This window comes from Streptomyces sp. NPDC002588, assembly GCF_040295925.1.
In the GTDB taxonomy this organism is placed as follows: domain Bacteria; phylum Actinomycetota; class Actinomycetes; order Streptomycetales; family Streptomycetaceae; genus Streptomyces.
In genome coordinates, this window is the sequence record NZ_JBEOWF010000068.1 from 1 (window position 1) to 50194 (window position 50194).

At 70.7% G+C, this 50194-nt stretch carries 40 protein-coding genes and 2 pseudogenes; 20 read left to right on the forward strand and 22 right to left on the reverse strand.

From position 1 onward, the window contains the following. Positions 1 to 1407: glycoside hydrolase family 15 protein (locus ABT057_RS45735; protein ID WP_352350686.1), on the reverse strand; the 1407-nt coding region annotated here is incomplete at its 3' end. Between the two features lie 192 nt (positions 1408 to 1599). On the opposite strand from ABT057_RS45735, the gene ABT057_RS45740 reads away from it, so the two are divergent. The 4 genes and pseudogenes from ABT057_RS45740 to ABT057_RS45755 form a co-directional block, all read left to right on the forward strand. Next, the gene (locus tag ABT057_RS45740) at positions 1600 to 2553 is read left to right on the forward strand and encodes a DUF389 domain-containing protein (RefSeq protein WP_352350688.1); all 954 of its coding nucleotides are present in this window, start codon (positions 1600 to 1602) and stop codon (positions 2551 to 2553) included. A 177-nt stretch (positions 2554 to 2730) separates the two neighbouring features. Beyond that, complete coding sequence (locus ABT057_RS45745; protein WP_352350690.1) at positions 2731 to 3651, forward strand: aldose 1-epimerase family protein; 921 nt, start codon at positions 2731 to 2733, stop codon at positions 3649 to 3651. A 122-nt stretch (positions 3652 to 3773) separates the two neighbouring features. Further along, positions 3774 to 5549: a cation:proton antiporter gene (locus ABT057_RS45750; RefSeq protein WP_352350692.1), complete on the forward strand. Its 1776-nt coding sequence runs from the start codon at positions 3774 to 3776 to the stop codon at positions 5547 to 5549. A gap of 103 nt (positions 5550 to 5652) precedes the next feature. After that, positions 5653 to 5950, forward strand: a pseudogene (locus tag ABT057_RS45755) (LacI family DNA-binding transcriptional regulator); the annotation flags it as partial. Positions 5951 to 6119: 169 nt separating this feature from the next. On the opposite strand, the gene ABT057_RS45760 reads toward ABT057_RS45755, so the two are convergent. The 3 genes from ABT057_RS45760 to ABT057_RS45770 all read right to left on the reverse strand — a co-directional run bounded on the left by ABT057_RS45760 (position 6120) and on the right by ABT057_RS45770 (position 11287). Beyond that, a complete protein-coding gene (locus tag ABT057_RS45760) occupies positions 6120 to 7676 on the reverse strand; it encodes an APC family permease (protein ID WP_352350694.1) in 1557 nt (518 codons plus the stop codon). A 963-nt stretch (positions 7677 to 8639) separates the two neighbouring features. Then, positions 8640 to 9452, reverse strand: a complete 813-nt coding sequence (locus tag ABT057_RS45765; protein ID WP_352350696.1) for a hypothetical protein — start codon at positions 9450 to 9452, stop codon at positions 8640 to 8642. Between the two features lie 23 nt (positions 9453 to 9475). After that, the gene (locus ABT057_RS45770; RefSeq protein WP_502974077.1) at positions 9476 to 11287 is read right to left on the reverse strand and encodes a serine/threonine-protein kinase; all 1812 of its coding nucleotides are present in this window, start codon (positions 11285 to 11287) and stop codon (positions 9476 to 9478) included. Positions 11288 to 11535: 248 nt separating this feature from the next. Between ABT057_RS45770 and ABT057_RS45775 the strand changes: the two genes are divergently transcribed. After that, positions 11536 to 12681 (forward strand): FHA domain-containing protein, encoded by a 1146-nt coding sequence (locus ABT057_RS45775; protein ID WP_352350700.1) that lies wholly within the window; start codon positions 11536 to 11538, stop codon positions 12679 to 12681. Positions 12682 to 13543: 862 nt separating this feature from the next. On the opposite strand, the gene ABT057_RS45780 is transcribed toward ABT057_RS45775, so the two are convergent. From ABT057_RS45780 to ABT057_RS45790, 3 genes are all read right to left on the reverse strand, one after another. Beyond that, the gene (locus ABT057_RS45780) at positions 13544 to 14596 is read right to left on the reverse strand and encodes an ArsR/SmtB family transcription factor (RefSeq protein ID WP_352350702.1); all 1053 of its coding nucleotides are present in this window, start codon (positions 14594 to 14596) and stop codon (positions 13544 to 13546) included. Between the two features lie 18 nt (positions 14597 to 14614). Further along, a complete protein-coding gene (locus ABT057_RS45785; RefSeq protein WP_352350704.1) occupies positions 14615 to 15796 on the reverse strand; it encodes an amidohydrolase in 1182 nt (393 codons plus the stop codon). Positions 15797 to 17088: 1292 nt separating this feature from the next. Continuing rightward, positions 17089 to 18306, reverse strand: a complete 1218-nt coding sequence (locus ABT057_RS45790) for an MFS transporter (protein WP_352350706.1) — start codon at positions 18304 to 18306, stop codon at positions 17089 to 17091. Between the two features lie 367 nt (positions 18307 to 18673). On the opposite strand from ABT057_RS45790, the gene ABT057_RS45795 reads away from it, so the two are divergent. Both ABT057_RS45795 and ABT057_RS45800 read left to right on the forward strand, forming a co-directional pair. Next, on the forward strand, positions 18674 to 19075 hold the full coding sequence (locus tag ABT057_RS45795) for a cupin domain-containing protein (RefSeq protein ID WP_352350708.1): 402 nt from the start codon (positions 18674 to 18676) through the stop codon (positions 19073 to 19075). Positions 19076 to 19359: 284 nt separating this feature from the next. Next, on the forward strand, positions 19360 to 19563 hold the full coding sequence (locus ABT057_RS45800) for a hypothetical protein (RefSeq protein WP_502974076.1): 204 nt from the start codon (positions 19360 to 19362) through the stop codon (positions 19561 to 19563). Between the two features lie 393 nt (positions 19564 to 19956). Here ABT057_RS45800 and ABT057_RS45805 read toward each other — a convergent pair whose 3' ends face one another. The 9 genes from ABT057_RS45805 to ABT057_RS45845 form a co-directional block, all read right to left on the reverse strand. Further along, positions 19957 to 21363, reverse strand: coding sequence for an FAD-binding oxidoreductase (locus tag ABT057_RS45805; protein WP_352350710.1), 1407 nt, complete (start codon positions 21361 to 21363; stop codon positions 19957 to 19959). A 69-nt stretch (positions 21364 to 21432) separates the two neighbouring features. After that, a complete protein-coding gene (locus ABT057_RS45810; RefSeq protein ID WP_352350712.1) occupies positions 21433 to 24624 on the reverse strand; it encodes an ATP-binding protein in 3192 nt (1063 codons plus the stop codon). 303 nt (positions 24625 to 24927) lie between these two features. After that, positions 24928 to 25062, reverse strand: coding sequence for a hypothetical protein (locus tag ABT057_RS45815; protein ID WP_352350714.1), 135 nt, complete (start codon positions 25060 to 25062; stop codon positions 24928 to 24930). Then, positions 25059 to 25892 (reverse strand): ABC transporter permease, encoded by an 834-nt coding sequence (locus tag ABT057_RS45820; protein WP_352350716.1) that lies wholly within the window; start codon positions 25890 to 25892, stop codon positions 25059 to 25061. Before ABT057_RS45820 ends, ABT057_RS45815 begins: the two co-directional genes overlap by 4 nt. Further along, positions 25889 to 26668: an ABC transporter permease gene (locus tag ABT057_RS45825; protein WP_352350718.1), complete on the reverse strand. Its 780-nt coding sequence runs from the start codon at positions 26666 to 26668 to the stop codon at positions 25889 to 25891. The genes ABT057_RS45820 and ABT057_RS45825 overlap by 4 nt, the downstream gene beginning before the upstream one ends. Continuing rightward, a complete protein-coding gene (locus ABT057_RS45830) occupies positions 26665 to 27522 on the reverse strand; it encodes an ABC transporter ATP-binding protein (protein WP_352350720.1) in 858 nt (285 codons plus the stop codon). Before ABT057_RS45830 ends, ABT057_RS45825 begins: the two co-directional genes overlap by 4 nt. Before the next feature lie 83 nt (positions 27523 to 27605). Continuing rightward, entirely contained in the window at positions 27606 to 28706 is a 1101-nt protein-coding gene (locus ABT057_RS45835) for an ABC transporter substrate-binding protein (RefSeq protein WP_352350722.1), read from the reverse strand. Positions 28707 to 28852: 146 nt separating this feature from the next. Then, positions 28853 to 29236, reverse strand: a complete 384-nt coding sequence (locus ABT057_RS45840; protein WP_352350724.1) for a ferredoxin reductase domain-containing protein — start codon at positions 29234 to 29236, stop codon at positions 28853 to 28855. Between the two features lie 9 nt (positions 29237 to 29245). After that, positions 29246 to 30286: a Rieske 2Fe-2S domain-containing protein gene (locus ABT057_RS45845; RefSeq protein WP_352350726.1), complete on the reverse strand. Its 1041-nt coding sequence runs from the start codon at positions 30284 to 30286 to the stop codon at positions 29246 to 29248. Positions 30287 to 31271: 985 nt separating this feature from the next. Here ABT057_RS45845 and ABT057_RS45850 point away from each other — a divergent pair. The 4 genes from ABT057_RS45850 (at position 31272) to ABT057_RS45865 (ending at position 37101) form a co-directional block, all read left to right on the forward strand. Further along, complete coding sequence (locus ABT057_RS45850) at positions 31272 to 32522, forward strand: glycosyltransferase family 2 protein (RefSeq protein ID WP_352350728.1); 1251 nt, start codon at positions 31272 to 31274, stop codon at positions 32520 to 32522. Then, the gene (locus ABT057_RS45855) at positions 32519 to 34453 is read left to right on the forward strand and encodes a right-handed parallel beta-helix repeat-containing protein (protein WP_352350730.1); all 1935 of its coding nucleotides are present in this window, start codon (positions 32519 to 32521) and stop codon (positions 34451 to 34453) included. The genes ABT057_RS45850 and ABT057_RS45855 overlap by 4 nt, the downstream gene beginning before the upstream one ends. 72 nt (positions 34454 to 34525) lie before the next feature. Next, the gene (locus ABT057_RS45860; protein ID WP_352350732.1) at positions 34526 to 35725 is read left to right on the forward strand and encodes a right-handed parallel beta-helix repeat-containing protein; all 1200 of its coding nucleotides are present in this window, start codon (positions 34526 to 34528) and stop codon (positions 35723 to 35725) included. A gap of 23 nt (positions 35726 to 35748) precedes the next feature. Further along, the gene (locus ABT057_RS45865; RefSeq protein ID WP_352350734.1) at positions 35749 to 37101 is read left to right on the forward strand and encodes a UDP-glucose dehydrogenase family protein; all 1353 of its coding nucleotides are present in this window, start codon (positions 35749 to 35751) and stop codon (positions 37099 to 37101) included. Positions 37102 to 37404: 303 nt separating this feature from the next. Here the strand turns inward: ABT057_RS45865 and ABT057_RS45870 are convergent, their stop codons facing one another. After that, the gene (locus tag ABT057_RS45870) at positions 37405 to 38391 is read right to left on the reverse strand and encodes a D-2-hydroxyacid dehydrogenase family protein (RefSeq protein ID WP_352350736.1); all 987 of its coding nucleotides are present in this window, start codon (positions 38389 to 38391) and stop codon (positions 37405 to 37407) included. Positions 38392 to 38441: 50 nt separating this feature from the next. Here ABT057_RS45870 and ABT057_RS45875 point away from each other — a divergent pair, with 50 nt between their 5' ends. Both ABT057_RS45875 and ABT057_RS45880 read left to right on the forward strand, forming a co-directional pair. Further along, on the forward strand, positions 38442 to 38900 hold the full coding sequence (locus ABT057_RS45875) for a DUF3052 domain-containing protein (protein WP_352350738.1): 459 nt from the start codon (positions 38442 to 38444) through the stop codon (positions 38898 to 38900). Positions 38901 to 39011: 111 nt separating this feature from the next. After that, entirely contained in the window at positions 39012 to 39914 is a 903-nt protein-coding gene (locus tag ABT057_RS45880) for a glycosyltransferase family 2 protein (RefSeq protein ID WP_352350740.1), read from the forward strand. An 85-nt stretch (positions 39915 to 39999) separates the two neighbouring features. Here ABT057_RS45880 and ABT057_RS45885 read toward each other — a convergent pair whose 3' ends face one another. Continuing rightward, positions 40000 to 41727, reverse strand: a complete 1728-nt coding sequence (locus ABT057_RS45885; protein ID WP_352350742.1) for a bifunctional 3'-5' exonuclease/DNA polymerase — start codon at positions 41725 to 41727, stop codon at positions 40000 to 40002. A 35-nt stretch (positions 41728 to 41762) separates the two neighbouring features. Continuing rightward, the gene (locus tag ABT057_RS45890; RefSeq protein WP_352350744.1) at positions 41763 to 42506 is read right to left on the reverse strand and encodes a Clp protease N-terminal domain-containing protein; all 744 of its coding nucleotides are present in this window, start codon (positions 42504 to 42506) and stop codon (positions 41763 to 41765) included. A 91-nt stretch (positions 42507 to 42597) separates the two neighbouring features. Between ABT057_RS45890 and ABT057_RS45895 the strand changes: the two genes are divergently transcribed. Beyond that, the gene (locus ABT057_RS45895; RefSeq protein ID WP_352350746.1) at positions 42598 to 43719 is read left to right on the forward strand and encodes a DUF2786 domain-containing protein; all 1122 of its coding nucleotides are present in this window, start codon (positions 42598 to 42600) and stop codon (positions 43717 to 43719) included. Between the two features lie 15 nt (positions 43720 to 43734). Here the strand turns inward: ABT057_RS45895 and ABT057_RS45900 are convergent, their stop codons facing one another. Then, positions 43735 to 44277, reverse strand: coding sequence for a DUF4232 domain-containing protein (locus ABT057_RS45900; RefSeq protein ID WP_352350748.1), 543 nt, complete (start codon positions 44275 to 44277; stop codon positions 43735 to 43737). A gap of 84 nt (positions 44278 to 44361) precedes the next feature. After that, entirely contained in the window at positions 44362 to 44886 is a 525-nt protein-coding gene (locus ABT057_RS45905) for a hypothetical protein (RefSeq protein WP_352350750.1), read from the reverse strand. A gap of 300 nt (positions 44887 to 45186) precedes the next feature. Between ABT057_RS45905 and rpmG the strand changes: the two genes are divergently transcribed. From rpmG to ABT057_RS45920, 3 genes are all read left to right on the forward strand, one after another. Beyond that, the gene (gene rpmG, locus ABT057_RS45910) at positions 45187 to 45351 is read left to right on the forward strand and encodes a 50S ribosomal protein L33 (RefSeq protein WP_352350752.1); all 165 of its coding nucleotides are present in this window, start codon (positions 45187 to 45189) and stop codon (positions 45349 to 45351) included. A gap of 3 nt (positions 45352 to 45354) precedes the next feature. After that, positions 45355 to 45612 carry a type B 50S ribosomal protein L31 gene (locus tag ABT057_RS45915; RefSeq protein WP_352350754.1) on the forward strand — a complete coding sequence of 86 codons (258 nt, stop codon included), beginning with the start codon at positions 45355 to 45357 and terminating at the stop codon, positions 45610 to 45612. Between the two features lie 725 nt (positions 45613 to 46337). After that, positions 46338 to 46556 (forward strand): DUF397 domain-containing protein, encoded by a 219-nt coding sequence (locus tag ABT057_RS45920; RefSeq protein WP_052183895.1) that lies wholly within the window; start codon positions 46338 to 46340, stop codon positions 46554 to 46556. 94 nt (positions 46557 to 46650) lie between these two features. On the opposite strand, the gene ABT057_RS45925 is transcribed toward ABT057_RS45920, so the two are convergent. Continuing rightward, positions 46651 to 47136 (reverse strand): ATP-binding protein, encoded by a 486-nt coding sequence (locus ABT057_RS45925; RefSeq protein WP_352350756.1) that lies wholly within the window; start codon positions 47134 to 47136, stop codon positions 46651 to 46653. A gap of 362 nt (positions 47137 to 47498) precedes the next feature. Between ABT057_RS45925 and ABT057_RS45930 the strand changes: the two genes are divergently transcribed. The 3 genes and pseudogenes from ABT057_RS45930 to ABT057_RS49350 form a co-directional block, all read left to right on the forward strand. Next, on the forward strand, positions 47499 to 48335 hold the full coding sequence (locus ABT057_RS45930; protein ID WP_502974078.1) for a Sco1979 family transcriptional regulator: 837 nt from the start codon (positions 47499 to 47501) through the stop codon (positions 48333 to 48335). Positions 48336 to 48468: 133 nt separating this feature from the next. Further along, a complete protein-coding gene (locus ABT057_RS45935) occupies positions 48469 to 49929 on the forward strand; it encodes an aldehyde dehydrogenase family protein (RefSeq protein WP_352350758.1) in 1461 nt (486 codons plus the stop codon). 28 nt (positions 49930 to 49957) lie between these two features. Next, positions 49958 to 50080: pseudogene (locus ABT057_RS49350) on the forward strand (PadR family transcriptional regulator); the annotation flags it as partial. Positions 50081 to 50194 lie beyond the last annotated feature (114 nt).

Here is a 50194-nt window from a genome sequence, read left to right on the forward strand (position 1 = left end):
GTCGTAGTGCTGGACGAAGGCGCCCTCCCGCTCGCTCCAGCCGCGTTCCATGACCTGCTCGAGGATGGCGTCCCTGGCGCTGCGCCACTTCTCCAGGTCGGCGGGCCTGCGGAACTGCTCGGCCAGGCTCAGCGCGTGGTCGAAGGCGACCCAGGACATCACCCGGCTGTAGGTGAAGTCCTGGCGCCCGCCGCGGGTCTCCCAGATGCCCTCGTCCGGCCGGTCCCAGGTGTCGGCCAGCCAGTCCAGCGTCCTGGCCAACGCCTTCCATCCCCGGTACGTGGTCTGCTGCGCGATCTCGAGGCCCTGGGACACCGCGTAGATGGCCTCGCCGTAGATGTCCAGCTGGAGCTGGTCGGCGGCGCCGTTGCCGATGCGGACGGGGAAGGAGCCCCGGTAGCCCTCGAAGTGTTCGAGTGTCTCCTCCGGCAGATCGGGGTTGCCGTCGATCCGGTACATCGTCTGGAGCGGCTCCTCCTCCTTGCCCTCACGCTCGTGCAGTCTGTCCACGAGCCAGTGGACGAAGGCGGTGGCCTCCTCGACGAAGCCCAGGTCCAGCATGGCCCGCACGGACAGCGCGCCGTCGCGTACCCAGGTGAACCGGTAGTCCCAGTTGCGCTCGCCGCCCACCTGCTCGGGCAGGCCCATGGTGGCCGCCGCGACGAGGGCGCCGGTGGGGGCGTAGGTGAGGAGCTTGAGGGTGATGACCGAACGGTGCACCAGCTCGGGCCAGCGGCCCCGGTAGCGGGACTGGCTCAGCCAGTGCTGCCAGAAGCCGGCGGTCTCCTGGAACTGTGCGGTGACCCCGTCGGTTGTGGGGGGCGCGGGTGCCTCGCCGCCGGATGCGCAGACGGTGAACACGGCGCCGCCGGCTTCGCCGGCGCTCAGTGTCACCCGGCCGCGTACGTCCTGGCCGTCCCGCTCCAGCGGGAAGGTGGTCTGCAGGTGCGCGTCCATGCCGGGGGCCCGGAACAGGCCGGTGTTCTCGCCGAGTTCCAGCCGGTGCTCGGACCGGCCGTAGTCGAAGCGCGGCCGGCACTCGAGCGTGAAGTCGACAGTCCCCCGCACGGCACGCACGACGCGTATGAGGGTGTGACGGTCGGTGGCGGTGCGGGTCCGGTCCGGAGGCATGAAGTCGACCACTTCGCCCACGCCGTCCGGTGACATGAACCGGGTCACCAGAATGGCGGTGTCGGGGTAGTAGAGCTGCTTGCAGGTCTGGTCCGGGTGCTCGGGGGCCAGCCGCAGGTACCCGCCGCCGTCGTGGTCGAGCAGGGCGGCGAAGACGCTGGGCGAGTCGAACCGGGGAGCCGCGAACCAGTCCACGACACCCTGCGACGAGACGAGCGCGGCGGTCTGCAGGTCGCCCACCAGGCCGTGCTCGGCGATGGGAGGGTAGCGGTCCATGACTGCTCCGAAATCTCGGAAATGATCCCTTGTGTCCCACTATCCGCCACTCGGATGGCCCTCGCCATGTTGGTGCTGCCGACGGCCGCTCTCTCACCGCTGGGGTGCCGGAGCCGAGCGCCGCACCCGCCTTGCCGACCCCCTCCCTTTGGGCGTTACTGGCTGGAGTCGGCCGGACACCGGAGGTTGTGCATGCAGATGATCCACGTCCGGCTGGTGAGCCCCCCAGATCTCACCTCCCGGGCGATCGGGCTGCTGACCGACGACCGTTATGTCTTCAATCTGGTCGTCCTTCCCGAACTGGCGCACAACCCCGACGGCGACGCGATCGAGTGCGACATGCTGGCGGGCGCCGCCAACGCGGTGCTGCGCGGTCTGCGCGAGTTGGAACTCGACCGCCGCGGATCCATCGTCATCGAGCCGGTCGAGATGGCCTTCTCCGGCACCGCGGCCGCAGCCGAGCAGCAGCAGCTCGGGGCGCTCGCGCACGCGCCGGTCTGGGAGGAGGTCGAAGCGCGCATCCGTGCCGAGGGCACCTATCTGCCGAGCTTCTACGTCTACCTGGTCATCGCCGGCCTCATCGGGGCGGTGGGAATCGTCACCAACTCCCAGATCCTGATCGTCGCGGCTATGGTCGTGGGACCGGAGTACGGTGCCATCACCAGCGTCGCGCTGGGCATCGACCACGGCAACGGCACCAGGATCCGGCAGGGCCTGTTCGCCCTGACCGCGGGATTCCTGCTGGCCATCCTGGCGACCTTCCTGTTCTCGTGGGCGATCCGGGGCTTCGGTCTCCAGCCCAAGGCATACGAACTCGGCATCAGGCCGGTCTCCGACCTGATCGACGCCCCCAACTTCTTCTCCGTCGTGGTTGCGGTACTGGCCGGCATCGTCGGGATCATGTCCCTGACCCAGGCCAGGACGAGCGCGCTGCTCGGCGTCTTCATCTCTGTCACCACCATCCCGGCCGCCGCCGACATCGGCGTCTCCCTCGCGTTCTCCAGCTGGAGCGAGGCGCGCGGCTCCCTGATCCAACTCCTGCTCAACATCGTGCTGCTGATCGTGGTGGGCGTTCTGATGCTCAGATACCAATGGGCTGTCTGGCGGCGCATCGGCCGGCGCAGCGGACACACCGGCGGCGAGTGAAGCGACCGCGCCGACGGACTGCCGCCGGGGCCCCAGGTGGGCGAACGAGCCGGCCGATTCCGCGCGCGGGAACGTGTCGCGCTTGACCGGGTCGGTGCGCAACCGCACGCTCCCGACGAGAAGGCCGACACCGCAGGCAACCACCGTGCCCGCGTCCGAAGACCGAGGAGGCCAGGCGTGCAGGAGAGCCGCACCGGACGGCAACTGACCCTTCGTCACGGCACGCACCGTGCCGTTGTCGTCGAGCTGGGCGCGGCCCTTCGGTCGTACGCGGTCGGTGAGCGCACCGTGGTCGACGGATTCGCCGAGCAGGACCGGATCACCGGCGGACGCGGCCAGATCCTGGTGCCGTGGCCCAACCGGATCCGCGACGGCCGCTACCCCTGGGACGGGCAGGATCTGCAGCTGCCGCTCACTGAGCCGACCGGCGGCAACGCCATCCACGGGCTGCTCCGATGGGTCGCGTGGCAGGTCATGGAGGCGAGCGGCAGCCGCGCCGTCCTGGAGGTTTCGCTGTGGCCGCAGCCGGGCTACCCGTTCCACCTCCACGTCCGCGCCGAGTACACCCTGGGCGACAGCGGGCTCGAAGTCGCCGTCACCGCGCGCAACCTCGACACGAGCGCCGCACCGTACGGCTTCGGCCAGCATCCCTACGTCACCGCGGGCACCGCCGTCGTCGACCAGGCGGTGCTGACCGTCCCCGCACGCACGTGGCTGCGCACCGATGAGCGCGGCCTGCCGGTCGCCGCCGAGCCGGTCGCCGGCAGTGAGTACGACTTGCGAACGCCCCGAGCTGTCGGCGCGCTCCGGCTGGACACCCCTTTCGGCGACCTCGACCGGAACGCGGACGGTCGGGCCGTGGTGCGCCTGGCCCACCCGTCGGGTGCGCTCGGCACGGACGTGTGGCTCGGTGAAGGCGCCGACTACGTGCAGCTCTACACCGGCGACACCCTCCCGCCGGGGGAGCGCCGCCGTGCGGTCGCCATCGAGCCGATGACCTGCCCGCCCGACGCCTTCCGCAGCGGCACCGGGCTCGTCGGCCTCGGCCCCGGCGAGCAGCACACCGTCCGCTGGGGGATCACCCCGTGGGGGGAGTGACGACGCCGTCACGGCGCCCGGCCGTCACACGGCACTCGGCGGAGGTCTGACCCGGCCGGGTCACGCAGCCGGTCGGCAAGAGCACCCGCTCGTCCCACCACCCCGCACCGAAAGGGCCGAATGTGACGACGAACCAGGTGCTCATCGGCGTAGGCCTGATCCTGGTCCTCGCCGTCGGGTCGCAGATCCTGGCGAGCATCCTGCGCATCCCCGCCCTCATCGTCCTGCTGCCGGTAGGGTTCGCCGCCGGCGCGCTGATCGACGACGTCGATCCCGAGCGGTTGCTCGGGGCGGCGTTCTCACCGCTGGTGTCGCTGGCCGTCGCCGTGATCCTCTACGACGCGGGCCTCGGGCTGGACCTGTCGAGACTGAAGGGGCACACCCGCCGCGTCGTCGTCCGGCTGATCTGGATCGGAGTCCTGATCACCTGGCTGCTCGGCACACTGCTGGCCGCGCCACTGCTGGGGATGTCACACCGGGCGGCCGTCATGATCGGCGCGATTCTCGTCGTCTCGGGGCCGACCGTCGTCGGACCGCTGCTCAGCTTCGTACGACCGAACGACCGGCTCCAGCGCATCCTGATCTGGGAAGGCTCAATCATCGACCCGGTCGGCGGCATCCTGGGAGCACTGGTCTTCCACGCGATCGTGGCGAGCGCGGACCACCACGTCGCCAGCGTGGCCGTGGGCTTCCTGGCCAGAGTGAGCCTCGGAGCGGCCGGTGGAGTGGTGGGCGCGGCTCTGCTGTGGGCGCTGTTCCGGAGGCTGCGGCTCGGCGAGATCCTGGGCACCACGGCGCAGCTCGCCGCGGTAGTGGGTGTGGCGGCGTTCTGCGATGTCCTGCGTGACGACACGGGACTCATCGCCGCCGTGATCATGGGCCTGGCCGTGGCCAACCTCCCCGGCATCGACGTCCCGGCGCGCCGGCCGTTCTTCGAGACCCTGGTCAGCCTGATCCTCGGCCTGCTCTTCGTCTCGATCTCCGCCACCGTCACCCCGCAGTCGCTGCGCCATGTGTGGCTGCCCGCACTCGGGCTCGCAGCCTTTCTCGTGCTGGTCGTCAGGCCACTGGTGGCGGCCGTGTCCACCCTCGGCACCGATCTGACGCGCGGCGAGCGGGGCTTCATCGGCTGGATGGCCCCGCGCGGCATCGTCGCCGCCGCCACGGCATCGACCTTCTCGGCCGGCCTGGTGGCCAAGGGGATCGGCGGCGCTTCGAAGATCCTCCCCGCCACCTTCGTGGTCATCGTGGCGACCGTGACGCTCTATGGCCTGAGCGCCTCGCCCGTGGCCCGGCTCCTGGGCGTCGTGCGCCCCTCCCGTTCGCGTCCGCTGCTGGTCGGCGGCGACCCCTGGGTGGTCGACCTGGGTGTGGCCCTGCGGTCGGCAGGGCTGGAGGTGCTCATGTGGTCAGGGCAGAAGGAACAGCGCGAACACATCCGCCAGGCCGGGATCGAGCTTGCGCCCGGTGAACTGCTGGCCGCCGCCACTGGTGGTGCCGCGGAGCTGGAGGGCATCACGGCGGTGTACTTCCTCACCGCCGAGGACGACTTCAACGCGCTGGCCGAGGTGATTCTGCGCGGCAGCGTGGAGGAGACGGTCCACCGCCTCTACGCCCCGCCCGACAGCCACGGCGCGGTGGCGCCGTTCATCCGTGGCGAGGGCCTCTTCGGCGCCCATCTGACCTGGCCGGCCTTCTCCCACAAGTACGAGGACGGGGCTGCCGTCCTGGCACAGCCCGCCGACGATGCGCTGCCGCCCGACTGCGATCTGCTGTTCCTGGTACGGCCGGACGGCCGCCTCGACCCGGTCACGGAAGGCAGCACACCGCTGCCCGGACCGGGGGACACCGTCGTCCTGCTGGCCCCCGGCGGGCGGAGAGGCCGACCCGAGGTCTGAACCTGACCGGACAGCCAGGACGGGACTCGGCGCCGGCGAGGCTTCTCCTCGGAGTGGATGGCGAGGGGCCCCCTGCGTGAGCCAAGGGGAACGCAGGGGGAACATGGCGTACCTCGCGGGGGCGCGTGCGGTGACGGACGGCGTGGCGCGGCTGGCCGGTGTCTCGAAGCAGACCGACTCGCGGGTGCTCAACGACCATCCGGCCGTCCGTCCCGAAACCCGGGAGGCGGCGGCGGGAGCCATGCGCACGCTCGGCCCACGCCCGAGCCTGCACACGGTCCCTGGCCGGCGGCTGAACCAGGATGCTCGGCGTCATCACCTTCGACGCGGCACGCTACGGTCCCGCCTCGGTTCTGACCGCCGTCAACACCGCAGCCCAGGAAGCCGGCTACCTGGTGAGTCGGCGATGGGAGCGCCGACTCCGGATACGCGCCGGGCCGACAGCCGGCGGGGCGCCCGGACGGCACCGCGGTGTTCGTCTCCAACGACCGGATGGCGCTGTCGTCAGCTACGACGGCATCCCCGAGACCGCCCGTCTGCTGCCCCTGCCGGCCGACTCACCGCGGCCCCTCACCGCTCGTCAGGTTCGTGAGCCGAGACGGCGATGCTCTCCTTGCGGAAGAAGCTGGGACGGATCACCCGGTACACCAGCATCAGGACGGCGCCGAGCAGCAGCGCGCCGATACCGGTGATGAAGACGCCGCCGAGCTGCCAGTGCGGCGGGAACGGCAGCGTCCACGAGGTGCTGCCGTAGTCCGAGGCGGAGTACACGACGCAGGCGTTGATGAAGAAGTAGAGGAGCAGGACGCCGCCGAGCCCGGGCATGATGCCCTTCGTCCACAGGTCGCGCGGGCTGCGGGTGAGGACCTTGCGGTAGTACCAGACGCAGGCGAACCCGGTGAGCCCGTAGTAGAAGGCGATCATCAGGCCGACTGAGCCGATCGAGTCGGCCAGGACGTTCTCGCTCACCCGGGTCAGCATGACGTAGAAGGCGATGGAGGCCAGGCCCATACCCACCGTGGACCAGGTCGGGGTGAGGAATCGCGGGTGGATGCGGGCGAAGCGGTCCGGGATGGCCTTGAAGGCGGCCATGGAGAGCGTGGTGCGCGCCGTCGGCAGGATGGTGGTCTGGGTGGAGGCGGCGGCCGAGGTGAGCACCATCAGGATCAGCAGTTTGGTGGCGGTCTCGCCCCAGCCCCCGGTGCCGAAGACCTCGGCGCCGAGACTGGAGAGGACGTCTCCGGAGTTGTCCGGGTTGGCGAGGCCGATGCCGTGCTCTCCGACTCCGGCGAAGGCCTGCGCGGATGTGGTGACGAGCACGTAGACGAGCAGCAGGATGACTGTGGAGATGACGGCGGCGCGGCCCGGGGTGCGATCGCGCTCGACGGTCTCCTCGTTGACCGATACGGCGGTGTCCCAGCCCCAGTAGATGAACACACCGGCGAGCACGCTCTTGGTGAGGTCGTCGAGCGAGTTGATCTGGGCGGGGTTGAACCACGACCACCGGAGCTCCGACGAGACGCTCGGCGCAGTTCCCCCGTACACCTTGACCAGCGCGGTGATCGCCAGCAGGAAGAGCACCACGATCTCGATGCTGAGCAGCACTTTCTGGAGGTTCGCCGAGATCTCGATGCCGATGTAGCAGATCAGCGTCATCACGGCGATCCACATCACGCCGACCACGGTGACCCAGAAGGTGTCCTGCGCCAGTCCGTCCGCGCCCACCAGTTGGAAGCCGTACGCTCCGGCGATCTGGGCCAGATTGGCCATCACGATGATGTCGGCCGCGACGATGCCCCATCCGCCCAGCCAGCCGGTACGGGGACCGAACGCCCGGGAGGCCCAGGTGAACGTGGTGCCGCAGTCGGGGTCCGCCCGGTTGAGCTCCTTGTAGCCGTAGGCGATCAGGAACATCGGGACGAAGGCGAGGATGACCACGATCGGTGACTGGAAGCCCACGATCCCGACGATGACTCCGAGGGTCGCCGCGAGGCTGTAGGCGGGGGCGGTGGAGGCCAGGCCGATCACCGTGCTGGAGAACAGCCCCAGCGCGCCGCCTTTGAGCCCCTTGTCCGTCGCTGCCGGGCCCGGCAAGGGGTGCACTGGCGGGACAGAAGGCAGGCTCATGGTGCCCTCCGGAAACGTATGGCGTACCCCGGTCGAAGAACGCGGAGCTGCTGTTCCCAGGATGAACCCGCTCACCGGCAACCGAAAGTGCGGGGCCGGCGGGGGAGCGGGGCCCCAGAGGGCCTGTGCTGAACGTGCAGGCCCGGCTCCGGGTGCCGTCGGCCCGGGGGTACGGCCTCTTTGCCTCGCAAGGTCGGTGTGTTGGAGGCGTTTTCGCCTTCCGGTGTTGAGCTGGATGCCTGCTCGGTCGGCGCCCGAACAGCCTGCCGACTGGGCGTCCCTGGGGCCAGGATGGGGCCGGAAGGACAGTGAAACCCCGTGAACGATCACCACGTCCCGGACACGCCCGTGCCTGCTGACCTGCACAGACGGCGAAAACAGGGACGGTCGGTGAATCATGGGGCAACGATCTTGCGTTCTCGTAATGCGTAGGTCTCGGGTTCGAATCCCGAAGGCGGCTCCAAAGCAAACCCCAGTTCACACCTCTGAACTGGCCTTTCTCCTCGGAGTGGATTGCGAGGGGTCTCCCGCGTGAGTCAAGGGGAACGTAGGGGGAACAGGGCGTCGGGTAGTGGGAGTGCGATGGGGCGTTGCCGTCCCCGTCCTGGTCGTATCCCCGAGCCCGATGTGCCCCTGCCCGGGACGCGTTCCTCGTCCAGGAACAGGCACTGTGCGAGCACAAACGCCGTCCGTCGAACTCCTCGGCGCAGCCGCCGCCCGGCTCGGCTCCGGCCGGACGCCGGCCGACGAGCGAGGCCGGGAGTGCGGCGCACGGACCGTCGCAGCACCAGCGACGACTACCGTGAGTTCCTGATCAGGACCGCAGGTCTCGGCCTCGAGCGCCTGTGGGCGGTCCAGTGGGGGACGGCGGCGGTTTGCCGCTTCGTGTCTTGGCAGGCCCGCCGGTGGGCGGGTTCTGGTTGGTCGGGCCTTCCGGCCGCCAGGTCCGCGGGCGTCCGTGAGTCACCCGAGGCGCTGGGTGATGCGCGACCACACGCTGGGCGTGCCGGAGGGCTTGGGGGTGGGGCGGCGGTCGCGGAGCTGTTTCCAGGTCGGCTTCGGGCAGCGTCCCTGGGGCTGGGTCTTCGTGAACTTCTCGTAGGGCACCCGGCGTGGGGGAAGTCCGATCTCGACCCAGTGGTCCTTGCCGGAGGTGAAGTCCCAGCCCTTGTTGGGGATGCGGATGTGGTCGGCGCGGTTGTCCTTGTTCTGGCTGGTGATCTGGAGCACCTCGACGTGGCGGAGGCGGGGCGTCATGACCACGCAGTAGTGGGGGAGTTCGGCGTCCGACTCGCGGAAGGGGACCAGGGCGTGCCAGATCTCGCCCGTGGCCGGGCGGCGGCGGCCGCCGTTCAGGCCGCCGTTGTCCCACCAGCGTGACGCCTGGTGGCAGAGGAGGGCGGCAAGGCCGGCCGCCCCGCTCTGGGCAAGGGAGCGTGAGTTCCACTCGGGTGAGTCGAATCGGGCCCCGGCCCAGGCGACGGCGGCCTGGCTCAGGGCGAGAACGGCCACCGTGCGGGTGAGGAAGACCCACGGCGGGCAGGGGCGCGTGCGGCGCGTGAACGCCGTCACGGCTGCGGCGGCCGCGACGGGTATGCCGTAGAGGACGGCGTACTGGTCGAAGCCGTGCACCTCCTGCGGGGGCTTCTGGGAAGCCATCAGGTCGGGCACGATGACCGGCAGCGCCAGGGCGTAGCCGACCAGGACCCACAGGTTCAGCAGCAGATAGCCCTTGACGGCAATGCCCAGGCAGGACGAGTTGGTGCGACGGGACACGGATTCCTTCCGCGACGGCCGGGTCAGGACGCCTTCCAGAGAGTCAGTTCGGTGACGTAGTCGCGAGCCTTGTAGCCGGAGTCGTCCTTCTGGACGACGACATCCTTGATGGCGAGCATCGCCAGGTTGTCCTCGTCGGTGACGGTGCACAGCACGGTGCCCGGCGTCAGCTCGTCGCCCTGGGCGTCGTCGCCGAGCTCGGAGGGCAGCGCGTTGGTCGCCGCGCCCTCGGCGCACTCCTCGGGGGTGGTGCCCGCGCTCTTTCCCGCGGTCGTCACGAAGCGCAAGGTGTATCGGCCGCCGAACTCCTCGTACTGCAACTCGGCTTCCGTTGTCGTGCTGGAGGCGTTCGTGTCGATCTTCGGCGCGTCCAGGTCGACGTTGGTGTACGAGCTGCGGCCGTCGGTGAACTGGGCGCGCAGGGTGAGCGGCTTGTCCTTGAAGATCTCCGTGTAGCCGTTCGCCGTCGCGTTCGCGGTGGGCGATGTGCCGGTGCCCGGTGCGGGGGTGGTCGGCGTGGCGATGCTCGGCGTGGTGGCGGCGGAGGTCTGGGATCCGGCGGTCGCCGAGGAGGCGGTTTGTCCGCCGCCCTGGGCGCCGGTGTCCTTGTCGTCGCCTCGGGTGAAGGTCCAGGCGGCTGCCGCGACCACCACCACGGCCAGCGCGGCCGCGCCGATCGTCAGCGGGCTCCGGCCGCGGGCCGGTGCCGGCGCTGTCGGCGGGCCGGAGGGGTGCGGTGCTCCCTGCGGGGACGGGGCGGCTGATCCGGGCGGCGACGCCGGGGGCGCCGGGGCGTGGTGCGGCTGCTCGTGGGTGGGTGTGTATGCGCCGGACGCCACGGCATCCGGCGGTGCGGTGTCGGCTGCCGCCGGAGCACCGGGAGGCATCGTCGTGGCTCCCGCCGTGGAACCTGGAGGCATGGTCACAGCCCCCATCGCGTCCCCGGAGTCCGCTCCGGGCTCCGTCTCGGCCTGCTGCCTGGCGAGTCGCTCCCGGTGGGCGATGTCCGCCGCGACGGACTCGGGCAGCCAGCCGGTGAAGTCCCGCAGCGGCCGCCCGCTCAACTCCTGGCACAGTTCGGCCAGTTCGGAGGGGGCGGGGCGGGCGGCCGGGTCGGCGGCCAGCGTGCGTTCCAGGACGGCACGCAGCGGCTCGGGATACACCGTCAGGTCCGGCGGGCGAAACTCGGTGTTGGCGATCTTGGTGGCCAGGGTGATGGCTCCGGCGTCGCCGTAGGGGTGGCGGCCGGTCGCGGCGACGGCGGCGATCAGACCGAGCGAGAAGACGTCGGTCGCCGGTGTGAGGTCCTGGCCGTTCGCATGTTCCGGCGACATGAACTGGGGTGTGCCGATGAGCCCGCCGCTACGGGTGAGCTGGGTGGCGTCGGCGGCCCGGGCGATGCCGAAGTCGATGATCCAGGGGCCTTCGGAGCCGATGAGGATGTTGCTCGGCTTCATGTCGCGGTGGATCACGCCGGCCTTGTGCACGGCGTGCAGCGCCTCCGCCGCGCAGCCGGTCAGCTGCAGCACCGAGGGCAGCGGGAGCGGCCCATGCCCGGTGAGGATCTGGTCCAGGGCGAGGCCGGGGACGTAGGTGGTGGCCAGCCAGGGCTGCGGGCCGGTGGTGTCGTGGTCGACGACGGGGACGATGTGGTAGCCCTGCACCCGGCGGGCGGAGGTCGCCTCCTGCTCGAAGCGGCGGCGGAACTCCTCGTCCTGGGCGTACTCCCGGCGGATCACCTTCAGGGCGACCGGCTGGTTGCCGCGCGTACGGGAGAGGTAGACGGATCCCATGCCGCCCTCGCCGATCCGGGCGAGCAAGCGGTAACCGGCCACTTCTCGCGGGTCATCGGGGCCCAGCGGGCTCAACTGACCACCGGTTCCAGCATTGTTCAAGGCTTCAACCTTCCCGTCGGTGGCGTGATCGTAGCGGTGCTGCCCCGCCAGTGGTAGGCATTTGTGGAGGTCAAGGGAAAATGGCGAATATTACGGGGGATCACGGGAGTTGATGGGATTCGTCCTGATGGCAGGCGCCGCCGGGCGGCCGTACAGTGACACCCCTGCCGTCGGACAGCGAGGCGTCCATGGAACATCATCTGGCCGCGTCTGCGGAGCGGGCCGACTATCTGGTGGAGCTCTCCAACGTCCTGCGCGACACCTCCATCGGCCCACGCGGGCCGCGCTCCCTGCGCCGCCTCGGTCTGGTCCTGCGGGCGCTGATGGAGCTCACAAGGGATCCCGACGTCTCCGTCTACCTGGTCGCCGACACCAGTCTGCTGGGCGGGCACCGGGAGTTCGGCGACCAGGCGGAGGTCCGGCGGCTGCGCGGCTGGGTGGCCGCCGGACTGGTCGAGGAGGTCGCCGACGCCGACGAACGCGTCCTCGAACTGGCCCGCATGACCGCGACCCCGGTCATCACCGGCGACCAGTACGTCGACCACCGTGTCGAGCACCCGTGGATCCAGGGCAACACCTGGCAGTTCCTCAGACCCGAACCCCGGCCCGACGGATCCGTCGCCGTCGTGGCGATGGACATGGGGGTGCGCTCGGCGGCCGAGATCTCCCGCAAGATGGAACTGTCCGCACTGAAAAAACAGGGTCTCCTCGGCCCCGCCCGGACCCCACTGACCGACGTGATCATGCGGGCGTGGCGCTGCCCGGAACCCCAGTGTTCCCTCTACGACATCCGCCGCGGCGCCCGGATTCTGCTGCCCCGCATGCGGCGTTCCGTTCCCACCTGCGAGTTCCACGGTACGCCCCTGGAGGACGACGGCCCGCGCCTCGGCACCACCCAGCTCAAGGCTGTCATCGACGGCGCCTGCGTGGCCCGGTACACCCTCGACGAAGGCTCTGAAGCACACGTGGGCCGACTCCCCGGCCCGGCGGGCATCGCCCTGCACAGCCTGCTGGCCCCGCGGGTCGCCCAGCAGGTCAGCCGCAGGCATGTGGCCGTCTCCGCCCGGAACGGAACGGTCCTGATCCGTGACATCAGCACCTACGGCACCCGGATACGCCGCGCCGGCACACGCGGCGGCTTCGGCACCTGGGAGAAGCTTCCCCCGCAGACCGACCGGCCCTTCCGCCCCGGCGACGAGGTCGAACTCGCACCAGGCGTCGTCCTCACCCGCAGCGGCCGGCGCTTCCCCGCCGAACTCGCCGACGCATGGCGGACGGAAGCCGCCCGTACCCCTGTGTCCCCCGGCGCGGCAGCGCCCACTCGCCGGGCCTGACCACCGGGACAGCGGCTCAACGCCGAACCGGCCGGTGAGTCCTCCGCCGACCCGAGGGGCGCGCGAGAGCAAGGGCCGCCATCGCAACTTCCCTTCCCAACGGTCTCCTTGGCGGCCGGACCGGCAGCCGTCACGCTGTCGCGCCGAGCGATTCCCGGCCTGCGGTCGGGGCGATACCGGCAGAAGCACCGGTTCGGTGGCATCCAGGAAACCACGCACTTCATCACGCAATCGCACACCAGGACCTGTCGGAGGCGGGAGGGCGGCGCAGGCGGACGTGTTCACGCCTCCTCGGCATGAACAGCAGGGCCCGCTCCACATCCACCCCGGCAAGCTCCACTTGCACTCCAGGGATGTCCCGGTGGGCGGGCCGCGGTGCAAGGAGTGCGGTGAGGGCCCGGCGCAGGCCGTCTTCGCCGTCGTCGGGATGAATCCGGTCCAGCTCCAAGGGCCTGGGGCCCGGGATCCCGGCCGAGGACGCGCCGCACGTCCCACAGCTCTCCGGCGCGGCGGGCCCGTACCAGCGCGACCGGGTCGACCGGGTCGACCACGGTGCAGCGGAAGGTGACCCGGACGGGGAAGTCCAACGTCCTGCCCGATGTCGTCAGGAACCAGCGGAAGGTCACTTCCACACCGGGACGGACGTCGACCACGGTCACCGCGGTGACCTGTCCGGAGTCGGCCGCCGCCCCGGTCCCGTACTCCCCGCCGCTCTCGTGCACGAGGATCTGGCCGGTCCCGGCGATCAGCGGACTGCGCCGCTCACGCCACGCGCTCCACCCCCGGCGCGGACGCAGTTCACGGTGCCGGACGATTGGGTGACGGTCCCTCATGAGGCAGTGCCCCCCTACCGAGGTGTGGGTCAGTACTGCAGTGCCGTGGCCACGTCCCGCCCGATGCGTTCGACGGCCGCCAGGTCGAGGCCGTAGTGCACATAGCGGCCGTTGCGTTCCACGCGGACCAGCCCCAGGTCGCGCAGGGTGCGCAGATGGCGGGAGACCTGCGGGCGGGTCATCGAAAGCCGGTCCGCCAGGTCGGCGGTGGTCATGGCCTGGCGGGCGATGAGCCGGCACAGCCGCACCCGGTGCGGGTCGGTGAGCGCCAGCATGCGGCTGCGGGCCAGGGTGACGCCGATCTCCGGGGCGTCGACGGGGTAGTGCACGATGGGCGGCAGCCCCGGCTCGTCCTTGACGAGCAGGTGCGGGGCGCCGTACCGGGTGGGGATCAGCAGCAGCGGCGTACGGGCCGCGCTGACCACTACGTGGTGCACCTTGTCGAGGACGACTCGCTCGGGGTTGCCCAGGCGGACGCTCGACGGGCTGAGCGAGAGCAGGGCCGCCATGGGCCCCTCGTCCGCGAACCGCTGCCGCATCCGGTGCGCGGCTCGCGACAGGACGGGCTCCGTCACGGCCCACAGCTCGTCGAAGAAGACACCGCGGCACAGGTCGAGAAAGCCGATGACGTCCACGCGCAGCGCCTCCGGGTCGCGCAGCAGATCCTCGGCGAGGGCCGAGTGCGGCTCCGGCAGCGCGGACGCGGCCTGCCGCAGCACCCGCGCCTGCGCCGGGTCGTGCAGCACCCGGTCGAAGTCGAAGCCGCGGTAGTGATAGCCGCTGGCGCAGGTGTACGCGGTGAATTCGGCGAACCGGTCCGCCGGCAATGCGGTCAGGGGCGTCTCCAGGCCCGGATAGAACCCTCGCCAGCGCAGTGCCTTCCACAGCGGCGCGAACCTTCGCAGCCCGGCGCGGAATTCGGGCGGGGCGGCGCTCGTGGTCCGCTCGGCCCAGGAGGCGTGCTCGGTGTGGTGAGCGTACTGCGTCAGCACGTGCAGGCTCGCGGCCAGCTCCGCGAGCGGGGACACGGCGACCGTGAAGCGGTCGGGGCCGGCCCCTTCCAGGACGATCACGACCGACATGAGCGGGAGTGTACGGGCTCACACCGACACCCCCTCGAACTCGGCCCGCGCGGCCGTCAACACCCCTGGTTCCGTGAGCAGTCGGACGACCACTTCGGCCAGCCCGGTCGACGCGACCTGCGTGCGGTCGTGGGCCAGGGGGGTGGCCGCGGCCTCGCGCATCGCATCGGAGTGGGCGGGCGTACCGGCGTCGGCGATCTGGACGTACGGATGGATGACCGGCATCAGCTGCGAGAGGTTGCCGATGTCGGAAGAGCCGGCGGGGCTGTCGGGGGCATACGGCCCGATGTCCGCGCCGAGCGTCCGCACCGCGTCCCCGAACAGCTCGGCGAGCACGGCGTTGTTGCGCCGCTCCGCGTACAGCGGCCCGGTCTCGGACACCTCCACCTCAGTCTGCGTGGCGAGCGCCGCCCCCGCCGCCGCGGCCCGCACCCGCTCCACCAGCGCCTTCGCCGATACGGCCGTACGGTCCCGTACGTACAGGTCCACGGCGGCCCGCGCGGGCACCACGTTCGGTGCCTGCCCGCCGTCCGAGACGATCCCGTGCAGCCGGGCGGTCGGCGGCACGAACTGCCGCATCACGTCCAAGGCGTTGAGGAACAGCTGGGCGGCGGCCAGCGCGCTGCGCCCCTGCCACGGCGACACCGAGGCGTGCGCGCTGACCCCGGTGAACGCGACCCGCAGGTGCGCCGCCGCGAGCCCGGGCCGACCGGTCAGCCAGCGGTCCCCCGGATGGAACATCACCGCCGCGTCCACCCCGTCGAAGACGCCCGCCTCGGCCAGCCGCACCTTGCCCGCGCCGCCCATCTCCTCGCCGGGTGTACCGATCACGGCGACGGTTCCCGGGTGCGCGGGCAGGGCACGTACGACGGCGATCGCGGCCGCCGCCGCTCCGGCCGCGATCAGGTTGTGGCCGCAGCCGTGACCGACGCCGGGCAGCGCGTCGTACTCCGCGAGGACGGCGACGCACGGACCGGGATCAGGCCCGTGGTGCAGCGCCACGAAGGCGGTGTCGAGCCCACCCGCGCCCGACGTGACCGTGAACCCCGACTCCACGAGCCAGCCGGTCAGCACCTGCTGGGCGTGGAACTCGGCGAACTTCAACTCCGGCCGCGCGTGAATGGCCAGGCTGGCGGCGTCCATGCGGGGACGCAGGGCGGTGAGTTCGCCGCAGAGCGTCTCCAGGAAGGTCGATGGCATGCGGAACTCCCTTCGTACGAGGCGCGATAGGGCGCGATGTCGGAGTATGACGAGACTGCGGCCGTCCGGGCCCGGACGGCCACGGATTACCGCGGACCAGGCAACCCTCGTCATGGGGACCGGAGTTGCGGGTACGGGCGGCTCGCAGTCCGCACTTCTGATCTGGCGTATCGAAGTACGTAGCCTTACGGATCGGCTGTCTGACGCGGCTGGCTGCTGGGCCCCACGCACCCGGACGCGCCGGCCGCCCGGTCACGGCTGGCGTCCTGACTGGAGTGGGAGAGGGACCTGCCCGGCTCGATCGCGCTCAGCGAGGCTCTGGTGGCCGATCACCTGGAGGTGTCCGGGCCGGACCACCCTGCCACCCTGGCCGCGCGCGCCAATCTGGCCCGGCACCGCCACGGCGCCCGGGACCTGCCAGGAGCCATCGCCGACAGACAAGCCCTCGTCGCGGAACATGACCCGGGTACTGGGTCCCGACCACGACGACACCCACACTCAGCGGCGGAACCTCGCCGACAGCCTGAGGAAGAACGGCGACACCGCGGAGGCGGCCCGGCTGCTGACCGCGCTGCTCGCCGAGGAGGAGGCCCTCTTCGGTGACCTGGACCTCAGCACCAGACTCTGCCGGCAGACATCGGCAAGGGCGCTGGAGCGCACCTGCGACAACGGTCACACGCCCCCCGGGTGCAGGGGATCCGAAGCCCAGCTCGCCTCAATGGACGTGCGTAGCTTCAAGGTTCGTATCCCCCGCTTTCGCCAGCGAATCCGCTGCCGACGCCGGTCGCGGCTGCTCTGCGCGGGGCTGTCCAGGGAACCAAGGGGAACGCTGGGGGAACGGAAGGTCCGAGAAGGATCGAGAAGGACCCAGTTGCGTAGATCCGAGGTTGACGGTTGGTAGTGATTCTGCCCTGCAAGGCTGTGAACTGGCCTTTTGTCGCTCGCTGTCGATTCACCTCGGCCTGTTCGGAATGACGTGGTGGCCATTTGGCGGCCAAGCGTGCAGCCATTGTGCGGACCGGCTCCTGCTCAGCCGCGCAACTGGAGGCATAAAGGGGAACGGCTGTTGTGCCAACCCGATGATCGCGCGTTCCAACTGCCTCCCGTTTGGGCGGTTGCCGGGCACTGGCGGACTGTCGTCCTGTGCTGCAGAAGTACCGATCCCCCTCGCCCTGGAACTGGTGCGGGCCATGCTCCGTGGGCCGCGCGATGACCGCGAGAGTGATGGTGGATGGGGTCGCGGCCGGTGTGGAAGTGGCCTACCTGCAACGCAGCGCCATCGGCCGTCCGCTCTACGAGTCGGTTCGCCTGGTGGAGACCTGGACCTCGTTCACCTGACCGTCCACCACGGGGGCGGAACGCCACAGGAACGCGGGAAGCAGGGCGAAGAGGATGCCGGCCAGGCCGAGGAGGCTGATGGAGCAGCCGGCGCCCACCCGGTCCGCGGCCAGGCCGGCCAGGAACGCTCCCACGCCCTGCGCCGTCGCGTTCATCGATCCGGCGATTCCCATGCCGCGGCCGCGCTGGTCGCCGGGGAGCAGGTCGACGAAGGAGGACGCCGCGACCACAGTCAGCACGGCCCACATGGCTCCGCTGAAGCCGAAGGCCAGGATGATCAGAAGGGGGTCGCTCGCCGTGAAGACCAGCAGCAACGGTACGCACGGCGCCAGGCAGGCCACCGGGAAGATCCGCGCGTACCGGTCCGCGGTCACGTACCTGGCGAAGACCGCCAGCGCAACCACGGAGAACAGACCCTCCGAAGCCATGAACAGCCCGGCCCAGCCGCCGCTGAGCCCCAGCTCGAACACCAGTGGCGCGGCGAGCGCCTTGGGCGCGGTGAGGAACACACCGGTGACGGTGGACAGCAGGATCGCGCGCGGGGCCGGCGACCGCCAGATGAACCCGAACGTCGAGGCCGAGCTGCCGGCGGCCGAGGCGGTCGCCACGGGCGGGCGCGATCTCACGAACAACCGCACCACCAGCGCCGCCGCCCCGAAGGTGAGCCCGTCGACGACCAGACACGTGGCCGGATTGAACGCCGTGGCGATGAAACCGCCGGCGCAGAACCCGACGAGCTGCCCGCCTTGGGACAGCGACTGCCGCACGGCCATGCCGGCGCCGTACCGCTCGTGTGGCAGGACGTCGCGCAGGAGAGCCAGGCGCGCTGCGGTGTAGGGCCCGCTCAGGAACGATGACGCGGAGACCAGGCAACACAACGCGCCGAACGGGACACCGGGAACAGCCATCGCCAGGACGATCGCCGCCCGCACCGCGTCGATCGTGACGGAGACCTCGCGCCGCGGCCTCCGGTCGGCCAGCGGGGAGAGCAGAAATCCTCCGGCGACGGTGGGGAGGTAGGTCAGCGCGTACGTCAGTCCGCTGAGCCCTGCCGACCGGGTCCGCTCGAAGACCAGCAGCGCGAGCGCCACCCGCGACAGTTGGTCGCCGACCACCGACAGTGCCTCGGCCGCGGCGATCGCGCGAAAGTCTCTATTGCATAGAAGCGACATGGTTTCGAACGGTTCCACAACGAAGTGGAAATCTACTTCCGGCCGCCCGGCATGTATTCACTAACGGCAAATTTTTATCCAGTCGGAGGGAAGTCGCGACCTGTTCAATAGAACTCGGTTCGGGCGGACGCCAGGCTTTCTAGCAGTTCTGACGCTCTTGCCCCGGCCGCTCTGCGTCTTCGATCACGGGGGGAGGTGAATGATGATGAAGCTCGCTGACTGGTGACGGCGTTATCCGTGCGGCCGAGGTTGTTCTCTGACCGGACGTCTCTGCAGGCAGCCTCGGCCGACCGCGGGTGATCGAAAGAGCGAAAGGAATTCCTTGTTCAGTAAACGGAATGCGATCGGTGCCGCCGTCGTCGCCACGATGGCGGCCGGCGCATCGCTGGTTCCTGGCACGCCCGCCCAGGCGACGCCGCCAGGACCCGGAGTGGTCGGCACGATCGTCGCCCAGAAGACGGTCGGCAACACCGACTACATCCTGCGCGAGATCACGATCCCGCCAGGTCAGGCCACCGGGTGGCATTACCACACCGGCACCCTCTACGGCTGGGTCAAGAAGGGCACGCTGAGCCACTTCGACGCGACGTGCAAGTCTGACGGGGTCTATCCGCGCGGCAGCCTCATCCAGGAGCCGAGCGGTGCGGATCAGGTGCACATAGGCATCAACCGCGGTTCCACCGCGGTGGTGCTGGAGGTCCTCTACATCCTGCCGACCGGCTCCCCGTTGTCGGTCGACGCAGAGAATCCCGGATGCGGATTCCAGTGATCGGCCGCCTCGCATGAGCTGATCCGGGCACGATGAAAGGGACGCGCGCCGGTTCGGCAGCGCCGGACTGGCGCGCGTCCGTCACGACGGTTCAGTGAGCCCTTCTCGGTAATGTCTCGTGACGGTACTCGGGCGAGCCGGGTGATGCTGTTGGGGTCAAGGCTGACCCGGCTGCTCGGTGGGGAGTTCGCTGCCTTGCGGCTTTTTGACCGGGTGGCGGATGCCGTCGCGGAACTGGAGCCGGCGGCCCTGTCGCAGCTCACCGCGGTCGTCGGGATGCGGTCGTGCCCTCGTTCTGGAAGGCCGTCTGGGACCACTGGAACGAGCAGACCCCGGAGACCGAGGCGGGCGCCCGTCAGGCGCTCACCCGCTGGCAGTACCTGAACGGCGTCACCGACGAAACTCTGGTCGATCCCGGTACCTGGCATCGCGATTACGCGCTGCTGTCCCGCCCCGGCAACGACCTCGTCCAGCTCAAGCTGATGTAGCCGGTGGCCGCTGAGCTCACCAGTCCCGGTTGCGCCGCGGCCTCGGCCGCCGGAGCGGCAGCGAGGCTGATGCCGGCGAGTGCGACGACGGTGACTGCGGCCAGCGGTGCTTTCAGCGAGCTGATCGTTCTCATGACGATGTTCTCCGCATGCTGAGGTCGGATGTGAAGTTGCGGTGGGCGCTTCGGCGTGGCGACTCGTGCCCCGGCCAACGCGATGGCCCGCCCGATTCGATCGCCTTTCAGGGCGAACTCCTCGTTTCCCCTGAAAGAGGGTCTGTCGTGGAACGTTCTGCTCAACGGGACGAGGTGAGGTGCGTCCGCATGTGAAGCCGCCAGAGCCGACTTCTCCAACGAAGGCGAACCGACCGGTCACGTCGGAGCAGGCGCGGACTCACGGCCGCCGGGTGGCCGGCGGGATGTTCTGGTTGACGTGGAACAGGTTCTCGGGGTCGTAGCGCTCCTTGATCCGGGTCAGCCGGTCGTAGTTGCCGAGATAGGACGCGCGGATCCGGTCCTGACCCTCGTCCCCGAGGAAGTTGACGTAGGCGCCGCCCGCCGAGGTGGGGTGGAGTTCCTCCCAGTACCGCTGGGCCCAGTCGGTGATCAGGCCGGCGTTGGCCGGGTCGGGGTCGACGCCGACGATGACACCGGCCCAGCCGCCCCTGCGGTAGGCGAAGGCGGTCGCGTCCTCCGGGATCCGCGCCGCCGCCCCGTCGATCGGGTACAGGTGCATGGTGGAGTGCCCCGTGGGGAGTTTCTCGCCGTACTTGAGGTGCACGTCGATGGCGTCGTCGGAGATCTCGTGGAAGACGTCCGCCCGCCAGTACCACTGCAGGCCTGCCGGATACAGGCCGTCGAAGGCACTCTGCAGAACGGGGAACGGCATCTCCTGCAGCCCGACCAGCAGCGGCGAGCCGAACTCGCGGACCGGGGCCAGCACCGCTTCGGCCTTGTCATGCGGGCCCGTGTAGCACCAGACGATCGCGCAGGACTTGCGGCCCCACAGCTCCTCCGGGAAGGGCGGCGCCGGGGGGATGGTGATGAGTCCCAGCCAGCCGCTGAGCTCTTCGGGGAGGGCCGGGACGAGCTCTCGGTACCACCGCATCACGGCTGCGGTGTCCGCCAGGTCGTACAGCACGGGCCCGCCGATGACGATGCCGTCCTCGCCGATCTCGTGGCAGGCGAAGGTGAAGGCGGTGACCACCCCGAAGTTGCCGCCGCCGCCGCGCAGGGCCCAGAACAGGTCGACGTGCTCCTGTGCGCTCGCGGTGACGGTGGTCCCGTCCGCGAGCACGACCTCCGCCGACAGCAGGTTGTCGACGGTGAGGCCGAAGCGGCGCGTCAGATAGCCGACGCCGCCGCCGAGCGTGAGTCCTCCGACCCCGGTCGAGGCCAGGAACCCCGACGGGGTGGCCATCCCCGCCTCCGCGGTCGCGCCGTCGACGTCCGACCACAGACAGCCGCCCTGGGCGGTCACCTTGCGCGCTTCGGCGTCGACTGTGACGGTCCGCATCGCGGAGAGGTCGATGACCAGGGCGTCGTCCCAGACGCCGAGTCCGGCGGCGTTGTGGCCGCCGCCGCGCACGGCCAGGTCGATCCCGTGCTCACGGGCGAAGTCGACGCAGCGGACGACGTCCGCGGTGTCGGCACACCGCGCGATCGCCCCCGGCCTGCGGTCGATCATCGCGTTGTAGACGGCGCGCGCGCTGTCGTAGCCGGCCTCGCCCGGCCTGATGAGCTCGCCCCGAAGCGAGTGGGCCAGCGCTTCGTAGGAGTGGCGGGTGCTGGGTTCTTGCATGGCTTTCCCCCCATTACGGTGCTCGGTTCGCTGCTGGGCGTCCTCGCGGGGCGCCCGCAGGATCCGACGCTACGCACCGCGCGTTCGCGATCCGTTCGCGCCGAACGCGGCCACGGGAACGCGGCGGGATGCTTCGCGAACGGTGCGGTCGGCGAGATCGCGGCGGCACCTCGACTCCAGGACCCGGCTCTGCTGACGGGCGGCGATGTCGGCGGCGCGTTCGAGTATGGACACGGCGTCCGGGCCCGGTTCGAGGCGGGCTCGCAGGCGCAGCACCTCCGGCAGCCACCACAGGTCGTCGCGCTGCTCGGCTCCGATCCGGGCCGCGTCGAGGACGGCGCGGGCCGCTTCGAAGTGTTTGTCGGCGATGAGCACCTCGGCGAGCAGTGACGACCAGTACGGCATCCGGGTGTGGGCACCCTGGGACCTCAACCGTCCGATTCCCTCGCGAATCCGACCGGCACCCTGCTCGCCGCCCACCGTCCAGCCGCTGACGATCAGAGCCCATTCGCTGTAGTAGGCGAAGCCGTGGCGCCGACACAGGCCGCTCAACTCCGCGACGACCTCGCCGGCGGCGGCCCGGTCGCCGCTGATCTGGTGCGTGACCGCCGCGTAGGCGAGGGCGACGGCGACGCTGTACGGGTGGTCGGCCGCCCGGGCCCGGGCGATCGCGTCGGCACACCGTTCGGCGGCCTGGTCGCTCTCGCCCAGCAGCCAGCAGGCATGGGCGGCGAACGCCTGGGCGTGGACGTCGGGTCGGGAGCCGACGACCAGGGACACCGTCCCCGGGGAGAGTTCGAGGGCCAGGTCGAAATGTGGGATCGCACTCGCCGGTCGGCCGAGGCTGGTCGCCCCGCCGGCGAATGCGAAGTGCGCCTGCCCTGCCAGTTCCCGGTCCGCTTCGGCGAGACTCAGGGCCCTGGTCGCCACCTTGTGGCCGAGCGCGATGCGGCCCTGGACGAAGCAGACCGACCACAGCCCGACCAGCCCGGCCAGCAACTGTGCGGGTTTGTTGAGGCGTTCGGCCAGTGAGACCGACTTTTCCAGAGCCTTCTGCACTTCACGGGACGAATAGCCCTGCGAAGCGGTGAGTGGTGCGGACATCGCCTGCAGCACCTCCAGCTCGCGGACGTCGCGCTCGCGCCCGGAGAGCCGGGCCACCAGGACCAGGCAGCGCCGGTAGAGCCGGACCGCCTCGGCGTGGGCGAACGTTCCGGCGGCCACCTCGGCGGCCCGTGCGAAGTAATGCAGGGCGCGGTCCGGGCGGCCGCCCCGGTCGTACTGCTCGGCGAGCATGGCCGCGACCTCGTCGAGGCCCCCGGAGTAGAGGAGTTCGACGCCCTGCGCCAGTCGCCGGTGCAGCAGCCAGCGCCGGGCGGGGCTGACCGACGCGTAGGCCGCGTCCCGGAGCAGGTCGTGGGAGAAGTCGTAGCCGGTGCGCTGCACCCGCAGGATCCGATGCCGCCAGAGTTCGTCGACCGCCCGCACCAGAGTGTCGCAGTCGAGGTCGCTGGCCTCGCTGAGCAGGTCGAGGCTGAAGTCCCGGCCGAGCGCGGCGGCGAGGCCCGCCACTTCCCGGGCCGCCGGTGACGGCAGTTCGAGCCGCCGTCTCAGGACCGCCGTCAGGTCCGCTCCCGGTTCGGAGGCGTCCGGGGCGCCCACGCCGGGCAGACTGCGGGACGCCTCGACGACGAACAACGGGAACCCGCCCGTGGCCGCGTACAGGAGCCTGCGCTGTGCCGGGGCCAGTGGTCGGCCCAGCACCGATTCGGCGAGCTCCGCGGTCTGGTCCCGTTCCAGCGGACTCAGCGCGACCTCGGTGACGGATCCCGCCGATCTGAGGGCCTTGAGCGTGGCGGAGACGTCCTGGTTGTCCGCCAGTTCGTCCGTGCGGACCGTGGCCGCGACCAGGACGGGCGAGCCGTCCGCGAATCCGAGCAGGAACGCCAGCCAGGCCATGGTCTCCTGATCGCACCACTGGAGGTCGTCGAGGACGAGGAGGGTCGGGCGCGCGGCGCCGAGCACGGCGCGTGCCAGTCCCTCGAAGAACCGGTGCCGCTGCCAGGCGTCGGCCATCGCGCGGAGCCCCTCGGCGGAGGGGGTGCGCCGAGCGCCGCTCGGCTGTCCGGCTGCCTCGTCCGGCGGGCGGGCTTCCCTGCGCGGTACCAGCCGTTCCACTTCGGTACGCCACACCGGGTCCAGTGTGCTGACGGCGGCCCGTACCGCCGGCCCACGCAGCCAGTCGGCGATCGGCGCGAGGGCGATCTGCCCCTGCAGACCGAAGCACCGCGCAGTCGCCACCACCGCGCCCTCGGCGGCGGCCATCGCAGCGACCTCGGCGACGAGCCTGCTCTTGCCGATCCCGGCCTCGCCCGACACGACGACAAGTCCGCTGCGGCCGTCGGCGGCCTGGCGCCAGCACCGCGTCAGGGCGGCGAACTCAGCCTCCCGTCCGACCAGGCTCAGGCCCGCGGACCCCAGGCGCGCGCGGGTCTCGACGGACTCCGACCGGTGCGAGGACGCCGGGAGCGGGGCCAGCAGCCGCGCGACCAGTGACTCGGTGTCAGGGCTCGGAGCCATGTCGAGCTCCTGCTCCAGCACCGAAGCACACCGGTGATACGTGCTCATCGCGGCGGCCCGGTCCCCGGCCTCCATCTGCAGTTCCATCAACCGGCGGTAGCCGGTCTCCTCGTGCGGCTCGAGCCGGATCCGGAACCGGGCGACCTCCACCGCCCGGAACAGGTCCCCGGCTTCGTGCCAGCCGGTGACGGCCAGGTCGCAGAGGTCGACGCATTCCCGCCGTAACCGCTCCCGCTCATCGATGACCCAGTCGTCGAAGGACCCGGGCGCGAGCTCACCGCGATATTCGCCGATCGCCGCGGCCGCATGCGCCAGAAACCCTGGTCGGTCCCCCGCCGCCCACGCCGCCATCGCCGCCGCCCGCTCGGTGCGGAACACCCGGACGTCCACACGGCACGACGGGCTGTCGCACCACGCCAGCGTCGCGATGCCGATCACCAGCGACGGGTCCGGGCCGAGGAGGAGCCTGAGGTGGTGGAGCTCGCGCCGGAGGTTGGTCCTCGCCTGCGCCTCCCCGGAATCAGGCCAGAAGACAGCCGCGAGATGCTGCCGGCTCTGCGCCATCCCCGTGCGAAGCACGAGGTAGCCCAGCAGTGCGACCGCTCGCGATGGTTGCGGCATGGCGTCGGAGTCCGTGCCGGAAATGATGCGTTGCTCGCCGAGAAGCCGTATCTCCTTCATGCGTGGACCTCCCCCCGGCCCGGCAGCCCGCTGCCGCCCGACCGCATGTCACGCGACGGAACCACAGGCGTCGTTCCGATACACCTCAAGGTAGTCGCCGCGGCACAGTTCAACGATGGGGAAAATGCGGCCCTGTTGAGCCGACTTGTCCGCGATGGTGCCGAACCCCTGTGGGTTCGAATCCCGAAGGCGGCTCCGTAATGCATTGAGATCAAGGACGGCACGGCCACCTTCACGTCGTCGCTGCCGGTGCCGGTGCCGCCCTGATCGGTCCGCTGGTCGCGGGGTTGCGGCCCTGACCCGCTACGAGGTGACGGTCACGGCTCCGCGTGCGTTGTGGACGACGGCATCCTCGCGTTCGCCGTAGGCCCGGAAGACCGCGACCGCCTCGTCACGAAGCACGTCCGGGGAACAAGCCGTCCTGTCGGTCGGGGTCATGTGCCCGGGCGGATGTCGGGTGCGAAGCGGGCCAGGGCGACGGTCTCGATGGCCGCGATGATGTTGTACGCCAGTGCGGACACGGCGGTGAGGACTGCGACCGAGGCCCAGAGGTGGTCGTAGTCGAAGGTGGAGGAGTCCTTGAGCATGGCGTAGCCGAGGCCCTGCCCGGTGGAGAGCCATTCGGCGAGCATCGCGCCGATCAGGGCTCCGGGGACGCCGACGCGGGCGCTGGCGAAGAACGCGGGGACCGCGCTGGGCAGCATGACCTTGCGGGCGATGGTCCAGCCTCCGGCGCCGTACGCGCGGCACAGGTCGGCCGCCTGGCGGGAGGCGGAGCGCAGGCCGAAGGTCATGGTGACCAGAGCGGGGAAGAAGACGACCAGACCGCTGATGACGGTGGTGGCCATCAGGCCGCGGCCGAAGATGAGAGTGATGAGCGGGGTCATCGCCACCAGGGGCACGGACCGCACGACGACCGCCATCGGCAGCAGCGCCTGCTCGACGCTCCGCAGCAGGACGAAGACGACCGCCACCCCCACCGCCGCCACGAGCCCGGCGACGAAGCCGAACCCGGCGTCGAGCAGCGTGCGGCCCAGACCGGAGGAGACCACGGAGCGGTGGGCGCCCGCGTCCGTGTCCGTGAACAGGTAGTGGAAGATGTCGATCGGTGACTTGGCCACCAGCGGGTCCAGGTCGTAGATCTGCAGGAAGACGATCCACAGGACGATGACGGCCGCCATCGTCACGACCACGTTCATCAGCGGGCGCAGCGCACCCGCCGCGAAACGCACCGCGGGGGCCGTCCGCGTCCTGGTCGCGGTGCTCATGCGTGTCCGCCTTCCACTGTCGTCGTGCGCGACCACGGCAGGGCATAGCGGGCGACGAGCCCGACCACGCCGTACGCGACGCCTGCCACCGCGCCCGAGACCAGGGCGATGCCCCAGGTGCGGGGCACGTCGAGTTGCTGCTGGGCGATGGTCATGGCGATGCCGAGGCCGCTGTCGACGCGGCCGAGGTACTCTCCGATGATCGCGCCGAGCAGCGCCGCCGGACCGGCGATCTTGAGGGCTGCCAGCGTGCTGGGCAGCGCGGCGATCAGGCGGACCCGCAGCATCTGCTGCCAGCGGCCGCCGCCGTAGGCGCGTACCAGGTCCAGCGCGGCCGGGTCGGCCGAGCGCAGCCCGAGCAGCGCGCCGATGAGGGTGGTGAAGAAGACCGACAGCCCGGCCATCGCCGACATCGGCTTGTCACCGTCGAGGACGAGCGACAGGATCGGGCCGATCGCCACGATCGGCAGGCAGTAGGAGGCCACCGCGATCTGTGTGATCACCCGCTCCAGCACGGGCACCAGCAGGACCAGCACCGCCAGCCCCAGTGCCAGTCCGTTGCCGATCAGATACCCGGTCAGGGCCTCGCCCGCGGTCTGCGTGACATGCGGGCTGTAGAAGGACCAGCCGTCGTCGAACACGCTCGCCACGACCGCCCACGGGGTGGGCACGCCGTCCCCCGTGCTGACGACCGTGGTGGACAGCAGCGACCACGCCCCGATCAGAGCCGCGATGCCGACGGCCCCGCCGGCCCAGGCGGAACGCCGCGCACTCATGACGCCTCCGTCGCGGGCTCGGGGGCGTCGGCGGGGATGCCGGCGCGGCCGAACAGGAGTTCCGACAACTGGTCGGCGTAGGCGTGGAATGCGGGGGAGCGCATCATCTCCGGGGTGCGGGGGCGGGGCAGGTCGATGGTGACGGTCTCCACGATGCGGCCGGGCCGGGGGGACATGACGGCGACGGTGTCGCTGAGCAGCACGGCCTCGTTGATGGAGTGGGTGACGAGCAGGGTGGTCACCGCTCGGGCCTGCCAGATGCGCTGGAGTTCGAGGTTGAGCCGCTGGCGGGTCATGTCGTCCAGCGCGCCGAACGGCTCGTCCAGCAGCAGCACCTTGGGGTCGACGACCAGCGAGCGGGCGATCGCGACGCGCTGCCGCATGCCGCCGGAGAGCTGGGCGGGGCGGGCCTTCTCGAAGCCTTCGAGGCCGACCAGCTTGATGAGGTCGGCGATCGCCGCCGGGTCGGCCTTGATGCCGCTGATCTCCAGCGGCAGCCGTATGTTGGCGGCGACCGAGCGCCACGGCAGCAGTGCGGCGTCCTGGAAGGCGATGCCCAGGTGGTGCCGTTTGCGGGCCGACTCCGGGGCCTCGCCGTGCACGAGTGCCGTACCGGCGGTCGGGCTGTCGAGCCCGGCGAGGATCCGCAGAACGGTCGACTTGCCGCAGCCCGACGGCCCGAGCAGCGCGAGGAACTGGCCCTCGGTCGTGTCCAGGTCGACGCCGGCCAGTGCGGGTACGCGGCGCCGGCCGAGCTTGAACTCCTTGCTCAGGCCGCGCAGGGACAGCCCGGTGCCGGCACCGGACGGTGCGGAGTCGTCGGATGCTTCGGGAACGCCGGTTGCGGTACTCATCAGGTGGTGACCTCTGTGTGCGGTGCGGGTACGGGAAGCCGGTACCGGCGGGCCGACGGGGCCGCACCGGTACCGCCGGAGCCTCAGATGAGGCTGGGGTCTTCCTTGTAGAGCTCTTCGAGGATCGAGAGGTCGAAGAGCTTGTCGGCGGTGATGTCGAGGCCGCCGTACTTCAGCGTCTTGATGTTCTCCTCGATCAGCTCCGGCGTGACCGTGAACAGGCCGTTCTTCTTGGTGTCGGCGCTCACGATCAGCTTGTTCTGGTCCTCGGACTCGAGGGTCTGCTCCTTGGTGGTCAGCCCGAGCCCCTTGCCGTACGTCTCGGCCGCGAGCTTCCCGCCGAGCGCCGGGTCGGCGATGCTCGCCTTCCAGCCCTTGATCTCCGCGCGGAGGAACGCCTTGAGCAGCTCGCGCTGCTTGTCGATGGTGTCCTGGCGGACACAGTACGTCTCCGAGACCAGCGGGTAGCCGGTGTCGGCGAGCAGCATCGTCGAGACCTTGAAGCCCTTCAGGCGCAGCGTGTTCGGCTCGTTCGTCGCGAAGGAGAACCAGCCGTCCACGGTGCCCTGCGTCAGCGGCAGCGGGTCGAACTGCACCGGCACCTTCGTGATCTTCGACCCGTCCAGCCCGGTGGCCTTGAGGTATGCCGCCCACACGGACTCGTTGCTCGCCTGGACGCCGATCTTCTTGCCGTACATGTCCTCCGGCTTGGTGATCGGGGCCTTGGCCATCGACATGATGCAGAACGGGTTCTTCTGGTACTGCGCGCCGATGATCTTCAGTGGCGCGCCCTTGGCGACGGCGGCGCCGGTGATGTCGGGGGCGCTGATCGCGACGAGTGCCTTCTTGGTGACGACGTCCGTCTCCATCGGCGTCGCGGACGGGCCGCCGCCGATCAGCGTGACCTTCGAGAAGCCCTCGTCCGTGTAGTAGCCCTTGCTGTCCGCGATGTAGCTGCCCGCGAACTCGACGTTCTTGATCCAGGACAGCCGCAGTGTCAGCTCACCGAAACTCTTGGAACCGGAGGACGCGGAGGAGGCCGAGGCCGACGAGTCGGAGTCGCCGCATGCGGCGAGCAGCGGGCCGCCGAGCATCACGGCACCGCCGAGTTGCAGTCCCCTCTTGAGGAAGAGACGGCGGTCGGCGGCGAACGCTCTGTCGTCGCTGCTCGAACTTCTGGTCATTGCACGCGTTCCTTTCGCTGGCCGGGTGGGCACCGGCTCATGGCGGACATGAAGAACCTGGACGGGCGGAACATGGAGGTGGCGAAGCCCGGACACGGCCGCGCCGGTCTCGGGTCGGGCGGCGACCTGGGGTCACAGACCCCGGGTCAGTGGCCGAGGAGGCGTTCGGGGGTGAGGCCGTCGGTGATGGTGCGGTCGGCAGGGACGGGGTGGCCGCTGCCGGTGCTCGCGATCCGTACGGTGAATTCGGTGGCGACCTCACCCCCGCCAGGTAACGGAACCGCCGGGGCGAAGCGTTCGGTGGGCATCCGGCCGGGCTGCCGGCCGGCGGCGGCCGCTTCGGCCATCGAGGGCAGGGGAGTGATGCCGATGCCGCCCGTGACGGGTACCTGGCGCTGGGCCGCCACGAGCGGGACGTGGTTGCGCGGGGGCGGGACCCTCAGCCGCCGGCCGACGGTGAGGTGTTCGTGGCTGCGGCTGGTGGCGGAGGCGAGGGAGATCGCGTGGACGATGACGTCGAGGGTCTTCACGGCAGTCCCCTACGCGGTGAAGAAGTGGCTCAGGCCCAGGTCCCGCAGTCCGCGCCGGTAGGCGACGGAGCTCCGGTCGGCCGGGATGTTCACTTCGAGCCTGGGGTCCAGGGGGAGGTTCTCGGGTTTCTGGACCTCCACGATCGCCCGGTCCTCCTCGAAGACCGTCCGGTTGAAGTCGTATACCGCCTGGGTGGGTTGGTCGGTGTCGAAGTTGCGGGCGATCGGGGCGAACATGCGGGTCCGGCGGGCCGAGACCGGTGAAGCGGCGTTCATGATGTCGAGGAGTCCGCCGTCGGGGAAGTGCACGGTCAGCGTTGCCGTGAACGGCAGGTGTACGTCGAAGTGGCGCAGCCACTGGAAGCCGGGCGGGGCCTTCTCGGCGCCGCGCGGATAGTTGCTGACCGTGCTCCAGTAGTCCACGGAGAAGCCGTACCGGTGGCGGACCGGCGTGTAGTCGGGGACCTCGACGTTGTCGGGGTCGCCGAAGGACTCCAGGTGGACGAAGCCGAAATGGGCGACGTCGAGGAAGCCTTCGAGCTGGCGGCCGGCGAAGGCCGCGATGTCTATCCAGGGGCAGTTGATCTGCTGGAATCCCGCGTCGTCCCAGTGGGCCATGGCCGGGATCACCGGATCGGTGTCCGGGGCCGGCCGCAAGCAGGTCCACACCAGCCCGTACCGCTCGACGACGGGGTAGGTCCGCAGGTTCAGCCGGGACGGGATCTTCGACTCCGGATGCGCCGGCACCTTTACGCACCGTCCGCCGTCACCGAAGCGCAACCCGTGATACGCACAGGTGATGCCGCTCCCGTCGCCCGTGCCCAGGCTGAGCGGGACACCCCGGTGCGGGCAGATGTCGTGGGCCACGACCACGCTGCCGTCCACCCGGTAGGACACCAGGGGCACGTCGAGCAGGCGTACGGCGGCCGGGGTGTCGCCGATCTCGCTCGACAGGGCGACCGGGTACCAGTACTGGGCGAGGATCGCCCAGTCGTCGGTGTCGAACGTGCAGTCCCGGGGCGGGGCAGGGCGGGGCAGAGCAGTGGTCATGCGAAGGTCCTTCTACGAAGCGCGGCCGGAACGGCCCGGCAGGCACCCATGAGGCGCACACGCCAGGACGACGGCGTCAGGAGAAGTGCGTGGGGACGGCGCGTGGCGTCGAGCCGGTCCAGGGAGAGCGACACCGCGGAACCGCGGACCGGGCAGGCCCACCGGCCGCGGTCATCGGTACGCGGTCAGGCGTGAGAGCTCTCGGACGCCGCATGTGAACCGTGCGCCACACGTCCGCGCGTCCAGGCGGACTGGTGGACACGGCACCGGAGGTCCATGCAGCACTCGCTGACAAGGCTCATCGAGCTTCCCTCCGTGCTCAGTGCCGACTTCCTCTCGCCGGACGACCAAGGCGAGAGTGACGCACGGAGATTGCCCAGTCATTCCGCGTTTGTTACTTACGGATTCCATGCCCGGATTGCCCACGGGTGATCGCGGCACCCATTGCAATAAGGGCGACGACGGGGCCGGGTTCGTCGTTTCCGTGCCCGCGGGCGACTTGTGGGCGCGGCGTGAGATGGGTTTGTTTCGATGGCGTTGCCCCTGTCTTCATTTCGGCGACCGGCGCCTTCACCATCGCGATTTCATGATGTGACCTGCGTCACGATTGGTTTGCTTGCGTGAAGCCCGTGCGGCCGTCGGGGTGTCGGCCGGCGGTTCGCGGTCGGGTGCGCCGGCCGCTGCTCCAAGTGGCTTGGGGCGCACGATAAATGACTGCCCATCAGATGATTTGTCCGCTGGCTGGATATGTGTGGCGGGGCGGCGGATCGTTCGCAGGAAAGCCGCGCCCCCTGTGAAGGATTCGTGGATGCTGCAAGTGAACTTTGTGTTGACTGTGTGCCGAGAGGGATTGATTCGGCCCTAGATTTCGCCGTGTAGACCGCGAACATCGCACATTTCGCCCACGTGTTTGGGCATCGCTCCGGCTGGGGGGTCTGGGTTCGTGTCGGGATTCTTCGACGATTTCTGGTCATGGATAGTCACGGTGACAGCCGAGACATCGTGGCGTGAGGTGATGCCACTGGGCCTCGCCGGCGCCTTCGTCTGGGGGCTGTGGCTTTACCGGGCGGTGCTCTCCCGCTTCGCCAAGCCCGTGGTGAACAACTACCGGACCACGGTGTCCGTGGTGGTCCCGGCGTACCGGGAGGACGCCGACATCCTGGTGGACTGCCTGGACACCTGGCTGGCGCAGGATCCCACCGAGGTCATCATCGTGCCGGACGTGGAGGACGCGGAGGTCCTGCACAGGCTGGCGCAGGTGCGCGACCCCCGGGTCCGGGTGCTGCCCTTCGAACACCGCGGCAAGCGGTCGGCGTTGGGCGTGGGCATCCGCGCCGCGACCAGCGAACTGGTGGTGCTGGTCGACTCCGACACCCGTTGGGAGCCGGGGTTGCTGGCCGCCGTCCAGATGCCGTTCGTCGACCCCGCGGTCGGCGGCGTCGGCACCCAGCAGAACGTCTACCAGCGCCGCACCAGTGTCTGGCGGCGGGTCGCCGACTGGCTGGTCAACCTCCGCTACTACGACTACGTCCCGGCCATGGGCCGCGCGGGCGCCGTGGCCTGCCTGTCCGGCCGTACGGCGGCGTACCGGCGGGCCGCGATCGAGCCCGTCCTCGAGAACCTGGAGAACGAGTTCTTCCTGGGCCGGCGCTGCGTCGCCGGTGACGACGGACGGCTGACCTGGCTGGTGCTCGCATCCGGTTACAAGACCGTGCACCAGTCATCGGCGCGGGCGATCTCGATGTTCCCCTCCTCGTTCCGCGCGTTCGTCAAGCAGCGGGTGCGCTGGAGCCGGAACTCCTACCGCTGCTACCTGACCGCCCTGTACAAGGGCTGGCTCTGGCGGGTCCCCCTGGTCACCAAGATCACCGTGCTGCAGATCCTGCTGACACCGGTGACGATGGGCATGGCACTCGGGTATCTGGTCTTCAGCCGCCTGGAGTTGACCGGCAGGGGCGTGGTCCTGGTGCTGATCTGGCTGCTCGTGGGACGCGGCATCCGCGGCTACTCGCACCTGCGCAGGCATCCGCAGGAAGTGCTGCTGCTGCCTTTGCTGGCCCTCGTCGTCATCATGATCTCGCTGCCGATCAAACTGTTCGCATTCGTGACGATGAACAAGCAGGGCTGGCTCACCCGCACCAGCAACAGCGTCGGCGGCGAGGGACAGAACTCCGCGTCCCTCGGCGGCGCGGCACGGACCGCCACGGCCACGTGGGCGGAGGTGCAGCAGTCATGACGCGTCATCACCTCCGGGCAGGCGCCCGCGCGATCGTCGTGCTGGCTCTCGCCGCCGGTGCGCTCTTCGCTTCCGCCACCATCGCCCCGGCCGCCGACGGCGATGACAAGCCGCAGGTCAACGCCACGGACGCGGAGAACGAGACCGCGCTCGTGGCCGCCGAGGACCACCGCCTGGACCAGGTCCGCGCGGTCGCCGCCGTCGCCCCGCTGAAGGGCGGCCAGTGGAAGGCGCCGTACCGGCTGGACACCGGCAGCGGCTACACCCTGGTCCTGACCCAGCGGAGCAACGCCTACACCGTCTCGGACCTGCTCGAACTGGCTCCGCAGACGTTTGTCCGCGAGCGGGACGGCTCCTACCTGCTCACCGAGAACATCTACCTCAACGCGGGCGCCAAGCTGAAGCTGTCCAACCCCGGCGGGCTGACCCTGCGGATGGCCAGCAGCAACAAGGGCTTCGTGAGCATCGTGTCGTTCGGCGGCCGGCTCACCCTGGAGGGCACCCCGCAGGCGCCCATGCGGATCCTGAGCTGGGACAACCGGAAGAACAAGACGGACACCGACGTACGGGACGGCCGGGCGTACATCCGGGCCATCGGCGGCCAGTTCTCCATGACGTACGCCAAGGTCAGCGACCTCGGGTTCTGGAGCGGCCGCACCGGCGGCCTGAGTCTCACCGGGACCGACCGCCCCGACACCGGCAACATCAAGGACTCGACCGTGTCGTCGGGCACCGACGCCGGCAGCGGCGGCGTGGTGGCCCAGCCCTCCGGGTCGCTGGCCACACCGGACACCCGGTTCTCGGTGCCCAGCCTGTCGTACGTCTCGGCGGAGATCGGCCACTCCAGCCTCACAGGCAACGCGTACGGCCTGTTCATCTCCGGCGCCAACGGCGTCAGCATCAGCGACAGCACGGTGCAGAAGAGCCTGGAACACGGCGTGGTCCTGCACCGGTTCGTCACCAACGCGGTCGTCGAGCGGACCGTGTCCAAGGACAACGGCGGCGACGGGTTCGTCCTGGCCCGGGCCACCCAGCAGGTGCGGGTCAGCGGCTCCACCGCCAAGGGCAACGGCGGGAACGGCTTCACCCTCAGCGGCCGGCCGCTCGCCGGCGGCCCCTCCGCCTCGGGCGAGTCCATCAGCAGCTACGGCTCCAACTCCGTGTCCGACAGCACCGCCACGGACAACGGCCACTACGGCATCGAGATCTTCGGCGGCACGGACGTCGGCGTGCAGAACAACCGGGTCGAGGGCGGCGACATGGGCATAGTGGCCCGTAAGAACGCCACCAAGGTGGCCATCACCGGAAACCACCTCAGCGGCCAGTCCCGGCAGGGCATCTCGGTGCGCGACGGAGTGACCGGCGCGACGATCACCGGCAACATCGTCGAAAGCACCGACACCGGTATCTACGTACGGGACTCGGTGGGCGAGATCCGCGGCAACACCGTCCAGGACGGCACCAACCACGGCATCAGCCTCGTCGGATCGGTCGACAAGTCACTCGTCTCCTACAACGTCGTCTCGGGGGTGGGCCCGAGCGCGCTGGACACCACCCGCGCCCACGGCGACATCACCGTGAAGCAGAACCAGACGTTCGCCTGGCACGACACCAGCTCCTTCTGGATCAAGTTCCGGCACTACGCCAGCCCGATGACCCTGCTCTGGGTGGGCATTCTGCTGCTCATCCTGTTCTCGGCGGCGCTGGGCCGCCGCCAGCTCCGCCGCGGGCACCGTCGCGGCAGCCGGCGCGTCCTCGGCACGCATCCGTACGAGGACAAGATGCCGCTGGTCAGCGCGCCCGTCCGGGAGATTCCCGCCGGTCGGACGCCCGAGCACGGCTGGTTCTCGAAGGACGACGACCAGGAGACCACCAGCCTGCGCGCCCTGACGCCCGAGACCGCCCCGGCCGGGCGGCCGCCCCTTCGATGAAGGGCCACCGCCGGGCATCCGCCCGCCTTCCCCTGTCCCTGCCGACCGCGCGACCGGACCGGAGCCGCCGCCATGTCATCCACCCAGCCCATGCAGCCGACCCCGCCGCCCGCCCCTGAGGGCGGCCGCTCCCGGCAGCCGGCTCTCTGGCTGGCCGCGGGCGCGTTCCTGGTCGCCCTGATCGCGCTCGTCGTGGCGGTGGCGGGCGGCGGCGGCTCGGACCCGAAGGTGACGGCCGGCGCCACCACCGCCGGCCCCAGGCCGGGGGCGACCGTACCGCCCTCGGCCGATGCCGCCCGGTCGGCGCTGCCGACCCGGTCGGCCACCGTCGCGGCCCCGACCGCACAGGCCACCAGCGGCTCGGTGCCCGCCTCGGCGGTCGCCTGCCCGAAGGCCTCCGTCAAGGTGAGCGACGCCACCACGCTCGAGCAGGCCCTCGCCCAGGCGCGGCCCGGAGACAGCATCTCCCTGGCCAACGGCACCTACGCGGGCAACTTCACCGCCGAGGTCTCCGGAACGGCCGCGAAGCCGATCTTCCTGTGCGGCGGTTCCGGAGCGGTCATAGACGGCGGCGGCACCGACGACGGCTACGCCTTCCACCTGGACCGTGTGAGCTACTGGCGGCTCGTCGGCTTCTCCGTCCGCGACGCCCAGAAAGGCGTGATGGCGGACGGCGTGGTCGGCACCGTCATCCAGGGGCTCACCGTCGAACAGATCGGTGACGAGGCCATCCACCTGCGGGACTTCAGCTCGGACAACATGGTCCGGGACAACACCGTCCGTGCCACCGGGCTGCGCCGCGAGAAGTACGGCGAGGGCATCTACATCGGCACGGCCAAGTCCAACTGGTGCACCGTCAGCGCGTGCGACACGGACCGGAGCGACCGCAACGTCGTACGCGGCAACCACATCAGCGACACCACCGCGGAGGCCGTCGACATCAAGGAGGGCACCAGCGACGGCAAGCTCATCGACAACACCTTCGACGGATCGAAGCTGAGCGGCTCCCACAACAACGACTCCTGGGTCGATGTGAAGGGCAACGGCTGGCTGCTCCAGGGCAACACCGGAAGCCATTCGCCGCTGGACGGCTTCCAGACCCACCAGATCGTGCAGGGCTGGGGCACCGGGAACACCTTCCGGGGCAACACCGCCAACGTGGACGGACCCGGCTACGGCTTCCACCTCACGTCCGACGGCAACAAAGTCACCTGCGACAACAAGGCGAACGACGCGGCCGAGGGCCTCTCCAACGTCGCCTGCACCTCCTGACAGCCCACACTCTGGAGACCCCCGTGACCTCGACCTCCACGGAAGACACGCACAGACCCACCCCCCGGCTCACCGTCATCGGCACCGGCTACCTCGGTGCCACCCATGCCATCTGCATGGCCGTCCTGGGCTTCGACGTCCTGGGCGTGGACGTCGACCCGGTCAAGATCGAGCGGCTGAACTCGGGCGAGGTGCCCTTCTTCGAGCCCGGACTGCCCGAACTGCTCGCGAAGGCCCTCGACACCGGCCGGCTGCGCTTCACCACGGACTTCGCCGAGGCCGGCGAGTTCGGCGACGTCCACTTCCTGTGCGTGGGCACGCCCCAGCAGCAGGGCTCGCACGCGGCGGACCTGCGCTACGTCGACAGCGCGGCCACGGAACTCGCCCGCCATCTGCGCAGACGCACGCTGGTCGTCGGCAAGTCCACCGTCCCGGTGGGCACCGCCGCCCGGCTGACCGACCTCGTCCAGCAGACCGCCCCGGCCGGAACGGACGTCGAACTCGCCTGGAACCCGGAGTTCCTGCGCGAGGGCTACGCCGTGGAGGACACCCTGCGCCCCGACCGTCTGGTCTTCGGCACCACGTCGGAGTGGGCCGAGGCGCAGCTGCGTGCCGCCTTCGCCCCGGTGATCGCCCAGGGCACCCCGGTCGTCGTCACCGACCTGCCCACCGCCGAACTCGTCAAGGTCGCCGCCAACTCCTTCCTCGCCACCAAGATCTCCTACATCAACGCCATGGCGGAGGTCTGCGAGGCGACGGGCGCCGACGTCACCGGTCTCGCGACCGCGCTGGCCCACGACGACCGGATCGGCGGCCGGTTCCTCAAGCCCGGCCTCGGCTTCGGCGGCGGCTGCCTGCCCAAGGACATCAGGGCCTTCAGCCACCGCGCCGAGGAACTGGGCGTCGGCCAGGCCGTCTCCTTCCTCCGCGAGGTCGACGCCATCAACCAGCGCCGCCGGGCCCGCACGGTCGACCTGGTCCGCGAACTGGCGGGCGGCGAACTGGCCGGCGCCAGGGTGACCGCGCTCGGGGCGGCGTTCAAGCCCAACTCCGACGACATCCGGGACGCCCCGGCACTGGACGTGGCGCGCACCCTGCACCAGGCCGGCGCCCAGGTGACCGTCATCGACCCCGCGGCCACCGAGAACGCCCGGCGCGTCTACCCCGACCTGCAATACGGCACCGACGTGCTCACCGCGGCCCGGGAGGCGGAGGTGGTGGTGCTGCTCACCGAGTGGACCGAGTTCCGCGAGATCGACCCGCACGCCCTGGGCGCGGTCGTCTCCCGCCGCCGCATCGTGGACGGCCGCCACGCCCTCGACCCCGCCCAGTGGCGCGCCGCGGGCTGGGAATACCGGGCCCTGGGCCGCCCCTGACCCCACCCTCCCCGGCGCACCGAGGGGCGCGGTGCGCTGACGGGGCGCCGGCACGGATACCGGCTCGTGCAGTGGACGTCCGGGTCCGCGTCGTCGAGACCGAGGCCGGCGGCGGGGCCGTCCGCGCGGGCGACCCGGTCCGCTGTTCCTCGGCGTGGACGGGCCACGACCCGCACCGGTTCGCCCGCCCACCGAACTGCGACCGCGCCGCGCGCCGGGGCGGGAGCGAGACATCTCCGCCCCGCCCCCGCCCCGGCCGGTCAGGGGCGGGGGCGCGGTACCCGACGCCCGTCCGCCCGCCGGTCAGCCCAGCACCCGCACCGGTGCGCCCGTCAGATACCCCCGGATCGCCTCCACCGCCTGCCCGTAGTACCGCTCGTAGTTCGCGCGGGACACGTATCCGAGGTGGGGAGTCGCCAGCAGCCGGGGTGCCGTACGCAGCGGATGGCCGGGCGGGAGGGGCTCGATGTCGAAGACGTCGACCCCCGCCCCCGCGATCCGCCCCTCCCTGAGCGCCGCCACCAGCGCCTCCTGGTCGACGATCGCCGCCCGCGAGGTGTTGACCAGATACGCCGTCGGCTTCAGCAGCGCCAGCTCGGCCGGACCGATCAGCCCCCGCGTGCGGTCGCCCAGCGCCAGGTGGACGGAGACGAAGTCGCTCTCGGCCAGCAGCTCCTCCTTCGAGGGCGCGAGCCGCACACCCACCTCCCCGGCCCGCTCCGCCGTCAGGTTCTGGCTCCATGCGCTCACCTCCATCCCGAAGGCCGCCCCGACCCGCGCCACCAGACTGCCGGTCTTCCCCAGTCCCAGCAGACCGAGCCGGCGTCCGTGCAGATCGGCGCCGACCGTGGACTGCCAGGGGCCGCCCTCCCGCAGCGCGGTGTTCTCCCGCACCAGCCCCCGGGCCAGGCCCAGCAGCAGCGCCCAGGTCAGCTCGACCGGCGGTGTCGACGAACTCTCCGTGCCGCACACCGTCACGCCGTTCGCCTCCGCCGCCGCGTAGTCGATCACCGAGTTCCGCATGCCGGAGGCGATCAGCAGCTTCAGCCTCGGCAGCCGGTCCAGCAGCGACGCCGGGAAGCGAACGCGTTCCCGCAGGGTGACGACACAGTCGAAGCCGGCGAGCGCCGCGGCCAGTTCGTCCTCGTCGTCGAAGTGCTCGGTGAAGGAGACCACCTCCACCTCCGCTCCCGGCACCGACCAGTCGGCGAAGGCCGTCGCGACGTTCTGGAAGTCGTCGAGCGCGGCACAGCGGAAGGACGTGGCAGGAACGGCAGGCCTGGCGGGCATCGTGATTCCTTCGAGTGGGGGCGGATCCGATGCGAGGTTACGGTGAGCGCGTGACCAACACCTCCGCGGGCGCGGGCGGCGGCTACTCCGGCACCCCGCTCGCCAAGAAGCTCGGCATCAGGACCGGGACCGAGCCCGGCGACCGGACCAGGCTCCGGCTGCGCCACGCCCCGCCCGGCTGGGAGATCCCCGGGCTGCCCGCCGGTACCGACCTCGCCCCCGGCGGCCCACGCGACGCCGACATCACCGTCGCCTTCTACCACTCGCACGCCGACCTCGCCGCCGAAACCCCGGCCCTCGTCCGCGATCTCGCCGACGACGCCATGCTCTGGATCGCCTGGCCACGCAAGGCCGCCGGACACGTCAGCGACATCACCGAGAACGACCTGCGCGACCTCTTCCTCCCCCTCGGCGTCGTCGATGTGAAGGTCGCGGCGCTGGGGGAGGACTGGTCCGGTCTGAAATTCGTACGGCGACGGGAAAATCGTAGTAAACGGGGCGTCAAGTGAACCGATGCCGGGGCAACCTCCGTATCTGAGGCAACATCTTGGTGAATGACGGGCGTCGCGTGACGGGAGCGCGGGTGCGGGCCGTCGGCCGGACGGACGGAGTGGAGAACGGTGAGCGACACGGTGGAGCCCAGGATCGCCGTTGCCGTGGTGACCATGGGGAACCGGCCCACGGAGGTCGACGCCCTGCTGGAGTCCGTGGCCAAACAGGACCTGGCGCCCACCCGCATCGTGATCGTCGGCAACGGCTGCCGGCTCCCCGAGCTCGCTGACCGCCTCACCCTGCCCGGTGAGGTCACCACGATCGACCTCGACGAGAACCTCGGCTGCCCAGGCGGCCGCAACGTCGCCCTCGCCCGGCTCCGGGAGTACGGTGACATCGACGTCGTGGTGGAGCTGGACGACGACGGGCTGCTCGTGGAGCCCGAGGTGCTGCGCCGCGTACGGGACCTGTACGCCGCCGACCCCCGCCTCGGCATCGTCGGCTTCCGCATCGCCGACGAGCACGGCGAGACCCAGCGCCGGCACGTCCCGCGCGTCGGCGCCGCCGACCCCATGCAGGGCGGGTACGTCACCGGGTTCCTCGGCGGCGGGCACGCGTTCAGCATGGAGATGCTCGCCGAGATCGGTGACTGGCCGGCCGAGTTCTTCTTCGCGCACGAGGAGACCGACCTCGCCTGGCGCGCCACCGACGCCGGCTGGAAGATCCTCTACGCGCCCGAACTGCTGCTGCAGCACCCGAAGACCTCACCCGCCCGGCACGCCATCTACCACCGGGTCACCGCCCGCAACCGGGTCTGGCTGGTCCGGCGCAACCTGCCGCTGCCGCTCATCCCGGTCCACCTGGGCGTGTGGATCGGGGTCACGCTGCTGCGCACCCGCTCGCTCGGCGCCCTCAAGGCCTGGTTCGGGGGATTCGCGGAGGGGGTGCGGGTGCCGGCCGGCCCACGGCGTCCGATGCGGTGGCGCACGGTCTGGCGACTGACCCGCCTCGGCCGGCCACCGGTCATCTGACCCGCGCCTGCGAAGCCCTCCGAAGCCCTCCGGCAACGAATCGCTGACATATTGCCAACGGGTGTCCGTGTCCCGTCCCGCCCCCTCATTTCGCGTCGGCATAGCACTCCACCACCGCCGTCGTGAACGGAAACCGCACCGGCGTCTCGCCGAACGTCAGCCGCCCCGCCAGCTCCGCCGCCTCCCGGATCGCCGCGGCCACCGCCTCCGCCTCCTCCTCGGGACAGTGCACGATCACCTCGTCGTGCTGGAAGAAGACCAGCTCGGCCGCCATCCCCGCACAGGTGCGCCGCAGCGCGGCGAGCAGCAGCAGTGCCCAGTCGGCCGCGCTGCCCTGGACGACGAAGTTGCGGGCGAAGCGGCCACGCGCGCGGGCGTTGGACGAGGCGTGTCCCGGGACCCACTGGCGGTCCTCGGACATCGTCTCGCCGTCGCCCACGGCCGCCGCGGCGTCGACGGCGTCGACCGGGATGCCCGCCTCGTCCGTCCCCGTGTCGTCCGTGCCCGCGGCCGGGGGGCAGGTCCGGCCCAGCCAGGTCCGTACGAGCCGGCCCTCCTCGCCGGCCCTGGCCGCCTCGTCGACGTACGCCACCGCGCGCGGGAAGCGGCGGCGGAGCGCGGCGAGGTTCTTCAGGCCGTCGCCGGAGGTCTGGCCGTAGACCGCGCCGAGCACGGCGAGTTTCGCCTGGCCGCGGTCGCCGGAGAAGGCGCGGTCGGAGACGGACTGGTAGAGGTCGGTCTCCTGGCCGGCCACCTCCATCAGGCCGGGGTCGCGGGAGATCGCCGCCAGGACGCGTGGCTCCATCTGGTCGGCGTCCGCGACCACCAGCCGCCAGCCGGGGTCGGCGACCACGGCACGCCGGATGACCTTGGGGATCTGCAGGGCGCCCCCGCCGTTGGTCACCCAGCGGCCGGTGACCGTGCCGTGGGCCAGGAACTCGGGGCGGAAGCGGCCCTCGCGCACCCAGTCCTGGAGCCAGGACCAGCCGTGCGCCACCCAGATGCGGTACAGCTTCTTGTACTCGACCAGCGGTTTCACGGCCGGGTGGTCCAGCGACTCGAGCTCCCAGCGGCGCGTCGACCTCACCCGGATCCCGGCCTGGCCGAACGCCTTGATCACGTCGGCGGGCAGGTCGGGCCGGACCCGGCGCCCGAAGGCGGCCGACACCTCGTCGGCCAGCTCGGCCAGCCTGCGCGGCTCACCGCCGCCCGCGTACCGTTCGCCCAGCAGGTCGTGCAGTACCGCGCGGTGGACTTCCGCGCTCCAGGGGAGCCCGGCCCGGTTCATCTCGGCGGCCACCAGCATCCCCGCCGACTCGGCCGCCGTCAGCAGCCGCATCCGGTCCGGGTGCCCGGTCCGGTCGTGCCTCCTCTGCTGCTCGGCGTAGACCTCGGCGAGGTCGGTCAGCGGCAGCGCGGCGGACCGCACGGACTGCGGCTCGAACAGGGAGGACTGGGCGCCGGGAGCGGCGGAGTGCAGCGGCGGGTCCGGCGGTACGGGGCCGCCGCGCAGCCGCGCCAGGGCGGCGGCGGCCGAACGGGGCTGCCCGTACCGGCCCTCGTGGCCCAGGAGGAGGGTCTCGGCGTCCTCGACGTCGTAGCACCGCTCCACTCGCACCCCCGTGGCGAGCAGGCGCGGATACACCTCGGCCGTGGAACGCCAGACCCAGCGGGTGACGTCGGGCCGCTCGCGCACGGCCCGCGTCAGATCCGCCTCCCGCAGCACCGGACCGGAGGGCAGCCCGTCCGGACCGAGGGGGGCGAGCTCGGCGCCACCGTCCTCGGCCGGCGCGAGGGCCCACCGGTCGGTCATGCTGCGAGTGTGCCAGGGGGGTCTGACAACGGCCCTCAGCCGTCGCTGTCCAGCGGCTTCGCCACCGCGATCGTGGCCAGGACCTCGGTGAGCCACTCCTCGGTGCGCGCCTTCTCGAGGCCGAGGCCGCTCAGGACGCCCGTGCCGTTCTCGAACTCCAGCAGCGCCAGCAGGATGTGCTCGGTGCCGATGTAGTTGTGGCCGAGGCGGAGCGCCTCGCGGAAGGTGAGTTCCAGGACCTTCTTGGCGTCCGAGCCGTACGGGATCAGCTCGGGCACCTCGGCGGCGGCCGGCGGGAGCGCGGCGGTCGCGGCCTCGCGGACCGCGTCCAGGGTGACGTCCTGCTTCTCGACGGCCTTCGCCGCGAGGCCCTCCGGTTCGGAGAGCAGGCCGAGCACCAGGTGCGTGGGCAGACCTTCGGCGTTGCCGGCCGCCTTGGCCTCGTTGTGCGCGGCCATGACCACGTTCCGCGCGCGGGGGGTGTAGCGGCCGAAGCCCTGGCTCAGATCGACGTCGGTCGACTCCTTGGGCACGAACCGCTTCTGCGCGGCCTGCCGGGTGACGCCCATGCTGCGGCCGATGTCGGTCCAGGAGGCGCCCGAGCGGCGGGCCTGGTCCACGAAGTGCCCGATCAGGTGGTCGGCCACCTCGCCGAGGTGATCGGCGGCGATGACGGCGTCCTGGAGCTGGTCGAGCGGCTCTTCGTGGACCTTCTTGATGGCCGCGATGAGTTCGTCGAGACGGATGGATGAGGTGGGGTCGGGTCGCTGACTCGTCATGCGTCAACCCTAGGTTGACAGTGGAGGGGTGTCAACCTCGGGTTGTCACTCTTCTCGCCGTCCCCGCACGCGCGCGTGTCACCATCGACCGGTGAGCAGCACCGTTGACACAGCCTTCCGATCCGCGCTCTACGACAGCACCGACACCGCCCTCGACACGGGCGCCTCGCTCCTCGCCGCAGACCCGGCGGCGGACGCCGAACTCGCCCGGCGCGGCGCGGAGTTCGTGGCGGCGGTGTGGCGGCGCGGCTGGCAGCCCGCCGACGTCGTCCGGATCGTGCGGCGCGAGCTGGACGACGTCCACGTACGTCTCGTCGCGGCGCTGATCCGCGCGCAGGCGCCGGACGACCGGGTGCGCGGCCCGCGCTGGGCCGCCCAGCTGGCCGAACTGCCCACCGGGGACCCGCCCCGTACCGACCGTTTCACGCACGCCGCCGCCGTCCTGGAGCTCTACCGGCTGCTCCTGCGTCTGCCCGCCCTCGAACCCCTTCAGGAGCCGCGGGAGCGACGGACGCGACAGCCGGGCCACCGGTCCGACTCCCGCATGCTCACCCGCATCCGCGCGCTGCTCGCCAAGGCGGAGGCGACCGGCTATCCCGAGGAGGCGGAGGCGCTCACCGCGAAGGCGCAGGAGCTGATGGCACGGCACAGCGTCGACGAGGCGCTGTTCGACGCCGAGGCACCGGACCCGGACGCGCCCGGCGCCTGCCGGATCGGTGTGGAACCGCCGTACGAGCAGGCCAAGGCGGTGCTGCTGGACGCGGTCGCGGGCGCCAACCACTGCCGGGCCGTGTGGAACGAACCCTTCGCCTTCTCCACGGTCGTCGGCTTCGAAACCGATCTGGAGGCGGTGGAACTGCTCTACACCTCGCTCCTGGTGCAGGCCCGCACCGCGATGACGAAGGCGGAGGCGGCCCAGCGCGCGGGCGGCCGCAGGCGCACCAAGACCTTCCGGCAGTCCTTCCTCGCCGCGTACGCCCATCGCGTCGGCAGCCGGCTCGGCGAGGTCGCGGCCACCGCCGGGACCGAGGCGGGCGCCGGCCTGCTCCCGGTACTCGCCACCCGCGAGGTCGCGGTCACGGCGGCCGCCGACCGGATGTTCCCGGACACGGTCACCACCCGGCTGCGCGGGATCACCGACGAGGCGGGCTGGACCGAGGGCGCCGAGGCCGCCGACCGCGCGCAACTGCGGTCCAGGCCCCGGCTCCCGTGACGCGGGGCGCGGCGGTCAGTCGCCGGCCTGCTGGAAGGCGCTCACCGTCGCGTCCGGCTCTCCCGCGCCCTTCAGAGCGACATCGCCGTACGACCAGGTGAAGCTGCCGGTCTTGTCGGAGCCCGGCAGGCCGTACTTCACCGTCTTCACGGCGAGGCTCTTCGCGCCGCTCTCCCCGCGTACATAGGTGATCGTGAAGGTGACGGTGCCCTGCTCGGGGAACGTCAGCTTCTGCGCCTCGGCGGCCGCGTCCTTCCCGACGGTCGCGGAGGTGTCGCCGGCCGTCAGGTCGACGCCGGGGAAGCCGTCCAGGGTGCATTCGGCACCCTTGTTCGTGAGGGTGACGGTGACGTTGCCGGTGTCCCCGGCGGCGGGGGCGGCATCGACCGGGCCGACCTCCTGGCCGAGATCGCCGAAGGCGCACGCGGAACCGGCGGCCTTGCTCTTGGAGCCGCCGGAATCGCCGGAATCGCCGGAGCCGCTGTCGTCGCCACTGGAACAGGCGGTGAGGAGGAGGGCCGCGGCGAGGGCGGTGACGGTGATCGGAACGACGCGCATGTGGGGTCCCCTGAGGTTCGTGAAGGTGCTCGGAGGATCATCACGCACGCGTGCGGCGATCCGTCGCGCGCCCCCGTCGCACCCCTACGAGCCCAGCCCGGCCGTGGGCAGCCCCGAGGGCCACTGGCCGCTCTCCGCCTTGGTGTACGTCTCCTTGCCGGCCGCGCCGGTCCAGGTGATCTTGAGGGAGTCGCCCGCGACGGAGTCGACCATGCCGGTCGTGCGGTCCTTCGAACCGGTCGCGCACTTCAGATAGATCATCTGCATCCCCGCCGCGTCCCCGGCGGTGCCGCTGCACACCGTCCCGCCGGTGGCGAAGAGGGCGGCCTGCTTGCCCGTGATGACCAGTGCCACGGCCTTGCCGTCGGCCGTGGCCAGCCAGCTGCCCTCCAGCCCGCTCGAAGCCGTGGCCGTGGCGGCGGCGCCGGTCGAGGCAGAGGCGCCCGAGGTGGGCGTTCCGGCCTGCGCGGTCGGAATGGCGGCGGAGCCGTCGTCGGACCCGCCGCCACCGCACCCGGTCAGCGCGAGCGCGCCCGTCAGCGCGGCGGCCACGGCCACGGCCCGCACCGGCCGACGGGACGTGCCGCGCGAGTAGATCGCCGAAGTCACTGCAAGCTCCCAGGGTGTTGCCGGACGGTCGGGCCCGCCGGTGGAACCGGAGGCCCGGAGGGACCGCAGCAAGCTACCAGCCCGCCTCCGCAGAACCCTGGGCGCGGCCTGTGACCTTCGAGGGCGTACCTGTGATCTTCGGGGACGGCCTCCGCACCCCCGGCGCGCGCCGGGGGTGGGCCTGCCCGCGCGTGCTCACCGGGCGCCGTCGGACCCGCGGCGGGCAGTGTGCGGGCATGAGTGACGCACCTCTCTCCATCGACTATAGCTAATGGATGTCGTTTTCATTAATATGGCGGCATGGCACGCAACGAACTCCGCCCGGTCGTCAGGCTCCGGTCCACGGCGGGGACCGGATTCACCTACGTCACCCGCAAGAACCGCCGCAACGACCCGGACCGTATGACCGTCAGGAAGTACGACCCGGTCGCCGGCCGCCACGTCGACTTCCGAGAGGAGCGCTGACCCGTGCGCGAATCGATCCACCCCGCCTACGGCCCCGTCGTCTTCCGGGACCGTGCCGCGAACCACGCCTTCCTCACCCGTTCGACGCTCTCGGCGACGCAGGGCGGGAAGACCGTCGAGTGGGAGGACGGCCGGACCCACCCGGTCGTCGACGTCGAGATCTCGAACGTCAGCCATCCCTTCTACACGGGCACGGCCCGCGTCCTGGACACCGCCGGACGCGTCGAGCGCTTCGAACGCCGGTACGGAAAGAAGAACTGACCCCGCCGTCGTGATCGTCGGCACGTCACCCGGTCTCCGCCCGGCGGCAACGGGCCCGTGATCGAGAACGCCCGCGAGAAGGCCCTGCTGTCGTACGGCGTCGATGGCCCGCACGGTCTCGGCGGTGGTACGAACCGAACCGGTCCGGACGTCCAGTGATTCTGGACGCCGGGTGCCCGGGCGGTCGCCCGAACGCCCGACCCCGTCCGCCGTCCGCGGCCACCCCGATTCGCCCCCGCGTACGATCCCCACGGTCGTACGCGGGGGCGAACGCATGTCGTCCCGAGGGCGATTGGTCAGGACCTGTTGCCGGTCATCCGGGCGGACGGCACGGAACCCCCACGTCCGGAGTCGGGTCCGCCGCGGGCAGCCGGATGGCGGGAGTCCGCCGCGGCGGCACCCTCCAGCACGGTCCCGAGCCCATGGACAAGCCCTTTTGGCGCCGATTCGCCTCCGTGTCGACGGAACATCAGGGCCGCGCAGAGCGTCTGTCCATGTGCATGAGTAGTCCGATCCGAACTACTTCCCGGCGGGTAAAGCGCGCGCCAAAGCTGTAACCGTGCGAGCACCCGGCGTGCACGTGCATCTGCTCATGCAACTGCACATGAACGGGGTTATGATCCGGGACAGTTGACCACGGCACCAATGGCCACACGAGCCAGTGCACCACCAGGGAGCGACCTGTGGACCACCACGTTGACGGGGGGCACGACGTGTACAACGGCATGACGGCCACACAGCTGTACGGGGTTGCCTGGCAGAAGAGCCGGCACAGCAACTCGCAGGGGTCCTGCGTGGAGTTCGCGCGACTGCCGGGCGGGGATGTGGCGGTGCGCAACTCGCGCTTCCCCGACGGTCCCGCGCTCGTCTACACGCGGGCCGAGATCGAGGCGATGCTGCTGGGCATCAAGGACGGCGAGTTCGACCATCTGATCGCGAGCTGACCGGCCCGCGATCGCCGCCTTAACCGGGCAAACGGGGCGTAAACGGTTTACAACGCGCGTAGAACCGCGGCACCAAAAAAGGCGCCGCGGTTCGTCATTCGGCGGGTGTGTTCAGCCGAAAGAGCGCCCAGACGACCTTGCCGCCCAGGCTGCCGGAGAGCGGGTGCCAGCCCCAGCCGTCGGCGAAGGAGTCGACGAGGAACAGGCCACGGCCGGACTCCGCCGAGAAGTCCTCGCCCTCGCGGGGCAGCGGGCTGTCGTGGCTGTGGTCGCGCACCGCGCACACCAGGCGCTCGGTCCACCGCATCAGGTGCAGCCGCACGGGCGGATGCTGGTCCACCGGACAGGGAGGGGCCGTGTCGGGGGACAGTCCGTGCCGCAGGGCGTTGGTCACCAGTTCCGAGACGACCAGACAGACGTCGTCGAAGCGGTCGCCCACATCCCACTGGCCCAGGGTTCTTCTGGTGAACTGCCGTGCCTCGCGCACCGCTTCGAAGCGGGCGGGAAGGGCGCAGGAGGCGGCGTCGGACACGGCCGCGGGATCAAGCGGCGGAAGGCCCTGCCGTAACGGCTCGAGCATGGTCGATCCATTCGTCCCCATGCGAGGCACTCCCGGGATTCGCGGTCGTTGCGATGCAGCGGTGGCGCGGGACCATGGTTTCTGATGCGCACGGCGGATGCAAGGGCAGATGCACGTGCACGTGACCGAAATGGGCCTGCCCGTACCGCTTCTTGGCCATTTTTTCCGCCATCTTCTCGTCGTTCACCAGGCCATCCCTTGCTTTCTCCTCACCCTTCCCTTCCGTCGCTCTGTGCGTATCCTTTGGCTTCTTTCCATCTCTGTAATCGGACGAGTACTGCTCGAAGTGTTTTAGTGGCAGACTGCGGGCCCTGAGGACGGTTGGGGAGGCTGGCAAGGTGAGCGCGGGAGAGCCCGGATCGGTGGTGCGGCGGATGCTGCTCGGCTCGCAACTACGGCGACTGCGTGAGGCACGCGGCATCACGCGGGAAGCGGCGGGCTACCACATCCGGGCGTCGGAGTCGAAGATCAGCCGGATGGAGCTGGGCCGGGTGAGCTTCAAGACCAGGGACGTGGAGGACCTGCTGACGTTGTACGGCATCACGGACGAGACGGAGCGCCAGGCGCTCGTCGGACTCGCCCGCGAGGCCAACGTGGCGGGCTGGTGGCACAGTTACTCGGACGTGCTGCCCAACTGGTTCCCCACCTACGTCGGGCTGGAGGGCGCGGCCTCGCTGATCCGCGTCTACGAGGTGCAGTTCGTGCACGGACTCCTGCAGACCGAGGCGTACGCCCACGCGGTCGTCACCCGCGGCATGAAGGGCGCGAGCACGGCCGACATCGACCGGCGCGTGGCGCTGCGCCTGGAGCGGCAGAAGTACCTCGTCGCCGAGAACGCCCCCGACCTCCACATCGTCCTCGACGAGGCCGCCCTGCGCCGGCCCTACGGCGACCGCGAGGTGATGCGCGGACAGCTCCAGCACCTGATCGAGATCTCCGAGCGGCCCAACGTACGGCTGCAGATCATGCCGTTCAGCTTCGGCGGGCACTCCGGTGAGTCCGGCTCCTTCACCATCCTGAGCTTCCCGGAGTCCGACCTGAAGGAGGTCGTGTACCTCGAGCAGCTCACCAGCGCCCTCTACCTGGACAAGAACGAGGACGTGAGTCTCTACGAGCAGGCCCTGAAGGAGCTGCAGCGGGACAGCCCCGGCCCCGACGAGAGCCGGGACCTGCTGCGCGGGCTGATCCAGCTGTCCTAGGAGCCGCCTCGGGGTCCAGGCCTAGGGTTTCCCCTCGAGTAACCGGGGCCCCGCCCCAACGTCCTTGCGACACACGTACGATGACGTGTGATCAGATCGTGATGTCGATCGCAGCAGGGGATTGAGGGATCACATGTCGTCCTACTTCACGGACCTGGCCCAGCAGTACATCGACGGTAAGTGGCGTCCTGGGACGGGTTCCTGGGACATCATCGACTTCAACCCCTACGACGGTGAGAAGCTCGCGTCGATCACGATAGCCACCGTCGACGAGGTCGACGAGGCCTACCGCAGCGCCGCCCGAGCGCAGAAGGAGTGGGCGGCGACCAACGCCTACGCGCGCCGCTCGGTCTTCGAGAGGATGCTGCGGCTGGTGGAGGAGCGCGAGGCCGAGATCGGCGAGGTCCTGGTCGCCGAGGCCGGCAGCACCCTCGGGAAGGCCGCCTTCGAACTCCACCTGGCCAAGGAGTTCCTGCGCGAGTCGATCCACCTCTCGCTGCGCCCCGAGGGCCGTATCCTCCCCTCGCCGATCGACGGCAAGGAGAACCGCGTCTACCGCGAGCCCGTCGGCGTCGTCGGTGTGATCAGCCCCTTCAACGTGCCGTTCCTGCTGTCGCTGAAGTCCGTCGCCCCCGCGCTGGCCCTCGGCAACGGCGTGGTGCTCAAGCCGCACCAGAACACCCCGATCGCAGGCGGCACCATCATCGCCAAGCTGTTCGAGGACGCGGGTCTGCCCCCGGGCCTGCTGAACGTCGTCGTGACCGACATCGCCGAGATCGGCGACGCCTTCCTGGAGCACCCGCTCCCGCGGGTCATCTCCTTCACCGGCTCCGACAAGGTCGGCCGCCATGTCGCCACGGTCGCCGCCTCGCACTTCAAGCGGTCGATCATCGAACTCGGCGGCAACAGCGCCTTCGTCGTCCTCGACGACGCCGACGTCGACTACGCGGTCGACGCGGCCGTCTTCAGCCGCTTCGTCCACCAGGGGCAGGTCTGCATGGCCGCCAACCGCATCCTGGTCGACCGCTCGCTCGCCGAGGAGTTCACCGAGAAGTTCGTCGCCAAGGTGAAGACGCTGAAGGCCGGCGACCCGCGCGACCCGCAGACCCTCATCGGCCCCGTGATCAACTCCCAGCAGGCGGAGACCGTGTCCGGCGCCGTCGAGCAGGCCGTCGCCGAGGGCGCGACCGCCCTCCTCCACGGCACGACCACCGACAACCTCGTCGAGCCGTCCGTCCTCACCGGCCTCCCCCTCGACTCCGCGCTGCTCCAGCAGGAGGTCTTCGGACCGGTCGCCTTCATCAACACCTTCGACGGCGAGGAGGAGGCCCTCCGTCTCGCCAACGACACGCCGTACGGGCTGAGCGGCGCCGTCCACACCGCCGACGTCGAGCGGGGCGTGGCCTTCGCCAAGCAGATCGTCACCGGCATGTTCCACGTCAACGACGCCACCGTCCACGACGAGCCGATCGTGCCCTTCGGCGGCGAGAAGAGCTCCGGCGTCGGCCGGCTGAATGGCGAGACGACCGTGGAGGCCTTCACCACCACCAAATGGATCTCGGTCCAGCACGGCCGCAGCGGCTTCCCGTTCTGAGGCTTTTCCCAGGGCCGTCACCTGGGCCCACCACGCCCTGAAACAGATGGCGAAGCAGGGACCGCCGGCCGAGCACCGCCCGCCCCGCACCGAGTACGAGGTGACCGGGGCGGGCACCGAGGAGTACCCCCGCCTGCTCCGCGAGACACTGGCCGACCAGTAGGGCCCTACTGATGGATCTCCGCGGCGTCGCGACGCCCGGCACGCACTCTCGCCGCACCGGACAAAAGCCCTAGTAGCTCCGCTACGAGGGCTTCCGCCCGGC

What these genes read in the sequence shown, in the direction of transcription:
- ABT057_RS45885 (WP_352350742.1), bottom strand. Translation starts at nt 41,727, where the DNA reads ATGACCGACCGGTGGGCCCTCGCGCCGGCCGAGGACGGTGGCGCCGAG.
- ABT057_RS45890 (WP_352350744.1), bottom strand. Translation starts at nt 42,506, where the DNA reads ATGACGAGTCAGCGACCCGACCCCACCTCATCCATCCGTCTCGACGAA.
- ABT057_RS45740 (WP_352350688.1), top strand. Translation starts at nt 1,600, where the DNA reads ATGCAGATGATCCACGTCCGGCTGGTGAGCCCCCCAGATCTCACCTCC.
- ABT057_RS45870 (WP_352350736.1), bottom strand. Translation starts at nt 38,391, where the DNA reads ATGCCCGCCAGGCCTGCCGTTCCTGCCACGTCCTTCCGCTGTGCCGCG.
- ABT057_RS45810 (WP_352350712.1), bottom strand. Translation starts at nt 24,624, where the DNA reads ATGAAGGAGATACGGCTTCTCGGCGAGCAACGCATCATTTCCGGCACG.
- ABT057_RS45900 (WP_352350748.1), bottom strand. Translation starts at nt 44,277, where the DNA reads ATGCGCGTCGTTCCGATCACCGTCACCGCCCTCGCCGCGGCCCTCCTC.
- ABT057_RS45845 (WP_352350726.1), bottom strand. Translation starts at nt 30,286, where the DNA reads ATGACCACTGCTCTGCCCCGCCCTGCCCCGCCCCGGGACTGCACGTTC.
- ABT057_RS45920 (WP_052183895.1), top strand. Translation starts at nt 46,338, where the DNA reads ATGACGGCCACACAGCTGTACGGGGTTGCCTGGCAGAAGAGCCGGCAC.
- ABT057_RS45935 (WP_352350758.1), top strand. Translation starts at nt 48,469, where the DNA reads ATGTCGTCCTACTTCACGGACCTGGCCCAGCAGTACATCGACGGTAAG.
- ABT057_RS45760 (WP_352350694.1), bottom strand. Translation starts at nt 7,676, where the DNA reads ATGAGCCTGCCTTCTGTCCCGCCAGTGCACCCCTTGCCGGGCCCGGCA.
- rpmG (WP_352350752.1), top strand. Translation starts at nt 45,187, where the DNA reads ATGGCACGCAACGAACTCCGCCCGGTCGTCAGGCTCCGGTCCACGGCG.
- ABT057_RS45820 (WP_352350716.1), bottom strand. Translation starts at nt 25,892, where the DNA reads ATGAGCACCGCGACCAGGACGCGGACGGCCCCCGCGGTGCGTTTCGCG.
- ABT057_RS45790 (WP_352350706.1), bottom strand. Translation starts at nt 18,306, where the DNA reads ATGTCGCTTCTATGCAATAGAGACTTTCGCGCGATCGCCGCGGCCGAG.
- ABT057_RS45835 (WP_352350722.1), bottom strand. Translation starts at nt 28,706, where the DNA reads ATGACCAGAAGTTCGAGCAGCGACGACAGAGCGTTCGCCGCCGACCGC.
- ABT057_RS45775 (WP_352350700.1), top strand. Translation starts at nt 11,536, where the DNA reads ATGGAACATCATCTGGCCGCGTCTGCGGAGCGGGCCGACTATCTGGTG.
- ABT057_RS45925 (WP_352350756.1), bottom strand. Translation starts at nt 47,136, where the DNA reads ATGCTCGAGCCGTTACGGCAGGGCCTTCCGCCGCTTGATCCCGCGGCC.
- ABT057_RS45785 (WP_352350704.1), bottom strand. Translation starts at nt 15,796, where the DNA reads ATGCCATCGACCTTCCTGGAGACGCTCTGCGGCGAACTCACCGCCCTG.
- ABT057_RS45805 (WP_352350710.1), bottom strand. Translation starts at nt 21,363, where the DNA reads ATGCAAGAACCCAGCACCCGCCACTCCTACGAAGCGCTGGCCCACTCG.
- ABT057_RS45860 (WP_352350732.1), top strand. Translation starts at nt 34,526, where the DNA reads ATGTCATCCACCCAGCCCATGCAGCCGACCCCGCCGCCCGCCCCTGAG.
- ABT057_RS45825 (WP_352350718.1), bottom strand. Translation starts at nt 26,668, where the DNA reads ATGAGTGCGCGGCGTTCCGCCTGGGCCGGCGGGGCCGTCGGCATCGCG.
- ABT057_RS45830 (WP_352350720.1), bottom strand. Translation starts at nt 27,522, where the DNA reads ATGAGTACCGCAACCGGCGTTCCCGAAGCATCCGACGACTCCGCACCG.
- ABT057_RS45795 (WP_352350708.1), top strand. Translation starts at nt 18,674, where the DNA reads ATGGCGGCCGGCGCATCGCTGGTTCCTGGCACGCCCGCCCAGGCGACG.
- ABT057_RS45815 (WP_352350714.1), bottom strand. Translation starts at nt 25,062, where the DNA reads ATGACCCCGACCGACAGGACGGCTTGTTCCCCGGACGTGCTTCGTGAC.
- ABT057_RS45855 (WP_352350730.1), top strand. Translation starts at nt 32,519, where the DNA reads ATGACGCGTCATCACCTCCGGGCAGGCGCCCGCGCGATCGTCGTGCTG.
- ABT057_RS45780 (WP_352350702.1), bottom strand. Translation starts at nt 14,596, where the DNA reads ATGTCGGTCGTGATCGTCCTGGAAGGGGCCGGCCCCGACCGCTTCACG.